This window comes from Paenibacillus sp. SEL3 (assembly GCF_054602585.1).
Map to the genome: position 1 here is coordinate 2,207,843 of NZ_CM137725.1, position 57,671 is coordinate 2,265,513.

The following is a 57,671-nucleotide window of genomic DNA, read 5'->3' on the forward strand; positions in this document are numbered from 1 at the left end:
GAGACCGTTGCCAAAGAAATTATGGTGCCACGTACAGATATGGTATGCTTGTTTACGAATCGCTCGCTAAAAGAAAACATGCTGACTATTCACGAAGAGCAGTATACCCGTTTTCCGGTGGCGACAGATAGCAAGGATCAGATCATTGGTATGATTAATACCAAACAGCTATTCCTTGAGTATGATCGCAATCCCGAGCTTGTTTTCGACAGCCTGATTCAACCGATCTTGACCGTTCCGGAAGTTATCCCCGTCAACACACTGCTGAAACGTATGCAGAAGGAGCAGGTTCATATCGCTCTCCTGGTCGATGAATACGGTGGAACCTCCGGTCTCATTACCATCGAGGACATTTTGGAGGAGATTGTTGGCGAAATTCGGGACGAATTTGATAAGGATGAACGGAAGGAAATCGAGAAACTGACGGAGAACAGTTATTTGATGGATGGTAAAGTGATGCTTTCCGATCTGAGTGATCTGACTGGCTTGACATTGGACGATGAAGACGTGGATACTGTCGGAGGGTGGGTGTATAGCCGGGTTCCGGAACCTAGACAGGGCAAGGAATTCATAGAAGAAGATGTGAAATTTATCATTCGTGAAATGGGTAAAAATCGTATTCGTCGGGTGGAGATTATTTTACACTACACATCCCCCGCATCTGAATTGGAAGCAGAATCGGACACTTCTTCCCGGGAATGAACCGTGTGACCTGAGCGTTTATCTTTGCACTTGACACTTGTGTTCACTCCTACTGAAATGACATATCTCCAGGGCAAACGGCTTAGGTCGTTTGCCCTGCACGCGTGTAAGGAGGAGCTAGTAAAGTGGATATTTTATCTTCTATTATTATGGGAATTATTGAAGGGCTGACAGAGTTTTTGCCGGTCTCTTCGACGGGTCACATGATCCTCACGGCTGATCTTCTAGGATTAAACACAGAGAATGATACGGTCAAAACGTTTGAGGTTATCGTGCAATTAGGTGCTGTGCTGGCAGTCGTCGTATTATACTGGCGCAGATTCCTGAGCCTGTTTGATTTCAGACGCAAAATCTCGAGTCAGCCACGTCTAAACCTGCTACATATTATTTTAGCCATGATCCCAGCTGGGCTAATTGGCGTACTGTTCCGTGATGTAATTAAGCAATACCTGTTTGGTCCTGAAACGGTTCTCTATAGTTTGGTCATCGGAGGCCTGTTGATGATTGCGGCCGAGAAATTTCATCCGCCCATTAGATCACATACGTTGGATGAGATCACGTACAAACAGGCTTTTACCATCGGTCTGTTCCAAGTCCTAGCTCTATGGCCAGGCTTCTCCCGTTCAGGCTCAACCATGTCTGGGGGCCTATTCGCACGTGTAAGTCATACGGCAGCCGCGGAATTTACATTCCTCGTATCGGTTCCGGTCATGCTGGGTGCATCGGGTATTGATATGATTAAAAGTATGGATCATCTGTCTATGAGTGATTTTCCGGTGTTCGCAGCAGGCTTTATTACTTCCTTTATCGTCGGGATGCTGGCGATCAAAACATTCCTCGGTCTGCTCAAACGCTTGAGTCTGACTACGTTCGCCATTTACCGCTTCGTGCTGGCGGCTGTGTTCTTTTTCATTATTTTATAAGCCATTGTTTGGTACCGATAACCACTAACTAAAAAGGGATATCCATAGGATCTGAATGATCAGCCTTGGATATCCCTTTTACTATTTTGCAGATAAGATAGATCGTACTGAACGATCCCTATCATGCGTTCTGATTATTGTTTGGATTCCAGCGTAGTCAAATATTCCGAGATTTGAGCTGGCGTTTTAGCGTATTTGCTGTGCAAATGAGCAATTTTTTCGCCATTTCGGAACACGAGCAGACTCGGAATGCCGCGCACTTGATTTTCGTCGGCAATCGGCTGGAATTTCTCCGCATCAAGCGCAAAGAAACGCTTATCCGCGTTTTCTTCTATAATGCCGTCCATAAATTTATCCAGTGTCTTGCAATCCGGACACCAGGTTGTATCAAATTTCACGACGGTCAGACCGTCACCGTTAATTAAATCCTGATATTGCTGCTGAGATTCGATGCGTTCCATTCGTTAGTCCCTCCTAGGTTGTATTTACAAAACATCTCCATATTCACATATGGAATTATATAAACGGAAGCTTATTCTTATATTGTAATGGTTCTTTTATAAATTGCAACTGGGACGGGTACATGTTTGACACTTGTCCCATCATTGCCGGGATCAGCGGTATTGCGCATCATAACGATTGGCTCGGCTAATTTGCTGTAGCGCCTGCCGCTCTTGTTGAGTTAGCGGTGCAATATCTGCAGCAGAAATATTATGCTCCAATTGTCCCAAAGAGCTTGCACCCGGGATCACAGCAGCGACAGTCGGATGTGAAAGGCTATAACGGATAGCTGTCTGCCCCATACTACGGTCCGCCCCTGCAAAAGCCTTTAATTGCTTACGCACGTCCAGCAGCTCTGCTTCTTCGTAGTCTAGGTATCCCTTCGCTGCCTTTTCTTCCCCCTTATCAGCCAATACACCGCTCGCTACGGGTCCACGTGCAATCACGCTGATTCCCCGCTCCTGAAGCAAAGACAGTACCTCTTCCTCTGCACGTCGGTCCAGTAAACTATACTGATTCATAACACTAACGATATTCGAGCGTTTGACATATTCACGGATGACGTGCGGGCGAATGGAGGAAATACCATAATAACGGATGACGCCCTCCCGCTGTAGCTGCTCAAAAGCCTCAATGGTTTCGTCTATCGGATCGTTAATTGTCCCTCCATGCAGCTGATACAGGTCGATATAGTCCGTTCCCAGGCGACGCAGACTTTCTTTAACAGCTGACAGGATATATTTCTTGGACGGGTCCCATTCCCAGCCCTCCTGCCCTGGTATGCGCCGATTCCCAACCTTGGTCGCCAGGATAACATCCTGCCGCCGTCCACGGATCGCTGCCCCCACAATTTCTTCATTGCGTCCATGCTGGTACAAATCAGCCGTATCCAACAGATTTACGCCTTTATCCAACGCTTCATGAATCAAGTAAACAGCTTGCTGCTCCTCCGTACCGACCGACATACATCCCAGGCCAATCTCACCTACCAGCAAATCTGATGATCCTAGGCGGTTTCTTTTCATTTATGCTCCCCTCACTTCCAATAACGTATAACTTTAAATTTTCAATATTTCTCTATTATACGAAAAAAACAACCCCAAAGGCATAGAGACTCCACACTCTCCAATCTTTGAGGTTGTTGTATACGATTCGTAATTAATTCGTAATTAATTCGTACTATCCGAATAGCCATTGAACGGCCTTAGGAAATTGACGTTGAAAACAATCCACACGATGTACCGCATCCTGATCCAGCTCAAGAAGCACATCTTTTGCATCCAGTCCCTGTGTCCGCAGCAACTCGTGTGCCTGGAGGGTGAGCGGAACCATATCTTTTTGTACATTCGTCTTCCCTTCACCTTCACGGGTCCCGACAGATATATAAAAGCGCTGTGTCCCATCCCTCACAGTTGCACATGATGCAGATTGCATATAATCAATCATACCCGGATACCAATACGAGCCTGAGATGGAACCGACGCGTCCGAATACGTCCTTATACTGGAAGGCGGCATACATGGAAATTAATCCGCCCAATGAGGCGCCGATAATGCCCGTATGCTCCGTTCCAGTATGCACTGGATATTTTGCCTCGACGTATGGCATTACTTTTGTAACCACAAACGCCAGATAGGCATCTCCACCACCACCAAAAGCAGGTCTTCCTTCTACTAAAGCAGCTGCCTTCCAAGGCGTATAATCATCCAGCCGATTTACGGGCTGAATACCCACCAGCACCACACGGGGCAGCTCCCCCGTAGAAAAACCTCTTTCCAGCTCATCTAATCCGCTTAGAAATAAAGAGCTACCATCCTGCACATACAGCACAGGATACAGCTCATTATGATTCACGGAGACGGGAGGTGTATAGACGTGCACAAGATACCCATCTAATGAAATTTCATCTACATGACCTTTCATCCTACACAGTCCCCCATGATGTAAATGTATGCATTACAATGCAGCATCTATTTCCTTGATCATTTCAGATACAGATTCCAGACCGTTACCTGACAGGTACCAGTAGTTAGGATCAAGGTATATAATATGACCGTTTTTAAATGCATTGGTTTTCTTCACCAGTTCATTCTCCATGGTTTGTTTACCTGTAACCTGCTCCTTGCCTTCTTCGACCACCACTGCTCCACGGTCAACGACAAAAATATAATCCGGATTTTTTTGCTGTACATATTCAAAAGAAACTTTTTGTCCATGCGTGGATACTTTAATGCCAGGATCTACAGGGGTTACGCCAAAAGCATCATGAATGATACCGAAACGGGATTGTGAGCCATATGCGCTCAGGCTTCCTTCATTTGTCAGTACGATCAAGCCTTTAGCCTTGCTCGCTACAGCCTTATCATGTACAGCCTTGATGGAGCTATCAATCACAGCCAGTTCCTGTTTGGCAGCATCCTCTTTGTCGAAGATTTGCCCCAATGTTTCAACATTTTTCTTAAAGGAATGGATATAATCCTTGGTGTCTACAGCCATCGAAATGGTGGGTGCAATTTTGCTCAACTCTTTATATGCATCAGCTTGTCTGCCGCCGATGATGATCAGTTCAGGAGACAGATCACTGATTTTCTCGTAATCCGGTTCAAACAGCGTGCCCGCACTTGCATATTTAGAATCTTTATATTTGCTCAAATACGTAGGAAGATCCTGCTGCGCCACTGCCGCAACGTCAACGCCCAACTTATCGAGCGTATCCAATGAACCAAAATCAAAGACAACGACATTTTTGGGATTAACTTTGACTTGGACCGGGTTTTCATCCAGTGCGTGTTTGACCGAGATGGTTTTGGATTCTGTTGTTGCAGCAGAGGAGCCGTTTCCAGTCGCTTCTGGTGTTGCCGGAGCTGCTTTGCCACAGGCTGACACCATCAGTACCAATGCAAGCATCAGCGTTAAAAACATCATATTTTTCTTCATTTAACATTCCCCCTAAGTAAAATAAACGCAAATTTTATGGTCCCCGATCTGTTGAATCGGAATATCCATGTCGTACAAGTCCTTTAATACCTGACTATCAATCATCTCGTCAGCCGTTCCTTGTTTTAGCAACCTGCCATCCTTCATCCCTACAATATAGTCTGAATAGCAGGATGCAAAATTAATGTCGTGCAGCACGACTAGAATCGTTTTGCCGAGATCATCCACCAAACCACGCAACGTCTTCATAATCTGAACCGAATGCTTCATATCCAGATTGTTCAGTGGCTCATCCAGCAGGATGTATTCTGTGTCCTGAGCCAAAATCATGGCAATAAAAGCCCGTTGTCGCTGTCCCCCACTAAGCAAATCAATATGCTTATCTTTCATATCCTCCAGTCCCATGTAAGCCATAGACTGCTCCACCATTTTGCGATCCTCGCTGTTCAATCTGCCCTTGGAATACGGAAAACGACCGAAACTGACTAGTTCCTTCACGGTTAAGCGAATATTGACATCGTTGGTCTGTTTTAAAATCGATATCTTCCGAGCTAGCTCCTCACTTTTCGTCAGGCTCACGGCCTGCCCGTCAATGAGGATTTCTCCCTCATCACTGTCAGTCAGGCGACTGATCATCGACAACAAGGTGCTTTTTCCAGCGCCGTTAGGTCCAATAAAGGAGGTAATCGTGCCTTTAGGTACAGTGACAGATACCTGATCCACCACATTTTTATTCCCGTAGCGTTTGGTTACGTTTTTGACTTCTACCATGACTTATTCTCCCGCAGCAAAAGGTACAGGAAGTACACCCCCCCGATAAAGTTAATAATGACGCTGACTGTTGTCGATAAGTCGAATACTCTTTCTGCCAGCAGTTGGCATCCTGCCAACGCAATAACACTGACACAGATAGAGGCCGGAATAATATAACGATGCTGATAGGTTTTCATCACCTGATAAGCCACATTGGCCACAATTAATCCGAGAAACGTAATCGGCCCGACAAGCGCTGTAGAAATGGAAATGAGAATCGCTACGATAATTAGCAGCCTTTTGATAATAAAACCATAAGGGAGACCTAAATTAATCGCATGCTCTCGTCCGAGCGACAGCACGTCCAGATACTTGATGAATCTCCACGCATAAGCAAATACGAGCACAAGCACGAATACAGAAAGCCACAGCAGCTCAGTGTTTACATTACTGAAGCTGGCAAAGCTCTTGTCCTGGATTTTCGCAAATTCGTTCGGATCAATCAGTACCTCCATAAAGGTAGATAAACTGTTAAACAGCGTGCCGAATACCAGACCAATCAGCAAAAGTACATAAATCCCGCGTCCATCTTTGCGGAAAATTAATTTGTATAGCAGTCCTGCGAACAGCACCATCAGCCCCACCGACAGCAAAAAGTTCAATTCTTTGCTGGTCGAAATGAAGGGTACGGAACCAAATGCAAAAATAATCGTCGTCTGAATCAGCATATACAGCGAATCCAGTCCGATAATACCCGGAGTCAAAATCTTATTATTCGTAACCGTCTGGAAAATAACGGTTGCAAAAGCAATGGAGCCACCTGTCAGAATGAAAGCTGCGATCTTTTTCAATCGTCGTGGCAGCGCGTAATGCCAGGTATGCGGAAGATCTATAAATACAAAAGCAGCAATCAACACAAGCGCGGCAGCAGCTAATATTCCGATTTTTAATTTAGGATTCATAGGCCCTTCTCCTCAGCAGCAAATACAAGAACAACGCGCTCCCGATCACACCCACCGTAAGCCCTACAGAAATTTCATACGGATAAATGATCACCCGTCCCAAAATGTCGCAAAACAGCACAAAGACGGCGCCCAAGATCGCTGTATGGGCCAGGCTTTTTTTCAGATTATCCCCCATATACATACTGACGAGATTAGGTACAACCAGCCCCAAAAAGGGAATTGTCCCGACCGTTAAGATGACAACAGAGGAAACCAAAGCCACGATCACCAAACCCACATTGACAGTGCGCTTGTAATGTACGCCCAGATTGGCCGCAAAATCCTCGCCCATGCCTGCAATTGTGAAACGATTCGCATATATGTACGTCAGCGCAACCAAAGGAACACTAAGATATAGCATCTCATAGCGACCACTCATGATTAGAGAAAAATCCCCCTGCATCCACGAAGAAATGCCCTGGATCAGATTGTATTTGTAAGCAAAAAAGGTCGTTACCGAATTTAAAATACCTCCAAACATCAAGCCGACAAGCGGGATAAATACCGGGTCCTTGAAACGGATTTTATCCAGTATTTTCATGAAAATCAGTGTTCCCCCTAGAGCAAATCCGAAAGCCGTCAGCATCTTCGTCCAAAATCCCGCTGCTCCAAACACCATAATAGCCATCAGCACACCCAATCGTGCCGCATCCATCGTCCCTGCAGTGGTGGGAGAAACAAATCGGTTCCGGGTAAGCTGCTGCATGATCAATCCACAGATACTCATACTCGCCCCTGCGATAATAATACTGATCAATCGTGGGAATCTGCTAATCAGGAGTACCTGCGCCTGATCGTTGGTTAAGTGGAACAAATCAAGTGGAGTTACATCATGAACACCAATAAAAACCGAGGCGAAAGCCAGTACCAGAAAAGCCAGTATTAAATAGCGCAATTTCATCTCTAACTAAGGGAGCCTGTCCAATAACCTGTACCAAGCTTCGGCCCTGTCCTCCCCTCCAATAATGATAATGATTATCAAAATCAACTAGCATAAATTATATCAGTGATATTGTATCTGTCAAATTTTTTTGCAATGAATAAACCATATCAAGAAAGGTGTTAGCAAAACCTGAATAGTCTAAAGAGCGAATGAGCAAATAAGAGCAATATCCTGTAAAATAGAGATGGAATATTTAGGATTGCCCTTTCTTTCATTACTGTAGAAAATATTGGAATTGGGGTTTCATTAATTTGATGGACCAAAAAAACAGGAGGAGAATGATGAATCACATACTAATCGTCGAGGACGATATCGCCTTGAGTAACGGTATTGTTCTTGCGCTTAAAGAACCTAACAACGTATTTACACAAACGTATGACACTGCTGCTGCAAAAGAACAATTGAACATCACTGCTTTTGACCTAGTGATACTTGATGTAAACTTGCCGGATGGGAATGGACTCGACCTCTTAACCCATATACGTAAAACAAAAGCTTTACCAGTCATTGTTCTGACTGCGAATGATATGGAAACAGATATTGTCACTGGTCTTGAGCTGGGTGCTGATGACTACATCACCAAACCCTTCAGTCTGATGATACTGAGAGCAAGAGTTGGTGTTCAGCTTAAGAAATCCAAATACTCGCTTGCAGACTCCATTCAGCTAGGTGATTTTTCCTTCTCATTTGAGAGGATGGAATTTAATAAGAATGATATACCGATTGAACTAAGTAAAACGGAGCAAAAATTGTTGCGCATTCTAATCAACAATCGAGGAAATACCGTTTCGCGTGATCATTTAATAGACAGCATCTGGACTGACGGGGCTGAATATGTAGGTGAAAATGCCTTGTCGGTTACGATAAAAAGGCTACGTGACAAGCTCGAGGATCATCCTTCTTCCCCACAATATATTAAAACGGTGTATGGGTTGGGCTACACATGGGCTTTGAAATGAGATGACGACATTCCTATATATATGTATTGGAATTGCCGTCGCTGCTGTATGCACTGCTGTGTGTGCTATTATGCTGTATCGCAGGAGCATCCAAAAAACAATGAAAACCATTGAGAACATGCTGGATGCCGCGATAAATGGCAGCTTCTCAGAGGATGTCTTTGATGAATCCGTTCTTTCTTCAATAGAAGCTAAATTCGTGAGATTTCTTTCCATTTGTTCCGTGTCCTCCAAAAATCTGCTTGCTGAAAAGAATAAAATAAATGAGCTGATTTCCGATATTTCACACCAAACGAAAACACCATTGGCCAACATCCTGCTTTATTCCCAACTACTTAGCGAATACGAACTATCACAGGATACCTCCACTTGTGTGAAAGCTCTATCTGCACAGGCCGAAAAGCTTAACTTTCTGATTCAGGCATTGTTGAAAACATCGCGGCTTGAAACGGGGATTATCACGGTAGCGCCAAGGAGAGAATCTGTTCATAAGCTCCTTGATGCTGCACTGGAGCAAATAACGCCAAAAGCAGATGCCAAAGGGATAACAGTTTTTAGGGAGGACACCGTTATTCATGCTTATTTTGACCTAAAGTGGACCAGTGAAGCTGTCTATAACATTATGGATAACGCTATAAAATATACAGAGACAGGCGGAAACATGGATATAAAAGTGATGGCATACGAATTGTTTTGTCGAATTGATATTACTGATAGCGGCATAGGCATTGCAGAAGAAGAACAAGGGAAGATCTTTACTCGCTTCTATCGCTCCCCTACTGTTAACTCGCAGGAGGGCGTCGGGATTGGTCTGTTTTTAGCTAGAGAAATCATCGCTGCGGAGGGTGGGTACATCAAAGTACGGTCACACTACGGCCGTGGTTCTGCCTTCTCTATTTTTCTTCCTATGGATACTTAATTATTTCAACACCGTTAGATTTCGGAAAGATTGTAGAAAGATTAGTGTGCTAATGTCTGTACTGTAGATGACTACGATACAGACATTTTTTTTGTGGAGGAGAATGTATATGGGCCTATTGAAAACTCAGGCATTAAGGAAGCATTACGGGAACGGAGATACTGCTGTTCATGCCTTAGACGGCGTGAATCTGGAGGTGGAAAGCGGTGAATTTGTTGCTATTGTCGGTACGTCCGGGAGCGGCAAATCTACCCTTCTCCATATGCTGGGTGGACTTGATCGTCCAACAAGCGGAAACGTTACGATTGACGGCAAAGATATTTCTTCACTGAAAGACGAAGAATTGACCATTTTTCGCAGACGAAAGATTGGCTTCGTGTTTCAAAATTACAACCTGGTACCTGTCTTGAATGTCTACGAAAATATTGTACTTCCGATTGAACTGGATGGTAAAGAACCCGACAAAACCCACATAGATAAAATTGTACATACCTTGGGCCTTGACCACAAAATGAATAATCTGCCAAACAATCTTTCCGGTGGACAACAACAGCGTGTAGCTATCGCCAGAGCACTAGCAGCCAAGCCCGCCATTATCTTGGCAGATGAACCCACCGGAAACCTGGACAGTAAAACCAGTCTGGATGTGATGGGATTGATCAAGGTATCCAGCCAGCAGTTCGCCCAAACAATGGTGATGATTACCCACAACGAGGAAATTGCGCAAATGGCCGATCGGATCATTCGGATTGAGGACGGTAAAATAGTAGGTGGTGCGACTAGATGATCAAAGTAAAAAACAGTAAGGCGGTTCGTAATTTATCAGATAAAAGTTTAAAAGCCAATAAAATCCGTAATATTATTGCGGTTATCGCTATTGCCTTAACCACTTTGTTATTTACATCTCTGTTTACTATGGGAATTGGCGCGATGGAAAGTTTCCAGCAGGCAACGATGCGACAGTCTGGTGGTGCAGGGCATGGTTATCTCAAATATATCAACGATGAGGAATTTAATCAGATCAAAGACCACCCTCTTATTAAAGAGATAGCATATAACCGCCTGTTAAGTGGAAAGGTGACAAACGAGCATTTTTTAAAGCGTCGTGCGGAGTTCTGGTATCATGACGATGTAGGACTAAAGCTAGGATTGATTGAGCTAGAAAAAGGCCACAAACCAGTGGCGGAAAATGAGGTTATCGCAGACTCGAAGACCCTACAGTTACTGGGTACTCCCCTGAAAGAAGGCGCCCCATTGTCCTTGAAGCTTGAGGTTCACGGCAAAATGGTACAGCGTGAATTTATCCTCTCCGGCTGGTGGAAGAGTGACCCCGCCGCCGGGATAGCCAGAGGTCAAATTTATGCTTCTAAAGCTTATGTAGATGCACATGCCGAAGAATTACGCTACACATATAAGCAGGATCATGATATGACCGGAACCATCAATGCAGGTATCATGTTCGATAACAGCTCGAACATGCGGGAAAATCTTAATAAAGTGATTACAGAAAGCGGTTATTCCCTGGACAAAAATGCACCAAACTATATTAACGGTAATGTTAACTGGGCTTATCTTTCCAACACTTTCAGTTCGAACCCTGAAGCCGTCTTTCCCCTAGCCATTGGTCTGTTACTGATTATGCTTACTGGCTACTTGATCATCTATAATATTTTCCAAATCTCGGTGATGCGTGATATTCGTTTCTTCGGTCTTCTAAAAACCGTCGGCACAACCAGCAGGCAAATCAGCAGAATTATCCGAAGACAGGCATTATTTCTTTCCTTGATCGGGGTTCCCATCGGCTTGCTCGGGGGTTTTTGGGTCGGAAAATCGCTTATCCCTCTGCTGCTTATGAACAATTATAGGCACGCTGAGGTAACCCTATCCCCCAGCCCATGGATTTTTATCGGCTCCGCTCTGTTTGCAGTCATAACAGTTATGATCAGTGCATATAAGCCTAGCAGAATTGCGGCAACTGTGTCTCCGATTGAGGCAGTAAGATACGTAGACGGAGCTACCCAAAAGGGGAAGAAAAAACTAAAAAAATCAACTAACGGTGCTAAGATTCCCCTGATGGCTCGAGTCAACTTAGGGCGCAATAAGAGGCGGACTATTTTGGTGTTGCTTAGCCTTTCTCTAGGTCTAGTGCTACTGAATACTACTTTTACATTATCCCAAAGTCTGGATATGAATAAGTATGTGTCTAAAAGCCATGACACTGACTTTCTGATTGCACATGCTGATTATTTTCAAGAACATTTCACAGGCCCTGACAATGCGACGACGGAAAGCTATATTCAGGCCATAAAGGCACAACCCGGTTTTGAAGAAGGTGGACGATTGTACAGTGGCAGTAATGTACTCACTGTCGAGTATAAAGAGAACAAAGAGGGGTACGAAACCGACGCTCACGGTAACTTGCCTATAATAGCATATGGGCTGGAAGAGTTACCTCTTCATCGACTACAATTAATTGACGGTGAGCTTGATTATGGTAAGCTGGCTTCGGGGAAGTACATTCTGGAGAACGTTAACCTAGATGACAATAACAAGCCGTATTTGGAAAGTGAAAAATATAAGGTGGGTGAAAAGGTTACTCTTCATAACTATATGGGTACAGCAAAAGCTTCGCTGAATCAGGAGTATACCAGCCATGAATTTACAGTGCTTGGTCATGTTAGCGTGAGAACCAATTTGAATATAGACGGTGCTAGTTATGCTAACTTCTACCTCCCGGCGGATATCTACAAAACGCTTGTGAAGAAGCCTGTGGTGATGAGTTATGCCTTTAATGTATCCGACAGTAAAGAAACAACGATGGAGAGCTTCTTAAAGAACTATACCGAAATAAAGGAGCCAACGATGCATTATAAATCCAAATCCACCGTGATTGCCGAGTTTTCAGGTATGCAAAAAACAATTTTGATGATCGGCGGTACGCTCAGTATTATTATTGGTGTGATTGGTATTATTAATTTTGCAAACGCGCTTCTAACTAGTATTCTGACCCGGCATCAAGAATTTGCTATACTACAAAGTATCGGTATGACTACTAAACAATTAAAGACAATGCTCATTTATGAGGGTCTATACTATGTGCTCGGTACTAGCATATGCTCCGTCTTATTAGGAAGCTTATTTTCCGTCTTGATTGCAAGACCCTTGAGTAACGTAATGTGGTTTATGAGTTATAAATTTATTATTTGGCCGCTGATCCTCGTGCTGCCTGTTCTACTCGTGCTTGGGATCTGTCTTCCTCTCGCTATTTATTCTCTGAGCAACAAGAAAACTATCGTAGAGCGACTGCGAACAGCAGAATAAATCCCCCTTAGTCGAAATGACCTAGCAAAAACTTATAGCTAGGTCATTATCGTATGCTTTAAAACCATCTATCGCTGGCTATATAAGGCCTTTTGGTGAAAGACCTACTTACCGTAGCTGCTTCCCCATACCCTACTCTGCATTCCATAGGCATTGTGGAAGAGGAATATGGTAAAATCTTCGCGGCTCCACCTCTTCCATTTTTCTTTCCATAGGCAGGTTATTCTTTCAACACTGTTAGATTTCAGAAAGATTGTAGAAAGATTAGTGTGCTAATGTCTGTACTGTAGATGACTACGATACAGACATTTTTTTGTGGAGGAGAATGTATATGGGCCTATTGAAAACTCAGGCATTAAGGAAGCATTACGGGAACGGAGATACTGCTGTTCATGCCTTAGACGGCGTGAATCTGGAGGTGGAAAGCGGAGAATTTGTCGCTATTGTTGGTACGTCCGGGAGCGGCAAATCTACCCTTCTCCATATGCTGGGTGGACTTGATCGTCCAACCAGTGGAAATGTCACGATTGACGGCAAGGATATCTTCTCTCTCAAAGATGAAGAATTGACTATTTTTCGCAGACGAAAGATTGGCTTCGTATTTCAAAATTATAATCTAGTTCCAGTCTTAAATGTCTACGAAAATATCGTGCTCCCCATTGAACTGGATGGGAAACAACCAGACAAAGCCTATCTGACCCAAATTACGAATACGCTGGGGCTTGAGAACAAATTAAATAATCTACCGGGTAATCTTTCGGGAGGGCAGCAGCAGCGGGTAGCCATTGCGAGAGCACTGGCGACGAAACCAGCCATTATTTTGGCCGACGAGCCTACTGGCAACCTGGACAGTAAAACCAGCCTGGATGTCATAGGGTTGATCAAGGTATCCAGCCAACAGTTCGCCCAAACGATGGTGATGATTACTCATAATGAAGAAATCGCGCAGATGGCAGACCGCATCATCCGCATTGAGGACGGTAAAATAGTAGGTGGTGCGACCCGATGATCAAAGTAAAAAACAGTAAGGCGGTTCGTAATTTATCAGATAAAAGTTTAAAAGCGAATAAAATCCGCAATATTATTGCGATTATCGCTATTGCCTTAACCACTTTGTTATTTACATCTCTGTTTACTATGGGAATTGGCGCGATGGAAAGTTTCCAGCAGGCAACGATACGACAGGTTGGTGGGAAAGCGCATGCTTTTATCAAATATATCAACGATGAGGAATTTAATCAGATCAAAGACCACCCTCTTATTAAAGAGATAGCATATAGCCGCTTGTTGAGTGAAAAAGTGACAAACGAGCAATTTTTAAAGCGTCGTGCGGAGTTCTGGTATCATGACGATGTAGGGCTGAAGCTAGGATTGATTGAGCTAGAAAAAGGCCACAAACCAGTGGCAGAAAATGAGGTTATCGCGGACTCTAAGACCCTACAGTTACTGGGTACTCCCCTGAAAGAGGGCGCCCCATTGACCTTGAAGCTTGAGGTTCACGGCAAAATGGTACAGCGTGAATTTATCCTCTCCGGCTGGTGGAAGAGTGACCCCGCCGCCACGATAGCCAGAGGTCAAATTTATGCTTCTAAAGCTTATGTAGATGCCCATGCCGAAGAATTACGCTACACATATAAGCAGGACCATGATATGACCGGAGCCATCAATGCAGATATCATGTTTGATAACAGCTCGAACATGCAAGAAAATCTTAATAAAGTGATTACAGAAAGCGGTTATTCCCTGGACAAAAATGCACCAAACTATATTAACAGTAATGTTAACTGGGCTTATCTTTCCAACACTTTCAGTTCGAACCCTGAAGCCGTCTTTCCCCTAGCCATTGGTCTGTTACTGATCATGCTTACTGGCTATCTGATCATCTATAATATTTTCCAAATCTCGGTGATGCGTGACATTCGTTTCTACGGTCTTCTAAAAACCATTGGCACAACCAGCAGGCAAATCAGCAGAATTATCCGCAGACAGGCATTATTTCTTTCCTTGATCGGGGTTCCCATCGGCTTGCTCGGGGGTTTTTGGGTCGGAAAATCGCTTATCCCTCTGCTGCTTATGAACAATTATAGGCACGCTGAGGTAACCCTATCCCCCAGCCCATGGATTTTTATCGGCTCCGCTCTGTTTGCAGTCATAACAGTTATGATCAGTGCATATAAGCCTAGCAGAATTGCGGCAACTGTGTCTCCGATTGAGGCAGTAAGATACGTAGACGGAGCTACCCAAAAAGGGAAGAAAAAACTAAAAAAATCAACTAACGGTGCTAAGATTCCCCTGATGGCTCGAGTCAACTTAGGGCGCAATAAGAAGCGGACTATTTTAGTGCTGCTTAGCCTTTCTCTAGGTCTAGTGCTACTGAATACTACTTTTACATTATCCCAAAGTCTGGATATGAATAAGTATGTGTCTAAAAGCCATGACACTGACTTTCTGATTGCACATGCTAATTATTTTCAAGAACATTTCACAGGCCCTGACAATGCAACAACGGAAAGCTATATTAAGGCCGTACAGGCACAACCCGGTTTTGAAGAAGGTGGACGATTGTACAGTGGCAGCAATCTATTCGCTATCGAGCATAAAGATAACAAAGAGGGGAAGGGGGAAATCGTCACTCCTGACGCTCGCGGCAACTTATCTGCAATAATGTATGGGCTTGAAGATCTCCCCCTTCACCGACTACAATTAATTGATGGTGAACTTGATTATGGCAAGCTAGCTTCGGGAAAGTACATTCTGGAAGGAGTCTGGTTAGACGATTACGAAAATCCTGAAATGAAACGATCCGTATACAAAGTAGGTGAAAAGGTTACTCTTCATAACTATATAGACACAGCAAATGCCCAAGAGTATACTAGCCATAAATTCACAGTTCTAGGTCATGTCGGAATAAAATCATCCAATTCTGGTGTAGACGTTGCTAGTTATACTGACTTCTATCTCCCGGCGGATATCTACAAAACGCTTGTCAAGAAGCCTGTAGTGATGAGTTACGCCTTCAATGTATCCGACAGTAAAGAAAAAACGATGGAGAGCTTTTTAACGAATTATACCGAAGCAAAGGAGCCCGTTATGGACTATCGGTCCAAATCCACCGTAATTGCCGAGCTTTCAGGTATGCAAAAAACAATTCTGATGATCGGTGGTACGCTCAGTATTATTATTGGTGTGATTGGCATTCTTAATTTTGCAAACGCACTTCTAACTAGTATTCTGACCCGGCATCAGGAATTTGCTATACTACAAAGCATTGGCATGACCAACAAACAATTAAAAACAATGCTCATTTATGAGGGTCTGTACTATGTCCTCGGCACCAGCATATGCTCCATCTTATTAGGAAGCCTACTTTCCGTCTTGATTGCGAAACCCTTGAGTGCCCAAATATGGTTTATGAGTTATAAATTTATTATCTGGCCGCTGATCCTCGTGTTGCCTGTTCTGCTCGTGCTTGGGATCTGTCTTCCCCTTGCTATTTATTCTCTGAGCAACAAGAAAACTATCGTAGAGCGACTGCGAACAGCAGAATAAATCCCCCTTAGTCGAAATGACCTAGCAAAAACTTATAGCTAGGTCATTATCGTATGCTTTAAAACCATCTATCGCTGGCTATATAAGGCCTTTTGGTGAAAGACCTACTTACCGTAGCTGCTTCCCCATACCCTACTCTGCATTCCATAGGCATTGTGGAAGAGGAATATGGTAAAATCTTCGCGGCTCCACCTCTTCCATTTTTCTTTCCATAGGCAGGTTATTCTTTCAACATTGTTAGATTTCAGAAAGATTGTTGAAAGATTATTATGATACGGTCTGTATAGTATAGCAAGGAGATACAGACTATTTCTTGGAGGGAAACAAAAGTGACTTTATTGAAAACTCAGGCATTAAGGAAGCATTACGGGAACGGAGATACTGCTGTTCATGCCTTAGACGGCGTGAATCTGGAGGTGGAAAGCGGTGAATTTGTCGCTATTGTTGGTACGTCCGGGAGCGGCAAATCCACCCTTCTCCATATGCTGGGTGGACTGGATCGTCCGACAAGCGGAAGTGTTACGATTGACGGCAAAGATATTTTCACATTGAAAAACGAAGAATTAACTATTTTCCGCAGACGAAAGATTGGCTTCGTGTTTCAAAATTATAACCTGGTGCCCGTCTTAAATGTCTATGAAAATATTGTGCTCCCCATTGAACTGGATGGTAAAGAACCAGACAAAACCCACATAGATAAAATAGTACATACCTTGGGCCTTGACCACAAAATGAATAATCTGCCAAACAATCTTTCCGGTGGACAACAGCAGCGTGTAGCCATTGCCAGAGCACTGGCAGCCAAGCCCGCCATTATCTTGGCTGATGAACCCACCGGAAATCTGGACAGTAAAACCAGTCTGGATGTAATGGGATTGATTAAGGTATCCAGCCAACAGTTCGCCCAAACAATGGTGATGATTACCCACAACGAGGAAATTGCGCAAATGGCCGATCGGATCATTCGTATTGAGGACGGTAAAATAGTTGGTGGTAAAGGCAAATGATCAAGGTAAAGAACAAAAGAGTAATCCGTAATTTATCAGACAAGAGCTTGAAAACGAACAAAACTCGCAATATTATTGCGATTATCGCTATTGCCTTAACCACTTTGTTATTTACATCTGTGTTTACTATGGGGATTGGCGCGATGGAAAGTTTCCAGCAGGCAACGATGCGACAGGCCGGTGGGGAAGCGCATGCTTCTCTCAAATTTATCAACGATGAGGAATTTAATCACATCAAAGACCACCCTCTTATTAAGGAGATAGCATATTGCCGCTCGTTAAGTCAAAAGGTAACAAACGAGCAATTTTTAAAGCGCAAAACAGAGTTCTGGTATCGTGACGATCTAGGGCTAAAGCTAGGATTGGTTGAGCTAGAAAAAGGCCACAAACCGGTGGCAGAAAATGAGGTTATCGCGGACTCTAGCACCTTACAGTTACTGGGTATTCCCCTGAAAGAGGGCGTTCCGTTGACCTTGAAGCTTGAGGTTCACGGCAAAACGGTGCAGCGTGAATTTATCCTCGCCGGCTGGTGGAAGAGTGACCTCGCCGCCGGGATGGACGTAGGCACAATCTATGCTTCTAAAGCTTATGTGGATGCCCATGCTGAAGAATTAATTAACACATATAAGCAGGATTATAATCGGACCGGAGCCATCAGGGCAGATATCATGTTCGATAACAGCTCGAACATCCAGGGAAAACTTGATCAAGTGATTACAGAAAGCGGTTATTCCCTAGACCAAAATGCACCGAACTACATTGCAAGTTCTGTGAACTGGACGTATTTTTCCAACACTTTCAGTTCGAACCCTGAAGTCGTCTTTGTCTTAGCTGGTGGTCTGTTACTGATCATGCTTACTGGCTATTTGATCATCTATAATATTTTCCAAATCTCGGTGATGCGTGATATTCGTTTCTACGGTCTTCTAAAAACCATCGGCACAAGCAGTAGCCAACTCCGTAGGCTCATTCATAGACAGGCATTATTTCTTTCCTTGGTCGGAGTTCCCATCGGCTTACTTGTGGGTTTTGGGGTCGGAAAATCGCTTCTCCCTCTGCTTATGAACACTTTTGGGCACGCTGAGGTAACCCTATCCCCCAACCCATGGATTTTTATCAGCTCCGCTTTGTTTGCAGCCATTACAGTTATCATCAGTATTTATAAGCCTATTAGGATTGCAGCGACTGTGTCTCCAATCGAGGCAGTAAGATACGTAGACGGAGCTATCAAAAAGGGTAAGAAAAAACTTAAAAAATCAACTAACGGTGCTAAAATGCCGCTGATGGCTCAAGCCAACTTAGGGCGCAATAAGAAGCGGACTACTTTAGTGCTGATTGGCCTTTCTCTAAGTCTGGCGCTACTGAATATTACTTTTACATTATCCCAAAGTCTGGATATGGATAAATATGTGTCTAGAAGCATTGACGCTGACTTTGTGATTGCACATGCAGGTTATTTTCAAGAACATTTCACAGGTCCTGACAATGCAACAACGGAAAGTTATATCCAGGCCGTACAAGCACAACCTGGTTTTGAAGAAGGTGGACGATTGTACAGTGGCAGCAATTTACTCACTGCTGATTGTAAAGAGACCTTAAAGGGAGACGGCACCGACGCTCGTGGCAACTTATCTGCAACGCCAGCAGGCATTAATGCTTGTGGCTCTTTACCATACGACACCGACGCTCGTGGCAACATATCAGCAGCAGCATATGGTCTCGAAGAGTTTCCTCTTCACCGACTACAACTAATTGACGGTGAGCTTGATTATGGCAAGCTGGCTTCGGGTAAATATATCCTGGAAAATGTCATACTGGATAACGATGGTAATCCCAAAATGAAATATTCGGCATATAAGATAGGTGAAAAGGTTGTCCTTCATAACTATATGGACACAGCAAAAGTCCAGGAGTATACTAGCCATGAATTCACAGTCCTCGGTCATGTCGCCCGAAAAGGAATTAATAATGGTGTAATAGGTGCTAATGTTGAATTCTTTCTTCCGGCGGATATCTACAAAACACTTGTGAAGAAGCCTACGGTGATGAGTTATGATTTTAATGTATCCAACAGTAAAGAAAAAACGATGGAGAGCTTCTTAAAGAACTATACCGGAGTAAAGGAGCGAACGATGCACTATCGATCCAAATCTACCGTAATTACCGCGTTATTAGGTATGCGAAATACTATTTTGATGATTGGCGGTATGCTCAGCGTTATTATCGGTTTGATTGGTACTCTTAATTTTGCAAACGCGCTTCTAACTAGCATTCTGACCCGCCATCAAGAATTTGCTATACTACAAAGTATCGGTATGACTACTAAACAATTAAAGACAATGCTCATTTATGAGGGTCTGTACTATGTGCTCGGTACTAGCATATGCTCCATCTTATTAGGAAGCTTATTTTCCGTCTTGATTGCAAGACCCTTGAGTAACGTAATGTGGTTTATGAGTTATAAATTTATTATTTGGCCGCTGATCCTCGTGCTGCCTGTTCTGCTCGTGCTTGGGATCTGTCTTCCTCTCGCTATTTATTCTCTGAGCAACAAGAAAACTATCGTAGAACGACTGCGAACAGCAGAATAAATCTCCCCCTAGTCAAGAAACGAAATGACCTAGCAAAAACTTCTGGCTAGGTCATTTCTTAGTTGCTCAACTGTATAATTAGTGCCCGTTCCCTAACCTCCCTGAATTTATTAAAATAATGAGAAAAAACATAGGACCTTGGTGAAAGAGCAACTGTGGACATCCATCAAGGAGAATAAGCTGACTACGGCACAGAATTGGATCACCCACGAAACTCTTAAATCGTCTTCATAATCGCCCTATGAAGGTATCTATTCGATTGTCTATATGGACGCAGATCTACTATAAAGTCAAGAAAGATGAGGAAATTATAAGCATATCTATAGAACGCAAAAAAAAGAAGAAATGTAAACACTTCTCCTTTTCCGCCTTTAATCGTTTAACAAGCAAAAATTCTAATGTGGGAATGCTACCACCAACAGGTGACATTACAATCACAATGACCATCTTGTGTTTGGCAATCTGAGGTACAACTACCAGTACAGTCTTTTTGTACTATCATATCAAAATCATTGGCTACCAAAATCTCGAGATTTTCCATGTAATCACCTCCCTTCACTATTAAGATACATTAGTATGTACCCCTGATTCTTTTAATGTAAAAATCAGCTACTTTTTCGACATAATTAAATAGAGTGGACTACTGTTAGAATGGATACCCAAAGTAGAGGATTTCAATTGGGTTTTCGGTGCAACCGTTCATACTGATTTAGAGAGGTTCGCATCAACAGGCAGCTGATGTTTGGAGTTCATGGTTGCTTTGTATTTTTTTCATGGTTTTGGACTTTAAACCAAGCTCCTTCATGATTCGTACTACCGTTTTTTCCGACACGGTAACTCCTTGTTGAACCAAAGCTTTATTAACCTTCTGGCTGCCATACAAACGGCATGGATCTAGGAAGATCCTCTAGCTTGTCAGTCACCATAAAAAGGCTACGTGACAAGCTAGAGAATCTTCCCTCCTGTCCCCAGTACATTAAGACATATATGGGATCGGCTTACACATGGGCGGTGAAAAATGACTCCCCTGAACTATGTGTGTATTGGAGGTGCCGTTACTACTTTATTCTTTGCTGGGGCTGTCATTCTTATATATCGTAATAACGTACGTAAAACAATGAAAACTATTGATCATATGGTTGAAGCTGCAATTAGTGGCGAGTTCTCAGAGCGTTTTTTTGACGAATCCGTTATGTCAGCAGTAGAGGCCAAGCCTGCGCAATTTCTTTCCATTTGCTCCGTTTCTTCGAAAAATTTGTTGGCATAAACAAATAAAATAAACGAGCTCATTTCTGACATCTCACATCAAACGAAACACCTATTGCTAACATCTTCCTTTACTCACAACTGCTTAGCGAATATGATTTGCTGGAGGATAGCTCCTCTTGCATAAAATCTCTATCCACACAAGCCGAAAAACTTCATTTCCTTATACATGCAATGTTGAAAACCTCGCAAACTTGAAACGGAGATTATCACAGTTTCGCCAAGGCAGATGCTAAAGGGATCTCCGTTGCTATGAAGACAAAGCCCGCAAGTTCACGGTATACCATGTACTCCAATACTGGTGTGTGGCTGCCTTGGAACAATGGAGAAGCTATCGATCCAGCGTAGATTTTGCGCCTCTCTCTGGCCTGCCTGTCGTCCATTATTCACGCTTTTCCACCAAAGCCGCCGAAGTCCCGTTTTCCGTATTTAAGGAACTTTTCCATCTACTTGTTCGCAAATGCAACTGGGAAGCTCGCCGGAAGCTAACTTTCCAAAAGAACTATTACTCATCGATTCTACCACGATGACGGTGGGAAAAACGCGGTTACCTTGGGCTCATTATCACGGGGAGCGTGCAGGTATTAAGCTTAATGTCGCTTTACGAGCAGAAGATGGGCAACCTCTTCAAGTGGTCGAAACGCTGGGCTCCAAGCATGATGGCCCCATGAGTGAAGCGTTAGCTCAACCGGATTACATCGTGGTGATGGACCGTGCCTATGGAAAATTGGAGCGTCTGGATGAGTTCAAAATCCAAGGACAATCCTTTGTCATTCGGCTTCGGGACAACGTCCATTTGGAAAAGCCTCATGCCCTTTCCCGTCTCAAGGAGGTAGATTCATCCGTCATTCGGGATATCACCTGCCAGTTAGGGACACCACAGTGTCGTTCCAAGCAGCGTCATCGTGTGGTGATGTTTCGAGATTTTGAAGGTCGAGAAATCCGAGTCGTTACCGATTTAATGCAGGTCACGGCGGAACAAATCGCACAGATGTATAAGGCTCGATGGCAGATTGAAGTCTTTTTCCGATGGATCAAGCAACATTTGAATATCCCAACGCTGTTTGGCACGACCGAAAATGCGGTCTATGGTCAACTCTTTTGCGCGCTCATCGTTTATGTCCTGCTTAAATGGTTATTTGATGCTGCTCAAACGGCGTGGCCCAAACATGCCATTCTTTCCTTTGCTCGATTTTCTCGTCTTTTTCTTCTGCAAAAACTACCAGTGGAATGGCTGATCCAGATTCAGCATGTTCTTCTTGAGCGTATCTCTGCTTCTATGAATCAAATTACTTATTCTGGTTAATCAACAGACCTGTTATTCAGGTGATTGCCTATGATTTATTCGGCCGTATTGATAACACCGATAACGGAATTGGAATTTCACAGGAAGAACACAGCAAAATCTTTAAGCGTTCTATCGATCACAAACTGTGAACTCGAAGGAGGGAGTTGGTATTGGGCTATTTTGGGCGAGAGAAATCATTGCCGCTGAGGGGGCAACATCAAGTTACGACCAAGTCCGGGGAGCGGCTCGACCTTCTCAATTTTTCTTCCGATAGCAAGTAATTCTATGAAAAATATTTAATTGAGGAATTTTAAGTATGGCATGTCCTGTTTTATAAAACACTGAAATACATACTATTTTCTCATGGAGGAGAAGTTTAATTACTCTATTAAAAACTCAAGAGGTGAGCAACGAGGATATTGTCGTTGACTCCTTAAGAGGTAATGTACCTTTAGTCGCGATTACTGGTACATCCTGCAGTAGTAAGCTAAGTATTTAATTCTCCATGTTATTTGGTTCATTATTACCATTATTAGTGACAAACAGAACGAATGTTCGATATTAGAAATGGATTAGTCAGTGAATGAAATAAAAAGCTTCATCCATAAAAAGGGCATGGTTTAATGGATTATTAAAATTTCACAGGCAACCAAGTATTACAGAAAAAGTGTTTTTTATTACAATTGTATTTTTCACTAGGCGTTTGGTCGTATCCTGTATATGAATAGTCTGTTAAAGGTCTACTATCGCTTCCCAAAACTTATGGGCACTATTTAATTAAGTTAACTATGCATCTGATATATATATCAATTTAATTAAAGGAGAGTAAACAATGGAAAAATTGGAGTTATTGAATATAGAAGATTTTGATATGTCAATCCAAGGACCAATTTGTGATGCAGATAGCTGTGAGTATGATTGTGCACCTGATAGTAAGGGATACTGTAGTGCTGCTTTTACTGGTTTATTGTAGTAATAGCAAATTAATTTTTTAAATTTCAATAAACGGTATGTATACATCTAGGTACTAAAACTCAGATGCATAGTTATCTTATTTTAAACACAAGCAGCACGTTTCAGCATTCTGCCGATACGTGCTGCTTGTGTTTAGCATCAAAACTTTAAAATTTTAATAGCGCATCTGCTGATTGTATAAAATCCCTAGTTTACCTGAAATACATCTTATTAGATTAATTAAATATAACATTTAAAATATCGGGAAATCCTTCCATAATGCGAGGTTTTTTTCATGCAAATCGTGTGTGACATTTATAGAGTAAGACATAGTCGATTAAGGCTGAGAAGCGTTGCCCGTCATAGGTAATCCAAACAGAGTAACACATTTAGATCCTGCTTAATCCTCGAAAAAACAGTGCGATCCGCCAACAGGCTCTGTACATCGCTGCGACTTCTACTCCGCAACATACATCAGTTTCATCGTCACGCTAATTTAATGTCTGTTGACATCGCCAAAAATCACTACGCAGGCACTTCTCAGAACGTCATTGCGTGGTTCCCCACTGGTATGTAAGATTTCCTTGCCCTTCGTTAATGAAGAGGTAATAATGATTTATTTTTTCAAGTTTTGTTTCTTAATTAGTATGTTGCCTAGCTGATAAAATTCTTAACCAACCGGACTTTCATGGCGACTATAGACACTAGAGGAAACACCGAATTCAAGGCTATATGCAGCCTTATTCCTCTTCATTTTCCATGATAAAGAACCTAGGCAACCTTGTTTGCTACGTTAATCGTAGTGGATCTTGGGTAGAAAAAATCTCCTACGAGCCTCCACGATTACTTTCTTTAAAGATTCAACGGAATTAACTAGGGTGTATCTGAAAACTCAACCAAGTGGTGCTAAATCAATAAAACCATGGCAAAAGCCAAAAAAGGCAAAGCTCAGAAAGTTTCGAGAAAGCTTATCATACCGTGTGGCAATCCCGTGGAATTGCCTGAGTTTGTTGAAAAAACATTCCACCACATGCCGTTCTTTATAGTAGTAAAAGTCGCATTCCCAAGGATGTGCCGCATTAGACTTTGGCGGGATGCAGAACATAGCGTCTTAAGATTCGATATATGTTCTAATGTTCAGAGTTCCTTAGGCTTTATCAGCTAAAACCACAGTTCCAGGCCGCGTTACACCAGAGAGAACTTCAATGGCCACCGTGCTGTCATGGATATTTCCAGGTGTTAAAAACAGGCGAATGGGATTACCCAAGGCATCTACTACAGCGTGAATTTTGGTGTTTCGGCCGCCTCGGGACAGTCCGGTCTCTTGATGGGTTTCGGCGTTCTCAGCCCCTTTTTAGCCTCCGCTGCATGCTGATGAACCTTGCAGGAAGTGCTATCGATGGAGACATCCTGCAAGTCAGCGTCGCTGGCCAAGGCCTCAAATATGTTTTGAAAAAGATCATTTTGGCTCCACAAGCGAACCGGGAATACACGGTTTTTCAGGGACCAAAACGTCCCGGCAAATCACGCCAGGGAGCGCCTGTTTTCACCTTCCAAAAAATCCCATTCAGCATCACTCGATTGGGCTTCGAGGGTCTGCCTTCGCCTGTATTTTCGGCTGGCAATAGACCGTGAATCCGTTCCCAATCCTGATCCCTAATTTCATGACTTAGCATTGGATTACAGGCCTCCTTGTGATTTCTCTCCTGTAAAATTATGCTGTGATTCCTTATTTGAATCAATAGATAGTTTTCAGACACTCCCTAGTGAGTATTTTACGAATAGTACAGTTGTCTTCTTTTTAAAAGAAGGTAAAATTAAAGATAACAAAACAACGATTTTCTAATAAAAAGAAAATCGTTGTTTTAGTAGAGAATCTCTTGCGTTTATTCATACCAATACTCCAAACTCAGATTACTTTTTTCACAAAAAGGATAACTATGCATCTGAGTTTTACTGCTTAGATCCGCACATGTCTTTTATAATTCAGAAATTTAAATTTGCTATTTTATAAATATCCAGTCCAAGCAGCACTACAGTTCCCATTACTATCAGGAGCACAATCATACTGACATCTGCTCCCATCACATTTTTGAATTGACATATCAAATTCATCCACATCCAATAATTCTAATTTTTCCATTGTATACTCTCCTTTAATTAAATTAATATATATCAGATGCATAGTTAACTTATTTAATAGTTCTCCATCAACCCTTGAGAGGTAATAGTAGCTTCTTATTTATATAATTGATCTTATATAGAATACAATCAATAACCAAGATTAAAATACAAATGTAATAAAAAACCGTTCTTCTGTTATGTTAGGTATTATATATAAACTTTCCAGATGGATACCAATATACAATGTCAGTTACGTAATCGATATTTTGCAGAATACTTTAATTTATGACGGATTGTAATATGAAGTGCGACACCTACTGGATATAAATAGACAAAGAGCCCATGACCGGATTCGTGTAGAATGAAAGTTCCTACACCCACATTCACACAAGGAGAATCCACCATGAGCTACTCACATCTTAGCATAATCGAACGCAGCAAGCTAGAAATCCTGCATCAGCCGGGAATCCGCCGAAATGCAACAGAGCAGCCTTACCGTGCTGAGACCTCTCAGAAGAGCTATGTCCAGCGCCGCAAGGCTTCGGTTCCTGCAGGGCAAGTGGACGCCAGAGCTGGCTAGTAGCATCCAAAATAAGCTTCAAGCGACCTGGTCCCCCGAGCAGATCATGGAGAGATTGCGTCAGGAGAGGCGTGCGATCGTATGCTTTAAAACGATATATCGTTGGCTGTATCACGGACGTTTAGAGAAGGGCATTCTCACGGTCCTCAGGCACAAAGGAAAAGGGCAGAAGCCAGCGGAGAGACGTGGTACATTTGCGATAGGCAAGTCTATCACCCAGCGTCCCAAAGAGGTTCGATCCCGGAAAACATTTGGTCATGGGCAACTGGACACGGTCGTCTCCGGCCGTGGAAAAAGCAAGGGCTGTGTGACCACGTTTATCGAACGCAAAACACGTCTGTACACCGCCATTCGGTGCCTGACCGTACTGCGTTGTCCATGGAGATCGCCTTTGGAGTAGCCGCCTCCCAATACCCCTCCGGGGCATTTCAAACCGCATCAGTTGACCGTGGCAAAGAGTTTGCCTGCTATGCGAGTCTGGAAGCTACCCATAACGTACAGGTGTATTTTGCAGATCCGTATTCCTCCTGGCAACGAGGCTCTAACGAGAATGCCAATGGCCTCTTGCGTGAATTCTTCCCTAAAGGTACGGATTTCGCCCAAATCACAGATGAGACCTTGGAGGCAGCTCTCCACTTCATAAATCACAGCCCCCGAAAATGCATGGGCTGGAAAACCGCTCACGAATCCTTTTCAGAGGAACTGTCGCACTTGGCTTGACAATCCGTCTTATAAATAATAGAAAATTTCAATAAAAATAATATTTACTCTGCCTGCCGAAGTTGCTCTACAATACTTTGTTTGTTGTTCAAAAAATAAATTACTAATGGAATGATCACTCCAAGAGCAAATAAAAGCGGCAATATAACTAATACAGGCCAGATCACAAAATGATAACTAAAAAACCATATCATGCTACTGATAGGTTTTACAATAAACAAAGAGGACATGATAGCCAAAAGGATAGAAAATACGCTTGTACAAACTGTATAGTACAGTCCTTCAAAGGCTAGCATACTGCGCAGCTGTTTTTTGGTCATACCAATGCTTTGTAGCATGGCAAATTCCTGCCGTCGCGTTAATATGCTGGTTAAAATCGCATTAAAAAAGTTCAGGATCCCAATCAAGCCAATGATCAGACTAAGCGTGCCCCCAATTAAACTGACCGTCTTTCGCATATCCGATACTTCATTTTCTACTGTAAACTTGGATTGGTAATCCATTAGGGGTTCTACTATTTTTGTGTAGCTTTTTAAGAAAGTTTCCATGGTTGTTTCCTTATCAGAGGATACATTAAAAGCATAACTCATCACAATAGGATGCGGTGTCAATCTTTTATAAATATCCGCTGGAAGATAAAAGTTGTAGTCTCTTAATCTGCGATCAGAATTGGAGTTTTTAATTGCTGCGTGACCAAGTATTATGAATTTATGCGTTGTATACTCTTTGTCCATTGGAGCTTCCTTGGTGCCCATATAGCTATGGAGAGTTATCTTGTCACCAACCTTGTATTTTATCCAATCCGATTTCGGTTTGCCGTTATCATTGAGCTCAACTCCTTCCAGAATATACTTTCCTGAAGTTAATAAACCGTAATCCAGTTCACCGTCAATTAATTGCAGTTGGTGTAACGGCAGCTCTTCAAGCCCATATACTTGTGCCGTATAGTTATTGTAAGCATCAAGCCTATCACTTGTTTCTATAGTAGTATTCTTTGGTTTCTCCACTGTTAACAGCTGAGGGTCACCATACAAACGGCCTCCTCCTTCAAATCCAGGTTGAGATTGTACGGCCCGAATAATACTTCCAGAAGTTTCACTCTCTAAACCTTCAAAATTCTGTCTAAACAAATCTGCATGTCCAATTAGGAAGTCTGTGTCACTGAATCGGGAAGACAAATATTTATTCATATCCATACTTTGGGAGAGCGCAAACGTCGTGTTCAGTAATACAAGGCTCAAAGAGAGGCTGGTGACCACCAAAATAGTTCGTTTTTTGTTACGTCCCAAATTGGTACGTGCCATGCTGTGCATGTTTACTCCTTGAGTAGTTTTTTTCAGCATTACCTTGTTCTTGAGGTCTCGGTCCACATATCTTATCGCCTCAACTGGTGACACTTTTGAAGCCGTCCTGCTTGGTTTATAGATGCTGATAGATACAGTCATAATTGCGAACAACGCAGCTAATATAAAAATCCATGGACTTGGGGATACCGATATTTCTATGCTAGCTGCCTTGGTGTTTTTCATGATCAATGGCACAAGCGACTTACCAACCATGTAACCTATAATTAAGCCAATGGGAATTCCGAAGGTGGAAAGGAGTAGAGCTTGTCTGCGGATGATCCTGCGAATCTGCCCGCCACTTGTCCCAATCGTCTTCAGAAGACCATAAAAACGAATGTCACGCATTACAGAAATCTGAAATATGTTATAGATAATCAAATACCCTGTCAACATGATTAGTAGTAGGCCTGAAATGAGTGCCACGATAATTCCAGGACTCATAATGAAGTTGGTTGATAGGTATGCCCAATTAACATTGCTTTCCACATAGTTTTCTGCTTCTTTATCCAAGGAGTATCCGCTTTCTACAATTACTTGATCAAGCTTGCTCCGCAGATTAAGGCTATCGTCGAACATGATATAGGGATTAATAGTACCAGTGTAGAAGTGGTTTTCTTTATGTGTGTTTTGCAGTTCAGTGGCATATGCCGTTAGATATGCTTTAGAAGCGTAGATTTGTCCTACATTAAATAGTGGGTCGCTCTTCCACCAACCGGAAAGAACAAAATCGCGTCGCACTTCTTCACCCCGAATATTAAGCTTTAGTGTCAAAGGTGCGCCAATTTTCAAGGGAACACCCATCAATTGCAACGTATGAGTATCTACTATCACTTCATTTTCGGCTATAGGTCTATGACCTCCATCCAACTTAATGAATCCTAGCTTTAATGCCACATCATCGTAATACCAGAACTCCGTTTGGCGTTTTAAAAATTCCTTGTTCAAAACACCGTCACATAATATACGTCTATACGCTATTTCTTTGATCAACGGGTGCTGTTTAATCTTTATAAATACCTCTTCATTGATATTTTTAAGCACGGCGTGCCCATCCCCACCAGACTGCCGCATCATAGCTCGTTGCATGTTATCCACGGTGGCCAGCCCCATAGTGTACAATGTTGTAAATAGCAATGAAGTGAGAGCTATGGCTATAATGGCAATGAGGTTTCTCGTTTTATTGGCCTTATAGCTTTTGTCTGCCAAATTGCGGATTGCCTTTTTATTTCTAACTTTGATCATTTTATATCACCACCGATAATTTTACCGTCCTCAATACGGATGATACGATCCGCCATTTGCGCGATTTCCTCGTTATGGGTAATCATCACGATCGTTTGGCGAAACTGTTGGCTTGACACCTTAATAAGTCCCATGACATCCAGAGTGGTTCTACTGTCTAGGTTACCAGTGGGTTCATCTGCCAAAATGATAGCCGGTTTCGTCGCCAATGCTCTTGCAATAGCTACACGCTGCTGCTGTCCTCCCGAAAGATTATTCGGCAGATTGTCTAGTTTATTCTCAAGCCCCAGCGTATTCACAATTTTTTCTACATAGACTTTATCTGGTTGCTTCCCATCCAATTCAATGGGTAGTATTATATTCTCTCGTACATTCAAAACAGGAACCAGATTATAATTTTGGAAAATAAACCCGATCTTTCGTCTACGAAAGATCGTTAACTCTTCATCTTTTAGTGGAAAAATATCTTTTCCATCCACCGTGACGTTTCCACTTGTTGGTCGGTCCAGCCCACCGAGCATATGTAGCAAGGTGGATTTTCCACTCCCAGATGTACCAATGATGGCAACAAACTCTCCATGATCTACCTTCAAGTCCACTCCGTTCAAAGCATGAACAGTGGTATCTCCACTGCCGTAAATTTTCTTTAGATTCTTGGTCTCTAATATCTTCATTTGCTCTCCTCCAAACAAATAATGTCTGTATCGTAGTAATCCACAATACAGACATTATCATATTAATCTTTCCACAATCTTTCTCAAATCTAACAGTATTGTAATAATTCTAACGATTTAATTGTAAATTACTTACCTACCGCAAAGTTTTCTAATATATGCTCAAAGCTTTTTACCGTGGAATAATGGATTTTTTGAGCCGTACAGAATACAGGAGAAGCTTTATAATAATTTTCAGTTTGTATTTTGTTGATAATTTTACACATTTTGCTGCGACAATTATTATACATTGCACAGCGAGTACAAGTTCCCTCTTCGTGTTGATTAACTTTATGCAAGTTGGACAATTGCTGTAAATTCAAACCATCAAACACATTGCCCATAGAAAATTCGCTGTGTCCTACCGCATAAATACAAGGATAAATTTCACCTGTGCTGGAGAAATGGAAGCTTGTTAAGCAAGCATCGCAGGCCCCTCTTGGACGGAAGTACTCATTTTTAAAGTTGTATAAATGATATTGCGCATGCCTGAGATCCTTTTCAACCATATAGGTAAAAATATCATTAAGATTATGGTGATAAATTCGCATAAGCTCCTTGTTCCAATGGGGATCGCTTTCATCTATAGCAAAGGTGACAAGCGGGCAGCCTTTCTCAGAAAGATAAATATAGTTTTCAGCAAAATGCATGACGTTGTTAGCCGTAACCGTCATTCTTACACGATAAAATTGTGCTTGGTTGTTTAAATACTCAATAGTCTCCATAACCCGTCTATAACTACCCTGTCCATTTTTATATACCCTATTAAGATCATGGCTTCCCTGCTCGCCATCCACACTTACAGTTAATTGGACATGGTTTACAACATAGTCAAGTATCTCTTTACTGTGAATTGTCCCGTTTGTTGTCATTGAAAAATCAATGTTATTTGAGAATTTTAACTTCAGTTCCTCAATAAAAAATCGAATAATCGGAAAATTAAGCAGTGGTTCCCCCCCATGTAACCCTATATGGATCTTATCATTTTGCTTTTCAGGGTTTGCAGTAAGTACTTTTTCTATAAATTCAATAGCTTTAGTTGCAGTTTTTTGCTCCATCGTTTTTGGTGCTTTGTTAACATAGCAATATTTGCATTTCAAATTACAATCTTCTGTCACCCAAAAGGTGAAATTCATTTTGTCGCCCTCCTTATGAACTTAGTTATTCCAAATTAATTTCTGAAGTTGCTTCTTTTTCCTTTGACAAACGGAATCGAATAACTGTTGATTTTGATACAGATAATAAATATTACTAATGCAGTGATGGCAAAATAAATGAACATCGCAATCAGCACATGGCTCAAAGTTCCAAGGTCGTATACGTTCAATTTGAGCATAATCCGTTGTTAGATTGCTATCGGCTAGGAGTGTTACTATATTATTGTCAAATACATTTCCTAACACAAAATCTACAGACTCCATCAGTCCACCACAGGGGTAAATATTCCCATCCCCCCCGATGAACAATTCCCTTTTTCCAGGTGAACAAAGACGACATGCAACATCTTCTGAGGTGAGATCACCATCAAAAGGTTTCACCGGGAAAATCTCATCGCTATTTTCTCCAGCTCTTCCTTCAGGTGTCATGGTGCGCAATATAGGTTCAACCTTTAATTCCTTGCATAAACTCAAAAATTTTTCTTTTCCCCCATCAAGGGTATAGTTAGTAATTGTCATCGACAAGGCAATTTTTTGTAAACCCTTGCTTTGCAATAATTTAATGCTTTTAATCACCCTATTAAAAACGCCTTTTCCTCTAATTTGGGAACAAGTGTCTTCATCATAACCATCCACACTAAAGGAAACCTTATCTACGTATTCAAGAAGCTGTTCAGCATTTTTCTCAGAAATGAATAGACCATTCGTGGACAACAAAACCATACCATCAAATTTGCTTCTCAGGTACACCAATATATGCATGATATCAATACGCATCATAGGTTCCCCACCAGTTACATTAATAGCCTGAGGGCGAAGGACAACAATTTGATCAATAACCTTTTTTACTTTCTCTGTTGTTAAAGCGTCGGTAAACCTTATATCAGCCGAAGCACTACAATGTTTACAATGTAAATTACACCTATTCGTTAAAGCTAGATATACAACATCAACTGACTCCTTATAAACATCTGATAATTGATCTTCCGTGAGAATGCATTGAATATTCACTAATTCATGAAAAAGATTCGTTAAATTATGAACAACTTCGATATGCTGTGAACTTTTTGCGGGATTTAGTAGCAACTGAATTTCCCCGTTATTAACCATATCCTTTAGCACAAGATAATAAGATTTAGATGTTTTCATATAAATACCTGACTTTGTATTTGCAATAATCACCTGATCATCATGAAATAATTCATGTGAATAAGGATTAAAAACATATGCCACATTCTAATCTCCTTTCGACTAGTTCAAGAATAAGTGATCTACTAAAACTAGATAGACCCATACAATCCAATTGCTTTTTTCTATTAAATACATCATTAAATCCTCTAATAATTGTTGTTATGTCATAATTCGATGCTTTAATGACATAAAAAGATTATGGTGCTACATACAAATGGTTTGTATCGAAGTCTAATAAAATGTATTTCATGACATTAAAAAAGTGGTTTATGTCATGAATATAATAATCAGATATCCAATAGTAAAATAGAAAGTAATGAATAGTTTCACAACGTCAAAGTATAGTACATATTCTTTAACCTATTTCTTTAAAGCTTTTATAATTGCATCAGGAAGGCGGATAAACTTATGTATAAAAAATATAATTGGCTTTTTAAAGGGGTTCACAAATTTCATTTCTTTACTATATTGATATTGGTTTTCCAAGCTTTAGATACAATACTCAGCATGATAATTCCTCAATACATAAGTAGAATTGTTGATGCAGGATTAGTTTCAAAAGAGTTGTCTTTAATTATAAAATTTATAGGTATTACAGTTGGATTATATATATTTTCTCACCTATGTAGTTTAATTTCTGAATTTGTATTTGCAGAATTAGGAAAAAGAATATCTTACAATATGAAGAAGAAGTTATTAGAAAAGATGTTTGTTTTACCAGGAGAAATTATAACTGCTAACAATGATAAATTATTATCTCTGTTTATGAACGACATCGGGATAATCGAAAGATTGATATCCAATGGTATTCCTATGCTAATATCCAACTTACTTTTTCTAATTGTGATTTGTATCGTATTACTACTTTACAACTACAAATTATTTGCACTTATCCTTTTGATCATGATTTTCACTTTAATTTGTCAAATATTCCTTAATAAAAAAATCACTCAAAAGACTAAATTAGTTATGGAAGCCTACGACAATTCTTTTTTTTATATCAGAAATACCCTTGTTTCACTCCTTTATTCCATCGGAATGGACATAAAGGACTATATTCTTGGAAAGTATATGCCTTTGGAGGGGAAATCACTTGAGGCTAATAGAAAGAGAGTAAACACACTTATAATTGCCTCCACTGTTCCTTCAATCATTACCTCTGTTGGAAGTGTTCTTCTTTTAGGCGTTGGTGCCATTTTAGTAATGGATGGTCAAACCAGCATGGGTATACTAACGGTATTTGTTTATTATTCGAATCAGATTATAGGCCCCATTAAAAGTGTGACAAACTATGTGGCTGCTTGGAAGCAAGCAAAAGTATCTATCGAAAGAATTGAGACCATTATGAAAGCAGATGAGGTGATTTAACATGAATATAGAGTTTAAAGATGTCAGTTATAGTTATAACGGTTTGGAAATGGCACTTTCAAATGTCTCTTTCGTTATTCACGGCCATACTATTTTTTGTCTATCGGGTCACAATGGAGCAGGAAAAAGCACGTTACTAAAATTACTTATAAAAATCAATTGTAATTACACCGGTAAAATTATAATTAATGGCCGAGAATTAAGGGATTGGAAGCGTAAAGATATTATCAAAAAAATAGCAATTTGTTTCCAAGAACCTGTAATGTATGTGGATACCCTATTTAATAATATAACTTTGGGCCAACAGGGTATCTCGGTTGAGAAGTTAAATTATTACATCCAATTATTAGATACCAATAATTTCATTCATAATAATGACCAACAGCAAATTATTGGTAAGAATCTCTCTTTATCTGGAGGGCAACAACAACTAATCTCAATACTGCGGAATATCTATACCAATAAAGAAGTATTAATCTTTGATGAACCAACTTCAAATTTAGATAGTGTTGTAAAAAAGAATTTTATTTCGCTATTAGATGATCTCAAAGAGAGTCATACTATTATATTAATTACACACGACAGTGAAATTGTGAATAATTATGAGCAGGTACTGCTGTAAGCTCAGATCAAGCTACAGTCCTTTCCCGTATAAATCCTTCTCTCCTAAACCGCTTAGAAGTGGTAGGATATTTGTACAGAAATTTTGAAATCAATACGGGAAGACTGCCCCTCTTCACTGCTATTACAGATCCCACAACACAATATTAACGTAAAATTTATGTTCTTCGATTCTTATGTCTATGATTCCTGAATTCTCATTCACAATCTTCCTAACACTTTTTAGACCAAAGCCATGGTTTTTCCTATCCTTTTTTTTAGTTACTAGACTGCTATTTAAAAACTTTGGATTATAGGAATTCGAAACTTCTAAATAAAGTTGCCTTTCATGATACTTAATTTTTATATCAATTGATTTTTCACCTTCAATAATCTTGTCACAGGCCTCTATTGCATTATCCAACAAATTCCCAAATACATTAGCTATGACATTATTGCTCAAAGAAAATTTTTCTGGAAGAAAGCAATCTATAGTTACTAATACATTCTTCTCAGTAGCTAAACTTATCTTTTCAGTGAGCAAATAATTAAGCACATAGTTTGGTGTATATTTCTGAGTTACAGTATTTCCAATATCTGAAAGAATTTCTTTTATAAAAGCATCTGCTTCTTTGTTCCTTTGATCTTTCAACAATCCTTGTAAAGTCAATAATTCATTTTTCATATTATGCCTAATCACACGAATTTCTTTTTGAGATTTCTCCAGGTTATCATAATAATTATTTTTTTTCGCATTATTGAGATTCACTAATTCTTGCTCCATCATTTCTCCATAAGCCTTGTTTAGTTTCTCATGAGTCCATTGCATAGCGATGTTAATTGATAGCACTCCCATTACAGAAATCAGGCTTAAAATTGGGTTAGGACGCTCACCAGATTTTAGAATTAACTCACAATGGCTGCCCAGCATAATAAGAGTAACTATAGGAAGGGAAATCAAAAATACATCTAAACATTTAGATGTATTTCTCTTTCGATAATCATCTACTCTATATATGAAGGGTATCCATAAGAATATAAAAAACTTAATGACTTCTGATAACATAACTTGCATTTCATAATAGTAGGATGAATGCTTAGTTATAAAAAGTAAATCAGGAAAACAAATTTTAATAATAACAAAAGATAGCCCATGAGATGCTATACCTACTAGTATAACGTTTAAACCCCACCAAAACTTTTTCTTCAGAGAGTCATAGTAAAAAAAAAGCACTGTGACTATTAAAATAATATTTGAGATTACATTCGAATTCATATTTAGAAAATTATTATTCACCAATACAACACATAATACTATAAATGTTAATATTAGATTTTTGGTTGTTCGGGAAATATTTCTAACAACAAGTACCTTATTAAGAAGTCCACTTATGGTAATAAGATCAAAAGAATTTAATATAAAATCAAAAATGACTTTTTTCAACTAGTATCTCTTCCTCATATAATTTATCATTTTTTGTTTAAATTCCTTCTTAAATTTTCTACTGATCGGTAATTCCAGATAAGTATCCTGAACTTCTTTGTTTATAATTTGTTTAATTAGAACATTTTCGCACTTCATTCCTATCACGTATTTCAGATTAATAATATATGAAGCATGAATTTGAGAAAAAATCGTCGGATCAAGTTGACATAGTATTTGTGAAGTAGTCTGATTGCACGTATACTTTTTTGTCTCAGTATAGATGCGAACAGCTCTACCGCATTTTTCAAAGTAAATAATGTCATCTGCATTTAAAACGAGCTTATTTCGTTCGCAACTAAACTCAAAGTAACTGTGCGTGCTATGTAAATAATGGTCCGCTCTTTGGAGAATCTCATAAAAATTACATTCATTTATTGGTTTTAGTATATAATCAAAAGTTTGTACTTTAAATACATCTGGCATATATTCACTATAATTGGTCACAAAAATAATTACAGCTCTTTTATCAAACTCTCTTATCTTTTTAGCTAGACTAATTCCGTCCATATCGGGCATCTCAATATCAAGAAGATAGATATTGTACTCAACTTTATTTTTTGTTACATATTGAAGCAAATTTTCACCATTTCCAAAGGTATCTACTTCTACTTTGGTAAAAGGATATTTTAGTGCTAATTCTTCAATCCGACCCAATTCGACATTTGTATCATCACACAAAGCAATGTTTAACATCCTCACACATCCCTGCATAATCATTATTAATCGCAAAGTATCGTCTATAAATAAAATTGTGAACTTCACATAAATGAATTAATTCTGAGATGTAAGGAATAATTCAAATCCTGAATAATAGGAATATGTATCAAAAAAAGTAATAATAATCACACATATAGTATACCATTTCAAGTAATATACATACAATACTATATTTCTAAATAAATACATTTTTATGTATTTATTTAAAATGAAAAATTTAGGAAGCATTAAGCTGCTGCGCCTCTAAAAGACTACCTAAAACTAAATATCAAGTAAGTACTAACACAGAAGATTATGTGATTAGCTAATCCTCTATCTTAGTACTTGAGTAAATGACAACTTCTTCCAAGTATTTCAATAGCCTAGAAAGAGAACATACATTTAATATATTTATACTGTGATAATCGATTAAGTTATACTTCAACTCTTTTTCTAGGTTGCTCCAAAAATCCACAAAATTATAAAAGGTTATTCCAGATAACCGAGAAATAAATGGCCCTTCATATAAGGAAGAGATGTCAATTTTATGATTAGTAGCTTCATAAATTGCTTTTTCAATAGACCCTCCAAATTTTTTCACCAAATTACTATCAATTTTATTTTCTGACATATCTTTGACTATAGGTATCTCCACTTTATGTAGTAACGCATACTGTTCAAGTACATGATTATAATCAGCAAATGTGATTTTATCTTTATGACTATTGGAAGATAGAATTCGCATACTCCATCCGACACAAAAAGCGTTGGCTTTAGAAGTACCTCTAAAAAAGGCAAATCGTTCGGCAAGTGTATAGACAAAAATTGGAGCCTCATCAAATACGGCTTGGATCTCTTTATTTTTTGAAAACAAAAATGAATCAATTGAACAGAACATTTGTCCATTTACACCAATGACGGTTGGCAAACTAGCTGGATAGCTACTCTGACTACCATTTTTTACAGATACAAAAATAAGTTTATTTTGATCCACTAACTGCTGTGTAATTTGGCTAAGTTGCTGATAGTATCCTTCTGAAGTAACGGAAATGCTTATGCATATATATTTAATATTCAGATTAAGGCATTTCTTCAACGCCACATGCAAGAGTCTGGTACTCGTTTTCCCTTCTTCATTTGCTATTTTTATGATGTAAAATTGAGCCTCATTAAAAATTTGCACAATCGTATCTGCCACAGAAGTTCCATGCCCATGGTCATCCTGAAAATCATTATCCTCGATAATTTCGTCTCCTGAATATTGAAATCTCACTCCGTCTATAACATGTTTACTTAAGCTACGATTCGTCATGTCTATTCCAGTATCAATTATGACTACTTGTTTGTTGTTAAACATAGTCTTCACCTATCCTATCAAATTTATAGAATGCTATATATAAATTAGCACTTTAGTTTGATATAGAATGTGTAAGTGATAAAATAACCAATTTAATGCTATAAAAAGCAAATTTCCGATAAAAATGTATTAAAATTTCAATGCTGACCATTTATAATTACGAGTTACTAGAGTATTCAGCAAGACGAAAAATGACACAATATGCGCTGATTATTACAGTAATATTTCTACATAGATCAACCGTAGTAACCTTATTCATAGATTAACTACAACTTAAGAATACAGGCTATCTGGAAGCAATTAATCTCAATAGTCTGTTAAGGCTCCGTATAAATATTTTAAGAAGGTGATAATCAAAATAATTATATGTCCGGAAAATTAGTTAATCACGCAAAAAAAAATAATTTGGAGGTTCCTTATGATAAAAAAACAAAAATTTCTACCGTTCAAAATAGCTTTTATATTTTGTATGTGTTTGACAAGCTTTTTCATTGCTAATGATACTAACTATGCTGCAGAACATAAGAATTTTACGGCGATAGAGCAAAATGACAATAAATATAACGCAGAATATAAGAATTCTGCGGCGATAGAGCAAAATGACAATAATCCGACTGTTGAAGAATACGAGAATAATGTAAAAGATCTGCCTAGACTGAATGCGAATGAAACCATGGACAAATTCAACTCGGGAGAAGGTTTTTACTTTTATATTGGTAGACCTAGCTGCTCCCATTGTCGTGAATTTTCTCCTATTTTAAAAGAATTTTCTACACATATATCACAGCCCATTTACTACTATAATATGGATGGTGGAGACTGGGGACCGATTATCGGACAATTTCTTAGAGATCATATCGATTTACAAGGGACTCCAACATTAGCATATATTAAAGATGGAAAAGTTGTTGCCCAACAAGTGGGCACAGGACCAAATGCGGATGAATTGCAAACTATTTTCGCTGATTGCCCTCAGTAACCTTTCGCATTTCAAAATGATCGATCCAAATCATTGAAACTTTGACTCGCAAGATGGAGTTCTTTGAAAAAGACGTCCCTCTTGCGAGTCTTCTATACTTTAAAATTTAATCACAATTCCCACTCTTCCCGTAGAAGCCCCATTCGGATCGAATCATAATACTCTCCATTATAATATCTGCACTTGCGAAGCCTGGCTTCGAGGGTCATGCCCAGTTTCTCCCCAACCTTCATCATCCGATGGTTTCCTGACCAGGTTGTAAAGCCCACTCTTACTAGAGGTAATGTATTAAACAAATGCGTGATCCACAGTCGAAGCACCCTCGTACCGTACCCACCGCTCCAATACCGCGAATCAAAGATACCTATCCCCATTTCAAGCCATTGGGAAGGCTGATGCTCCCAATAGTAGCTAACCGATCCAATGACCTTACCCTCCACTTCAATGATCCAAAAGTCATCTTGCCCGATTCGCTTTTCCTTCTCTTTTAAATACTCCTCAAAAGAAAGTGGCTTATGTTCATAATAAGGTGCATCCCACTGCTTCCATTCCGGTGCTTCTTCCTTAAAAGTTAACGTCCAAAGAGCCGGCAGGTCTTCTTCTGTAACAGGCCTAATCGTTAAATCCTTATCCGTATACATTGAGTACACTCCTTTTATAATAAAATTCGTTCTATCTATATTGGGCCTTATTGGGCTTTATTGTATCTGCTTTTGCATTATTTCGAAATTCTAGTTTTGTCCGATCTTCCAAGCAAAGTCATAATTTAAGTTGACAAACAATCAAAAATAATATATCTTAATATCAAGATAATAAATATAAAGAAAAGTTTTTCGACTGTTTATTTTGTTTAGAAAAACCTAATCATATAAAAACCAAGGAGGATAATGACATGAAACTATTAGGATTGCATCACGTTTCGGCGATTACAGCGGCAGCGGCTAAAAATGTTGATTTTTATACTCAGGTAATGGGACTTCGGTTGATCAAGAAAACGGTGAACCAAGATGATGTTAGTGTGTATCACCTTTTTTACGGAGATGAGCGTGGAACTGCGGGTACAGAAGTCACTTTCTTTGAAATTCCACATGCGGGACAAACTCGTACAGGAAATAACAGCATTTCAGCTCTCTCCCTACGGGTACCAAATGACAAGGCACTGGATTACTGGAAAAACCGCTTCGAGCAGCTGGATGTAAAACATGGCGAAATTACGGATCAAGCAGGACGCCTGGCACTTTCGTTTGAGGATTTTGAAGGACAACGCTTCTTCCTCGTTTCAGATGAGCATGATCACGGAATGCGTGGCGGCACGCCTTGGGAGAAAAGCCCTGTCCCTGCCGAATACGGCATTGTAGGACTTGGGCCCGTTCATCTGACCATTCCCAAAGCGGAGAATACTATTCTCATTCTTGAACAGGTTATGGGCTTCCGCAAAAAGGGCTCCTATCCTTCCCCTGTTGCTGGACAACCGGATGTGGTCATCTATGAAACGGGTGAAGGCGGTACAGGAACTGAGGTGCATCTGGAAGAGCGCAACGATCTGCCACAAGAGCGACCAGGACGCGGCAGTGTGCATCATGTAGCTTTCCGTGTTGAAACCGAGGAAGAGCTCAAACAATGGGTAGAGCGTATTGGTCAGCTGCAAATTTCCAACTCTGGTTTTGTAGATCGCTTTTATTTCCGTTCCTTGTACTTCCGTGAGCCGAACGGCATTCTGTTTGAATTGGCTACCGATGGACCAGGGTTTGACACCGATGAGGAATTGGAGTTTCTGGGCGAATCCCTATCACTGCCTCCATTTTTGGAGTCGCGCCGTGCTTCGATTGAGGCTAATCTCAAACCACTCAACACCAAACATGAATAAGGTATATTTGCTCTAAAATCACACAAAGCCGGGACTCCTACATCATGTAGAGGTTCCCGGCTTTTTTTCGTGCAACCGCCCTGCTTTTACCTATAAAACATGTCATTTGCATGCTTTTCCGCTTTGACAGGTAAGTGAAATGCCCTTTTTAGTTAGCTTACAGCTTTTTATCATCCACACTGTTCAGCCATGCTTCGATTTCTCCGATTACTGAGGCAATGCAACCATCTTGGAATGGCGAGATGAGTCCAGCCAGCTCAACCAATCCGGTAAAGGATCGACTTCCCCCAGCACGACACAGCTTCAAATAATCTTCCCACGCTGCTGTCCGGTCGATACTCATGCGTTTCCAGAATTGGAACGCGCACAGTTGCGCGAGTGTATAGTCAATGTAGTAGAACGGAGATTGGAAAATATGCCCTTGTTTGTGCCAGAATCCGCCCTGCTCCAGATACTCGTTGCCTTCATAATCCAGATGCGGTTTATACTTACGTTCAATGGAGCGCCATGCGCTTTTACGTTCGGCTGGGGTCCAATCCGGATGTTCGTATACGGCATGTTGGAATTCATCCACGGCTACGCCGTAAGGAACGAACAGCAACGATGAAGATAGATGTTCAAAGTGATATTTGTCCGTATCTTCCTCGAAGAACAGATTCATCCAGGGCCATGCAAAAAACTCCATGCTCATAGAGTGAATCTCAGCCGCCTCCATCGTTGGCCAATGGTACTCGGGAATTTCAAAATGTCGGCTTTCATAGACCTGGAAGGCATGACCTGCTTCATGCGTCAATACGTCGATATCACCGGACGTACCATTGAAATTGGAGAAAATAAACGGCGTGCCATATTCGCTCAAAAATGTACAATAGCCTCCACTTTGTTTTCCCTTTTTGCTGATCAAATCCATTAATCCACGTTCGATCATAAAGCTGAAAAATTCATGTGTTTCCGCTGAAAGCTCCTCATACATGCGTGCTCCATTACGAAGGATCCACTCCGGGTCACCTTTAGGCGTAGGATTGCCTGACAGGAAGTTGAAGCCTTCATCGTAATAGCGAAGCTGATCTACTCCAATCCGTTCGCGCTGGCGCTCCTTCAGCTTGGTTGCCAAAGGAACGATGTGCTTCAGCACCTGCTCGCGGAAATTGGCTACCATCTCGGCATTGTAATCTGTACGTCCTAAGCGGGCATAGCCCAATTCTACGAAGTTGTCATAGCCCAGCTTGTGTGCCATGCGCGTACGTACCTTGACCAATTCATCATAAATTCGATCCAGCTCGTCCTCATGCTCACTCATAAATTGATATTTAGCCTCGGAGGCCTGTTTGCGTGTCTCCCGGTTGGTAGCCATTTCAAATGGCAGGAGCTGTGACAATGTGCGTTCTTCCCCCTCGAACGGGATCTTCGCTGAAGCAATCAATTGAGCATATTCCGAAGTCAGCTTATTCTCCTGCTGCAAATCCTCAATAATATCCGGATGGAACGACTTGAGGGCTACCTCGGCAATACTGAAAAGCTGGCTGCCCCATAGACTCTCCAACTCGTTGCGGAATGGAGAATCCACCAATGCCCGGTAGTAATCGGTTACATACTCCTGAATAACCGGCATGAAATCATCAGCGTACTCTTGCTCCGCTTTGTAAAAGGCGTCCTCCGTATTAATGGAGTGCCGAACTTCCACCAATTGCAATTGCGTTTCCACATTACTGCGCAGCTTATTAATCGCATGAATCACTTCATTTTGACGTTCTACGCTGTCCGCTTCACGAAACTGCTGCAACAGTGTTTTAAACCGCTGTTCAATTTCAGGTTGCTCTGGTCGGCTGTAAGCCATTTGGCTGAATAATGTCATTGCTTCGGTTCCTCCTTAAATGTAATAAATCTGATGCCTATTATACAGTACGATTAGACCAAACTGGAAGCTGAAATTCCAATAAAATACAACCTCAAAAGCCGCAATACTATGTATTGCGGCTTTTGAGCCTAATCTAACTTATATATCATAGATGTCGCTGCCTAAAGCAACCTAAATATATATACAGCCTGGTGGGGATTTATAAGTCTCCCTAATGTCGCAGACCTTCATGCTTTATTGGTTTTGCAAACGATGTGCCGCATGCAGGGTTGGACCGACGAATTCATTCAGCTTGAAGCTACCTTCAATGGCCTGTGTAATGAATTTCTTGGCCTGATCCACTGCTTCACGTACAGTCAGCCCTTGTGCCAAACCAGCCGTTACCGCTGCCGAAGTGGTGCAGCCTGCACCGTGGGTAAAGTTTGTTTTTACAACATCGGCTTCAAACCAGTCAAAAGTGATTCCGTCATATAACAGATCCATCGCTTTACCTGCACGAATTTTGCCACGGTCCTTGATCAGTACATGCTTAGCTCCACGCTCATGGATAATCGCAGCCGCTTCCTGCATCTGCTCCAGTGTCGTGATCGGTCCATTCTTCGCCAGTTGCGAAGCCTCAAACAAGTTCGGTGTTACCAGGTCAGCGCCAGGGATCAACAATTCCAGCATCGCCTCTGTATTTTCCGGCTGAAGCACTTCATCCGTGCCTTTGCAGACCATGACCGGGTCAATTACGATCCGCTTCAAATCATGCTTTTTCAAATGGCTGGCTACCAGCTCGATAATTTCAACGGAACCAAGCATGCCGGTTTTCATCGCATCAAAGCCGATACCTTCCAATACAGTACGCAGCTGCGCTTCTACCACATCCAACGCAACAGGATATACAAGATGGTCCCAGGTTTTAGGCCCCATCGCTACTACGGTTGTCAATACGGTCATACCATATACGCCAAGCTCCTGAAAGGTTTTCAGGTCTGCCTGAATACCCGCTCCACCGCTTGTGTCGGAGCCGGCTATCGTTAATGTTTTGGGAATCGTCATTTGTTCATGCTCTCCTTCACTTTCTGTGCTGCATTTATCCTAATCCCGCTTGCGAAACTTGTCAACGCGCAAAACGGTCCTCTCTATGCTAAAAGTCACAAGCGACGGCAGCAGCTAAAAAACGAGAACATCCCCTTTTGAAACGGGAATATCCTCGCAATAACGTGTTATATGAAGAATTTGAATGAAATTTAGAATTATAAATATCCGCCGGTACTATGATCATAGGCATGATTCTTTTCATTTGCACGCACGCCTAGGCATAGGCTCTGATACAATTGCTGCTGTTCCGGTGTAGCAAAATTCCGATGCTGCTCAAATAAAGCCATACAACCAATGATATGTTCGGTATAGCTATTATCAACAGACAGTTGCAAGCAATGCAGTGTTTGTCCCACTCCCTCGGGGTAATCGCCTTTTCGGAAATAATATTCTGCAAACACCTTACAAAAGGATGCAAAACGAAATGCATTAAAGTGCTTGCGATAATGAGTGTCCCATCGTTCCGGTGCAAGCTCCCAGAAGTTCTTGAGTTGCTGACTAAACAGTCCCAGTTCGGCATCCACGAAATAACCGAACCGGTTCGCCGATTCGAGCAAGGTGTTCAAGCCTTCCAATGTCTCATCCGGATGCTCGCGCAGGTAAGTAATATATTCATAGATTGCAGAAGTGTTGCCCATTTTAATTTCAATACAAAGTCGGTTGCCCTGTGCATATACACGATGCAGGTTGACCACTTTCCAGCCTTCTTCGTCTAAACCCTCAAACCAGCTCAAATCTGCATAACCTTCAATCCATTGCTTGGATTCCTCATATCTACCCTGAAACTCATAGCAACTGGCCTTGAGTAGATGCCCCTGAGCATAGTAATAAACGAGCGGCTTAAGCAGCTCCAGGTGCTCATCTCCGAAACGGTTCCGATTGCGATACAATGCCTGCGCCAGCTCTCTTAGCTCGTCCGCATACATTTCCATCTCGGACCATTGCATTTTTAAAGCAAACACTTGAGATAGCATATGTAAGCCTTCCAATGCGTAAATTTCCGGTAGACGACTACGGTACAAATGGAATTGTACAGCAGCCTTCAAGTTCCGTTGGTTATCCTTAATCTGAATCTGGAATATACGGAAATAGCTGATCGCCAATCGTTCAGAGTGGGTATACTTCTCACTTTCGATGACACAATCATACAGAAGCATGGAAGCTTCATATCTGCCATCCTCAAACATCGCTTCTGCGGTCTCAAAAATGGCAGGAACGTTCGATAAATCGTCCATCAAATAGCCAAGTACACTGCGTATACACTCCAGCTTGTTCAACTCTGAACAACGCAGGAGAAACGGACGCAACCTCCTCCAGTGCGGCAAGGAATGAATAAAACATTCATCAACATACATCTCGAACAAAGATCCTTCTTCCAATCCCATGGCCTCGGTAATCAGATCAAGCTGATTGACTGAGATCGGCCGTGGTGGGTTCCGATTAAGTATACCGCTAAGTGTACCCGGATTTACCTTGGAAGCATCTGCAAAACACTGCATTGAAATGCCTTCAGTTTGAATATACTTTTCTATTTCTGCGCGGATCGTGGTGTTTTTTTCCAAAGGGACACCCCCTCAAACGAATGATGGTGACTTTTTCATTACCTTTTAAACCAAAATTTGTTTAATCAAAGTATATGTCTATTTATACGAGAGGTCAATAACTTTAAACACGACTCAGGACATATAAAATCACGAGTTTTGTACGATTTTAAATCTGTTTTATGAAAAAAGACCGTCCTCTGCGGGACAGTCTATTTCTATTATTTTGATGCTGTGGACTTATAGGACAAAAACTAGTTAGCAGTTCTACCGTGAACGTCCGAAATCGACGGCAAACTTAGCGTACCCTTCTACCGTTAACCCTTCATAAAGCAACTCCGAATAGGCATTAGCGGCATCCGTTGCTTGCGGTGAGGTCAGGAACGTCACATGCGGACGCCCTGACCATGGGGCGAGGGACCAATGGCCGTCAGCTTTTGGCGTCAACGTCTTCATATGCCGCACGTATTCGGTCAGCACATGACGGTTTTCATCCGGTGAAGCAAGTATAATTCGCTCTCCACCCGGATTGACCAGCGCAGAGGAAAACGCGCGATAGTTATTCGTAACAACCAGATAATGTCGCTGCATATCTATCGGTTCGCCATCAAAAGACATCTGAATGATTCTGTGTGCATCTGGATCCTTTAGGCCCCCGTCAGCATCATATCTGGCTGGCTGTGTTACATCAATCTGATACCTGATACCGTCGATGATATCGAAATTAAAGCTTGGAAAATCAGAATTAATCAGCCCTTGCTCTTGTTCTGCTGAAGGATCAATTTGCCGGAATTGTCCAGCAGACCACTCCAGCCATTCCCGGATTTCCGTTCCGGTCAGTCGAACGACATGCAGCGTATTCGGAAAATTGTACAGATCGGCGATATGCTTGATCGCCAACGTTCCCACCGGAATATGGGTATAGTACGATGGGCCATATCTGCCGCCTGTTTTAAAAGGAGCTGCTGCCGACAGAACGGGCAATCCTTCGTACTCGCTCCCTTGCATCTGCTGCTTCACATACCACATTTGCGCATCATTCACGAGCTGAACCGAAGCATCATCCATCACCTGAGCAAAAAAGCTGTTCACCGCCACCGTCGTCTGACCTACAGGTGCACGAATATACTCTAGTGTTCCGGCGTGCTCTTCTGCTACCGACTGCTGAATGGCAGTATCCGGTTGTACCAGCGCCTCCTTGCGTATCGGATCATACACCGGGCGTACCTCGGCAGCAGATGCAACCACCTGCCACTTTCCTCCACTAAAGGTCAACTCCAGATCAATGATCCCCAGATGATCCCCCCAAAAGCCCGGCTCCACTGCTGGAATATCATGGATGGCACCTCGCTCTAGATCAACACCTGTTTTTCCCATAAACGAAGATCCTGGAAATACTTTATGGGCATGACCAAACACAATGGCGTCAATCCCTCCCACCCTGCTCAGATGCAGCACCGCATTTTCCATATCAAGTGTTTCGGGAATATCTTCGAAGCCAGCATGGGGCATGGCAATGATCAGATCGGCTCCCGCTGCCTTCATTTCTGGAATAAACCGTCTTGCTGTTTCCAGCATATCTTTGACAATGATTTTCCCCTCCAGCCACGCCTTGTCCCATTGCATAATTTGCGGAGGGACAAAGCCGATGACCCCTACCTTCAACAGATGCTTACCACCTGCTTCATCCTCTACCGTCTTATCCAGTAATAGATAAGGTGTAAAGTAGTTTTGTTCTTGTTCTCCCGTTATATAAATGTTGGCATTTACATAAGGAAATTGGGCTCCTTGAAGGCAAGTCTGCAAGTATTCCAGTCCATAATTAAATTCATGATTCCCGATATTACCTGCCTCATATCCAAGCAGATTCATGGCTTTATAGGCGGGATGTACCGCGCTTGGATCTTGTTGAAGGCGTTGTACAGCATAATCTCCCATTGGATTCCCCTGAATCACATCTCCGTTATCCAGCAGCAGGTGATTGGGTACCTCCGCCCGGGCTATTTGAATCAAGCTGGCTGTTTGTGCCAGACCATAATGCAGCGTTTCCTGATCCGTATAATAGTCATAATTCCACAAGCTGACATGCAAATCGGTTGTAACCATAATGCGGAATTTCACTCTCACAGGACCTACATTTTCATGGCCTGCCTTTTCGTTAATATCCAAAATATCCAATCTTGTTCTCTCCCTCAGCTTCGGTCATAGAGCTTGAACAAGTCTAACAGAGCACTGTTAAGAGAATGTTAATATGATAAATTTTACATCATTTTTACCAAAGTCAGGAGTGGTTTTTACCCTAGCAGCGGGACTAGCTGTTAAGATTTGGTTTGTCACAGCATTTACAGGTTTTTAATTTTATTTTCGTTATTACGATGTTTAGGGGGAAATTATTTTGTTCAAAAAAGCACTGACCTTGTGCATGACCTTCACACTGGCAGCGGGTCTGGCCGCTTGTGGCTCCAATGCAAGCAATAACAACAGCGTGTCCACTCCGGGTACAGATGGCTCTAAAAACGAAAGCACAGCCTATGTTCCTAAGGAGTTAAAGGTACAGTTCGTTCCTTCTCAAAATGCAGATACGCTCGAAGCCAAAGCCAAACCGCTCGAAAATCTACTGGGTGACAAGCTTGGAATCCCGGTGAAAGTAACGGTATCTCCTGACTACAATACAATCGTGGAAGCCATGTCTTCCAAACAGGTAGATGTAGGATTCCTTCCGCCAAATGCTTATGTACTGGCACACGATAACCGTAAAGCAGCCGATTTGCTGTTGCAAGCTCAACGCTACGGCATTGAAGATGCTACAGGCAAGGACACGACTGAAAAAGTAAACTTTTATAAAGCCATGATCGTAGTGAAAAAGGATTCTCCGATTCAAAGTCTAGCTGATCTGAAAGGCAAGAAGGTTGGCTGGCAAAATGTAACCTCCTCCGCAGGCTACGTGTACCCTGCAGCAGAGCTGAAAAAAGCTGGCGTGGACCCGGACACGGATGTGCAGGGTGTGACAATCAAAGGCCACGATGCTGCTATTCTGGCGTTGTTGAACGGTCAGGTTGATGCGGTAGCTGTTTTCCAGGATGCACGTAACACGGTGAAGAAGGAAATCCCGGATGTATTTGAAAAAACTCGCGTCATTCATTACACAGCTAAAATTCCAAATGACACCGTCAGCGTACGTTCTGATATGGATCAAGCGTGGAGAGACAAGATCAGCCAAGCCTTTATTGACATTGCCAAAGACCCAGCAGGCGGCGAAATCATTAAAGAGATTTACACCCATGTAGGTTATGAAAAGGGCGACGATAAAAACTTCGACTCCGTGCGTGAATACGCCGAAGCTGTTGGTCAAGCGGTTAAGTAATCGGAGCAAGCAAGGTACTGTAATGAAGTAACAGCTACGAAACAGGCTTTACGAATGACAGGGCAGCACCGTCCATGTATTCATGGCGGTGTTGTTTTCATTCCACCCCATCGGGGGAGAAAGTTGGGAGCATATGATCGAATTCCGTAACGTATCGAAAACATACCCGAACGGCACCAAAGGGTTGAACAATATTAATTTGACGATTCAGGAGGGAGAAATGGTCGTCATCGTCGGCTTATCCGGTGCAGGTAAGTCTACCCTGCTGCGTTCCATTAACCGACTGCATGACATTACGTCCGGCGATATTGTCGTGGGTGGCAGGTCCGTCACGTCTGCTGGAAGCAGCGAGCTGCGGCGCATTCGCCGTGACATCGGCATGATCTTTCAAAGTTTCAATCTGGTTAAGCGTTCGACGGTGCTCCGCAATGTACTTTCCGGCCGTGTCGGCTATCATTCGACGCTGCGAACCATTCTCGGCCTCTTCCCGAAGGAGGATATCGAACTGGCACTAACAGCGCTGGAGCGCGTGAACATCCGCGAAAAAGCCTACAGCCGGGCAGATGAACTGTCCGGTGGCCAACAGCAGCGCGTATCCATCGCCCGCGCTCTGGCGCAAGAGGCTAAAATCATTCTGGCGGACGAGCCTGTCGCGTCGCTGGATCCGCTGACCACCCGCCAGGTGATGGATGACCTCCAGCGGATCAACCGTGAAATGCAGATTACGACCATCGTCAATCTGCATTTCATTGATCTCGCGCGCGAATATGCAACGCGGATCATCGGATTGCGCGCCGGAGAAGTGGTCTTTGACGGCACACCGAAGGAGGCTACGGATGAGGCCTTTGCGGAGATCTACGGCCGGGCCATCAAGCATGATGAGCTGCTGGGAGTGGGATCATGAAGCCCGACTCTACTGCCCAGCCGCTCTCTTCGACGCAACCGTCACCGCATGCTGGACCGCCGCAGCCAAGTAAGCCGTCCGCAGGGCCACCTTTGCCAGGACGCTATAAGCGTTACGCCACCTGGATGATCTTTATCGTAGTGCTGGTAGCCTGCTCCATTCATACGGATGCCACGCCTTACCAATTGATCGTTGGCTTACCGGAGATGGGCAAATTGCTGGAGGAAATGTTTCCTCCTGATTGGAGTTACTTGCCTACCATCTGGAAACCGATGCTGGAAACGATCCAGATCGCTATTGTCGGCACGACACTGGGAGCCATATTGGCGATCCCTGTCGCGTTGCTGTGTGCCTATAATGTAATGCCGCGCAAGCTGATTTCGCTGCCGATGCGCACGATCCTGAATCTAGTACGGACGATTCCCGATTTGCTGTTCGCCTCGATCTTTGTGGCGGTATTCGGCATCGGGCCGTTTGCAGGGATGCTCGCCCTGCTCTTCTTCTCCTTTGGCATTATAGCCAAGCTGACCTTTGAGGCGATTGAAGCCATTGATCCCGGACCACTGGAGGCCATGACTGCTGTTGGGGCGAGCCGCATCCAAGTCATCGCCTTTGGTGTGGTTCCGCAGGCTCTGCCTTATTTTGTGTCGTACTTGCTGTATACCTTTGAGGTCAATGTGCGCGCGGCTTCCGTTCTGGGCCTGGTTGGCGCTGGCGGTATCGGTCTGTTGCTTGACCGTTCTCTGGGGCTGTTCCGATATGATCGGGCAAGCATCATTATTCTACTGACCCTCGTCATCGTCCTTGCGATTGATTACGGCAGTAACCTGCTACGGAGGAAATTATTATGAATGATCCTACGCTTCGCAGACCTATTGGCTCCCGCCTGCGCCTATGGGCGATAGCTATTCTGCTAATCATCATTTATATTTGGGCTTTTCGCGGGATGCAGTTTGAAGGATTACAGGGAACGGCCAAAAGTGTCTCTGTCGCTATATTGGACGGCTTCCTTCATCCCGACTGGTCGTTCGTCTACATTCCTGAGGGAGAGGATTTACTGCGCGGGTTACTGGATACGCTGGTCATTTCAGTGCTCGGAACCTTCGTGTCCGCATTTGTCTGTCTTCCGTTCGCCTTTTGGGCGTCCAGCAATATGACCCGTCTGCGTCCCTTGTCAGGTAGCGGAAAATTTGTGCTTAGTGTCATCCGGGTATTTCCCGAAATGATCGTCGCCATCTTGTTTATCAAAGCCGTTGGACCCGGTTCATTTGCGGGTGTGCTTGCCCTCGGCATTCACTCCATAGGCATGCTGGCGAAGCTTTTCTCGGAAACGATTGAAAGTGTCGATCACGGGCCCCAGGAAGCTTTGATCGCGTGCGGTGCCAACCGTTGGCAGGTGATTTTCTTCGCCGTGCTACCGCAGGTGATTCCACAGTTTCTTTCGTATTCGCTTTACCGTTTTGAAATTAATATCCGTTCTGCTACCACGCTTGGTCTGGTCGGTGCAGGTGGTATCGGTACTCCGCTACTGTTTGCACTCCAAATGCGCAACTGGAACCGCGTAGGCGTTATCTTGCTCGGCATCGTGGTCCTGATCATTTTGACGGATCTGATTTCCGGCTGGCTGCGCAAACGAATCGTATAATTAGAATTCTAAACGCCAAAAAAGCCTCTCCTGTGTAAAAAGGGACATGTTATGCTCCCATTCACTCGGAAGAGGCTTTTGTCGTTCAACATCTCCCTGCCAATTCATCTAAAACCCGTCGGACTTCCTCAGCCGTATTGTAAAAATGCGGAGCCACACGGATAACATCCTTTCGTGCTGAAACGATCATATTTTGGCTTCTCAAATTCTTCTCCACAGCCGACACGTCCGCTACTTCAACAGCGAGTAGGCTTGGTAATGTGCCTCCCCTGTAAGGTACACGTATGTGTAGCCCTTTGCGTCGTCCATATTCAACGGAAAAATCCAACAACTCACTCATATAAGCCTGAATATTCGTGACCCCAATCTCCAGCAGCAGCTTTAAGGCCGCATTGGCGGCAAAAATGCTAATGAAAGAAGGCAATCCCGTCTCAAAGCGTCGGGCTCCCGCCGCCGGAACCGGGTGAGCAATATCAAACCGGGAAGCGGGCTCCTGCCCAAGCCAGCCCGTAAGACGGGGCTTGAAGCGGTCTATTCGATCCTTGCTTACATAAAGAAAAGCCACGCCCGGAATTCCAAGCATATATTTGCGTGCTCCAGCGACCAGAATATCTACGCCCATTGCCTTTACATCCACTGGAATAATCCCTACAGACTGATAGGCATCCACAAACAGCAACGCCTGATTTCGGTGAGCTATATCTGCAATGGATTTTAAATCCTGCTGAAATCCGTTGGTATAGTTCACTTGTGACACCATAACGAGCGCAGTTTTCTCCGTAACATGCTCCTCATACTGTTCTATTATCACTTCTCCCTCGATGGAGGGGATACAACAGATGTGATCACGGAACATCTCCTGTGCCTGCCAGATGTGTCCCACTGTCGGGAAGTCGGTGTCCGCATACACAATGCCTTCTTTTCCCGATACATAAGGAAGGGCTGTGGCCACCCCGGCAATCGCCTCAGAGGCTGAGGACAGGACCGCAATTTCGTCAGTCTCCGCCCCGATGAGCTTGGCAAAATGCCCTCTAGCCTCCTCCAAACGTGCCATAGACAGATCACCGTTATGACCGTGTTGCAGCAAACTTCGATGATATTCCTCAATGGCAGCGGAAACCGGCCTCGATACGGCCCCTTGGGAACAGCTCCCTACATGGATATGTGAGGACAGCACTGGAAACAGCTGACGGTAGGACTGAAACGGATGTTTCATTTTTCCCTTCGCTCCTCCTGGGCACACCAACGTGCCTTGATATGATCATTTTATTATCCATATCAGCCACCTTAGAACAAGGGCCTCTCTTCCCATCTTCTCGCCGTTAACAGACGATAGACGCAAAGAGAGGCCCTAAGGGATCATATACAAAATCATAAGTTAATGCACGCGTTTGCGTCCAAACCAGCTTTTAAGCACCAAGGTTGCCAGAGCAAGTAATAATAATAACGAGGCCACCGCAAAAGATGCCGAGAACTGATATTCGTTATACAAAATTTCCACATGCAGCGGCAGTGTGTTCGTCTCTCCCCGGATATGTCCAGAGACGACGGACACTGCACCAAACTCACCCATGGCTCGCGCATTACACAAAATGATGCCATACAGCAGACCCCACTTGATGTTCGGCAGCGTCACTTTCCAGAAAATGCGCCAACCGCGCGCGCCCAGCGTGACCGCCGCTTCTTCCTCTTGCTGTCCCTGATCTTCCATCATTGGAATGAGTTCTCGCGCCACAAATGGAAAGGTGATGAACAGCGTCGCTAAAATAATACCAGGCAAAGCAAATATAATTTTAATATCATGCTCGTCCAGCCACGGTCCAAGCCAGCCCTGTGCACCAAACACTAATACATACATCAGCCCTCCAACGACAGGAGAGATGGCAAAGGGTAAATCAATCAAGGTGACCAGTAAGCCTTTGCCGCGAAATTGAAATTTCGTGATCAGCCAAGCGGCAGCTACACCAAATACCGTATTCAGCGGTACCGTTATCGCTGCCACCAGCAGCGTCAACCGCAATGCAGACATGGCATCTGGGTCCCGTAACGCTTCGACGTAGACGCCCCATCCTTGCTTGAGCGCTTCGGTAAGCACGACGATTAGCGGCAATACCAGTACCCAGAGCAAAGCTAAAAAAGCAGCACCAATCAGCGTCCACTTCACCCAAGTGGACTCGGTCGTGACCCTGTTGGGCGGTGCGGATGAAGGCACTGGTGCAGAAGCAAGCTCCTGCCCAGTTATCGCTTGTGACATGGTGTATCCCTCCTTAAAACGCGGGTATTATGCGCAGCCCTGGATGTTAACGTTAGATAATTACATTAGACAGTTACGTTTAGACAGTACGGCGCCGTGACCAGCGCTGAATGCTGTTAATCACGAATAACAGCACGAATGAAATCACCAACAGCATCAACGCTACCGCCGTAGCTCCTGCATAGTCATTTTGCTCCAGCTTGGACATTATGAGCAGTGGAGCAATTTCCGTCTTCATCGGCATATTGCCAGAGATGAAGACGACAGAGCCGTACTCGCCAATGCCGCGGGCAAAGGCGAGCGCAAAACCCGTCAGCAGCGGTGGCACCAGCTCCGGCACAATAACGCTGCAGAAGATACGCCATCTGCCAGCTCCCAGCGTAGCAGCGACCTCCTCCTCGTCTTTGTCCAGTTCCTCCAGCACCGGCTGAACTGTCCGTACGACAAACGGAATGCCAATAAACATCAATGCTAGCGTAATCCCCGTCTGTGAGTACGCCATCCTCCATCCAAGCGGTTCGAACAACGAACCGATCCAGCCGTTCTGCGCATATAGGGCAGTTAGAGCAACCCCCGCTACCGCAGTAGGCAAAGCAAAGGGCAAATCAATCACCGCATCAAAAATTCGTTTCCCCGGAAATTCATAACGCACCAGCACCCAGGCTATCAATAAACCGAGAAACAGGTCGATCAGCGCCGCAGCCGCGGCACACAAAAAGCTAACCTTGTAGGAAGCCAGCACCCTGATATCAGTCGCCACGTCCCAGAATTTCTCCCACGTCAGTCCAGTTGAATTCAGAAGCAGTGCCGATAAAGGCACCAGCACCACCAGACTGAGATACAGCACACTATAACCCATTGTTAACCCGAACCCGGGAAGTACGCGTTTTCGAGTGGCTTGCACTTGACTCATGTTCTGTCCATCCCTCTCTGAATTCATTCACTATGACACTCGCGGATACCAATCCAATCGTCTACACAGTCCACCTATTTTATGAACTGCCGGGTACATAAATCTGGTCAAAAATGCCTTTGTCGCTGAAATGCTTCTGCTGCGTCTCCTTCCATGTCCCGAATACATCCTTCAAGGTTACGAGCTCCAATTTAGGAAATTGATCCTTGAACTTTGCCGTCACACTCTTCAATGTTGGGCGATAATAATTTTCAGCAGCAATGGTCTGCCCTTCTTCACTGTACAAATATTTCAGGTACGCGTCCGCTACCTCGCGTGTACCTTTTTTATCTACCACCTTATCGACTATTGCTACCGGAGGTTCAGCTAATATACTGATCGACGGATATACGATATCGAATTTATCCGCACCCAGCTCCTTCACCGAGAGCAGTGCTTCATTTTCCCATGCAATCAGCACATCGCCAATTCCACGCTCTACGAAAGTCGTTGTCGCTCCACGTGCTCCGCTATCCAATACCGGCACATGCTTATACAGCTCCTGTACAAACTGCTGGGCCTTGGCTTCATCATTATTGTTCTTCTTGAGCGCATAAGCCCAGGCTGCAAGATAGTTCCAACGTGCTCCACCCGAAGTTTTAGGATTCGGTGTAATGACTTGCACATCGCCACGGATTAAATCGTCCCAGTCCTTAATCCCTTTCGGGTTCCCTTTGCGTACCAATAACACGATGGTTGAAGTGTACGAGGCGCTGTTATGCTCATATTTACTTTGCCATCCCTCTTGAACGAGTCCTTTTTCCTGTAGCGCATCAATATCATAGCCCAGAGCCAGAGTGACCACGTCCGCATCCAGCCCGTCCTGCACAGAACGACTTTGCTTGCCAGATCCTCCGTGAGATTGCTTAATCGTAACCTTCTGTCCTTTCTCCTTCTCCCAATGGGCGGCAAATGCTTTATTATATGCCTCATACAGCTCACGGGTCGGATCATAAGAAACATTGAGCAACTCCACGGCAGCAGAGCTACCATCCGCCTCCGTCCCTCCCTTGCTTGCCCCGCAAGCGCTTAGCATCATCGTTAAAACCAAAGATAGTCCGAGAATAAGTCCACTTTTCCATTGCCTCTTCATCAAGACACCCCGAATTCTATGTAATTTGTATTCATTTACGCCTGTTATTTACAGACATAATTAAAAAAAGAGCGGAGAATTCCCTGATGCAGCCCTGTTAGGTCAAACCTGTCGTGTGGACAGTGTCTGCCTGCTGTTCCTAGAGGTTCTCCGCCAAAATGGCGAGATCAAACTTTAATTCTTTAATTCCTACCTGTTTAATGAGTTATACGGATATAATACGAGAGTTTAGGAGTGATGTCAAACCTTTTTTTGGTATGCATTATCTGTACTTTTCTTTCTTTAAGGGGGGCAGTCAGAAACATTGTATATGTTTCCGACCGTTTAGAGGTCATTTACACACGGGGTACGACTTAGTTGGCAACCGTTTCAAGATTAATCGAAAAGACTCCAAAAAGCTTCGGATTGTCCGTAGCCCTTCTCAACCACAGTTCACCTGATCCCACCATGACTCCCTGATAATTAACAAACAAATCATCTGTCTTTTGATTCACAAGCGCCTCGCGAATCGCGTCCGTAAAAATCTGATCATACTTGGCAATAAAATCTTTCTTATTCGGAATCGTTAACGACTTTTCACTATCATTAACACGCAGAGGGTACAAAATATAATCGGCCACTTTCTCCTTGTCATTGTCGGCAACTGCCTTCTGCAGCGCTTTGAACGTGTTCAAAAACGCTTTAGGATCTTGAATACCTGCTACCTCAAATGGATTTTGCGATGGATTGGAGGCTGCCGGAGAAGAAGAAGTATCCGATGAAGCAGCTGGAGCCGAAGGAGCTAACTTTTGTGCATCAGTATCGCTGTTTTCTGCACTCTCGCTCTCTTTCGCTGCTTTGTCATTTTGGGCTGAACCGCTACGATTACCACCGGCTCCATTCTCGATCACGCTTGTACTGCTTCCAGTATCAATGGTTTCAGCATTCTTATCCTGACCACAGCCAGTAAGTGCCACAAAAGTAAGTGTAAGTAAAATAGCTGTGAGTGACAGCCTCCGTGACATCTTTTGATTACCGAATTCATGGTTTATGGGCACAACGGGTCATCCTTTCTGCTTTCTGCTCTGACCTATTCTGTTCATTAAGTCTTCAACCGTTCTATTGTAACATAAGTAGACTAATGACCGCATGTCGTGCCCTTTCTGGAAGGAGCTTACAGTGTAATATAAGCGAAGGTTTTAACGTTTCCTTGCGATCCATCGTCTGTACTTACTTTCAAAATCATCTCTTTCAAGGAGTCATTTGCTGCTTCATCCTGCCCTTCTGGCTTTACAAACAGCAGATCATGGCGTTCTCCTGGCTGCAACGTTCGACTGGAAAATCCGCTCGTTGTACCTTGCAAGTCCGATCCATTCGAACTGTTGAGCTTGTATTGTATGGGCTGCTTACCTGTATTCTTGATACTGATGTACAGCTTGCGCCCCTCTTCAAATTTAAAGCTCGTTTCGCCTTGTCCTTCAAAATGCATTCTTTGATCATGTACAATACGCTTCGCTGCGCTCCCATTCTCACTCTGTGCACTTAACGGAGCAGCCGGGTGCTCCTGACTCACCGATGATGTACTATGCATGGTAGTCGATATATTGGCAAGAGTGGCATAACCCACAATTGCCCCTGCAACCCCCATCCAAACCCATTTCTCCACCATTTGATTTCCTCCTTTTCTTATCTATCCTTCAGTCGTCACTGTGATTGCACAGATGGAACGGCTTATCTTCTATAAGGAAGCGATCAAGCCAAGTCATTTTATATATAAAATCGGGTGCCGATTCGATGAATCCGTTCACAATGTCCAAAGAGCGTAGATTTTTCAGGTTTTGTATTTCAGGAGGCAACGTACGGATTCCGCTATACTGGATATCCAGATACTCCAGTTGTTGCAGCTCTCCGATTTCAGGAGGCAAATGCCGGAATGCCAGCTCCTCTTTGGG

The 57,671-nt window shown here is 42.7% G+C and carries 49 protein-coding genes and 4 pseudogenes (2 of these 53 running past the window's edge); 23 read left to right on the forward strand and 30 right to left on the reverse strand.

Features of this window, described 5'->3' with window-relative positions; translation table 11 throughout:
* Together ACYCS5_RS10420 and bacA are read left to right on the forward strand one after the other, a co-directional pair.
* Positions 1-702, forward strand: the 3' portion of a protein-coding gene (locus tag ACYCS5_RS10420) for a hemolysin family protein (RefSeq protein WP_176715730.1). The gene continues 639 nt to the left of window position 1, outside the view; the window shows 702 of its 1,341 coding nt (coding positions 640-1,341); its start codon lies off the left edge, out of view; its stop codon occupies positions 700-702.
* A gap of 149 nt (positions 703-851) precedes the next feature.
* Positions 852-1,625, forward strand: coding sequence for an undecaprenyl-diphosphate phosphatase (bacA, locus tag ACYCS5_RS10425; protein WP_049817085.1), 774 nt, complete (start codon positions 852-854; stop codon positions 1,623-1,625).
* 134 nt (positions 1,626-1,759) lie between these two features.
* Here the strand turns inward: bacA and ACYCS5_RS10430 are convergent, their stop codons facing one another.
* From ACYCS5_RS10430 to ACYCS5_RS10460, 7 genes are all read right to left on the reverse strand, one after another.
* Positions 1,760-2,086 (reverse strand): thioredoxin family protein, encoded by a 327-nt coding sequence (locus tag ACYCS5_RS10430; RefSeq protein ID WP_025721930.1) that lies wholly within the window; start codon positions 2,084-2,086, stop codon positions 1,760-1,762.
* A 153-nt stretch (positions 2,087-2,239) separates the two neighbouring features.
* On the reverse strand, positions 2,240-3,151 hold the full coding sequence (locus ACYCS5_RS10435; protein ID WP_318628090.1) for an aldo/keto reductase: 912 nt from the start codon (positions 3,149-3,151) through the stop codon (positions 2,240-2,242).
* Between the two features lie 154 nt (positions 3,152-3,305).
* The gene (locus tag ACYCS5_RS10440; protein ID WP_165149478.1) at positions 3,306-4,049 is read right to left on the reverse strand and encodes an alpha/beta hydrolase; all 744 of its coding nucleotides are present in this window, start codon (positions 4,047-4,049) and stop codon (positions 3,306-3,308) included.
* 33 nt (positions 4,050-4,082) lie between these two features.
* Complete coding sequence (locus ACYCS5_RS10445) at positions 4,083-5,063, reverse strand: siderophore ABC transporter substrate-binding protein (RefSeq protein WP_459761010.1); 981 nt, start codon at positions 5,061-5,063, stop codon at positions 4,083-4,085.
* 12 nt (positions 5,064-5,075) lie between these two features.
* Positions 5,076-5,834, reverse strand: coding sequence for an iron ABC transporter ATP-binding protein (locus ACYCS5_RS10450; protein ID WP_029519266.1), 759 nt, complete (start codon positions 5,832-5,834; stop codon positions 5,076-5,078).
* Positions 5,828-6,778 carry an iron chelate uptake ABC transporter family permease subunit gene (locus tag ACYCS5_RS10455; RefSeq protein ID WP_039273794.1) on the reverse strand — a complete coding sequence of 317 codons (951 nt, stop codon included), beginning with the start codon at positions 6,776-6,778 and terminating at the stop codon, positions 5,828-5,830. The genes ACYCS5_RS10450 and ACYCS5_RS10455 overlap by 7 nt, the downstream gene beginning before the upstream one ends.
* Positions 6,768-7,721 carry an ABC transporter permease gene (locus ACYCS5_RS10460; protein ID WP_029519270.1) on the reverse strand — a complete coding sequence of 318 codons (954 nt, stop codon included), beginning with the start codon at positions 7,719-7,721 and terminating at the stop codon, positions 6,768-6,770. Before ACYCS5_RS10460 ends, ACYCS5_RS10455 begins: the two co-directional genes overlap by 11 nt.
* Positions 7,722-8,044: 323 nt before the next feature.
* Here ACYCS5_RS10460 and ACYCS5_RS10465 point away from each other — a divergent pair, with 323 nt between their 5' ends.
* From ACYCS5_RS10465 to ACYCS5_RS10500, 8 genes are all read left to right on the forward strand, one after another.
* Positions 8,045-8,722, forward strand: coding sequence for a response regulator transcription factor (locus ACYCS5_RS10465; RefSeq protein ID WP_029519271.1), 678 nt, complete (start codon positions 8,045-8,047; stop codon positions 8,720-8,722).
* 1 nt (position 8,723) lies between these two features.
* The gene (locus ACYCS5_RS10470) at positions 8,724-9,641 is read left to right on the forward strand and encodes a sensor histidine kinase (protein ID WP_459761011.1); all 918 of its coding nucleotides are present in this window, start codon (positions 8,724-8,726) and stop codon (positions 9,639-9,641) included.
* A gap of 109 nt (positions 9,642-9,750) precedes the next feature.
* Complete coding sequence (locus ACYCS5_RS10475; protein WP_459761012.1) at positions 9,751-10,428, forward strand: ABC transporter ATP-binding protein; 678 nt, start codon at positions 9,751-9,753, stop codon at positions 10,426-10,428.
* On the forward strand, positions 10,425-12,962 hold the full coding sequence (locus ACYCS5_RS10480; RefSeq protein WP_459761013.1) for an ABC transporter permease: 2,538 nt from the start codon (positions 10,425-10,427) through the stop codon (positions 12,960-12,962). The genes ACYCS5_RS10475 and ACYCS5_RS10480 overlap by 4 nt, the downstream gene beginning before the upstream one ends.
* A 331-nt stretch (positions 12,963-13,293) precedes the next feature.
* Positions 13,294-13,971 (forward strand): ABC transporter ATP-binding protein, encoded by a 678-nt coding sequence (locus ACYCS5_RS10485; RefSeq protein ID WP_340956888.1) that lies wholly within the window; start codon positions 13,294-13,296, stop codon positions 13,969-13,971.
* Entirely contained in the window at positions 13,968-16,511 is a 2,544-nt protein-coding gene (locus ACYCS5_RS10490; protein ID WP_459761014.1) for an ABC transporter permease, read from the forward strand. The genes ACYCS5_RS10485 and ACYCS5_RS10490 overlap by 4 nt, the downstream gene beginning before the upstream one ends.
* Positions 16,512-16,840: 329 nt before the next feature.
* The gene (locus ACYCS5_RS10495) at positions 16,841-17,518 is read left to right on the forward strand and encodes an ABC transporter ATP-binding protein (protein ID WP_322252841.1); all 678 of its coding nucleotides are present in this window, start codon (positions 16,841-16,843) and stop codon (positions 17,516-17,518) included.
* Complete coding sequence (locus ACYCS5_RS10500; protein ID WP_459761015.1) at positions 17,515-20,109, forward strand: ABC transporter permease; 2,595 nt, start codon at positions 17,515-17,517, stop codon at positions 20,107-20,109. Before ACYCS5_RS10495 ends, ACYCS5_RS10500 begins: the two co-directional genes overlap by 4 nt.
* Before the next feature lie 714 nt (positions 20,110-20,823).
* On the opposite strand, the pseudogene ACYCS5_RS10505 reads toward ACYCS5_RS10500, so the two are convergent.
* A pseudogene (locus ACYCS5_RS10505) lies at positions 20,824-21,016 on the reverse strand (IS3 family transposase); the annotation flags it as partial.
* Positions 21,017-21,127: 111 nt separating this feature from the next.
* On the opposite strand from ACYCS5_RS10505, the pseudogene ACYCS5_RS10510 reads away from it, so the two are divergent.
* The 4 genes and pseudogenes from ACYCS5_RS10510 to ACYCS5_RS10525 all read left to right on the forward strand — a co-directional run.
* Positions 21,128-21,604 (forward strand): annotated as a pseudogene (locus tag ACYCS5_RS10510) (histidine kinase dimerization/phospho-acceptor domain-containing protein); the annotation flags it as partial.
* Positions 21,605-21,835: 231 nt separating this feature from the next.
* Positions 21,836-22,681, forward strand: coding sequence for an IS4 family transposase (locus ACYCS5_RS10515; RefSeq protein ID WP_340956896.1), 846 nt, complete (start codon positions 21,836-21,838; stop codon positions 22,679-22,681).
* Positions 22,682-22,695: 14 nt separating this feature from the next.
* Positions 22,696-22,963, forward strand: a pseudogene (locus tag ACYCS5_RS10520) (sensor histidine kinase); the annotation flags it as partial.
* Between the two features lie 532 nt (positions 22,964-23,495).
* A complete protein-coding gene (locus ACYCS5_RS10525) occupies positions 23,496-23,636 on the forward strand; it encodes a hypothetical protein (protein ID WP_155271719.1) in 141 nt (46 codons plus the stop codon).
* A gap of 1,128 nt (positions 23,637-24,764) precedes the next feature.
* On the opposite strand, the gene ACYCS5_RS10530 is transcribed toward ACYCS5_RS10525, so the two are convergent.
* From ACYCS5_RS10530 to ACYCS5_RS10540, 3 genes are all read right to left on the reverse strand, one after another.
* Positions 24,765-24,932, reverse strand: coding sequence for a transposase (locus tag ACYCS5_RS10530; protein ID WP_459761306.1), 168 nt, complete (start codon positions 24,930-24,932; stop codon positions 24,765-24,767).
* 184 nt (positions 24,933-25,116) lie between these two features.
* Positions 25,117-25,293, reverse strand: coding sequence for a transposase (locus ACYCS5_RS10535; protein ID WP_445744868.1), 177 nt, complete (start codon positions 25,291-25,293; stop codon positions 25,117-25,119).
* Positions 25,294-25,625: 332 nt separating this feature from the next.
* A complete protein-coding gene (locus ACYCS5_RS10540) occupies positions 25,626-25,760 on the reverse strand; it encodes a hypothetical protein (RefSeq protein ID WP_268988512.1) in 135 nt (44 codons plus the stop codon).
* Between the two features lie 384 nt (positions 25,761-26,144).
* Between ACYCS5_RS10540 and ACYCS5_RS10545 the strand changes: the two are divergent.
* Positions 26,145-27,041: pseudogene (locus ACYCS5_RS10545) on the forward strand (IS30 family transposase).
* Between the two features lie 44 nt (positions 27,042-27,085).
* On the opposite strand, the gene ACYCS5_RS10550 reads toward ACYCS5_RS10545, so the two are convergent.
* From ACYCS5_RS10550 to ACYCS5_RS10565, 4 genes are all read right to left on the reverse strand, one after another.
* Positions 27,086-29,629, reverse strand: coding sequence for an ABC transporter permease (locus ACYCS5_RS10550; RefSeq protein ID WP_459761016.1), 2,544 nt, complete (start codon positions 29,627-29,629; stop codon positions 27,086-27,088).
* Positions 29,626-30,303, reverse strand: coding sequence for an ABC transporter ATP-binding protein (locus ACYCS5_RS10555; RefSeq protein WP_039273985.1), 678 nt, complete (start codon positions 30,301-30,303; stop codon positions 29,626-29,628). Before ACYCS5_RS10555 ends, ACYCS5_RS10550 begins: the two co-directional genes overlap by 4 nt.
* 128 nt (positions 30,304-30,431) lie before the next feature.
* The gene (locus ACYCS5_RS10560; protein ID WP_340956899.1) at positions 30,432-31,478 is read right to left on the reverse strand and encodes a radical SAM/SPASM domain-containing protein; all 1,047 of its coding nucleotides are present in this window, start codon (positions 31,476-31,478) and stop codon (positions 30,432-30,434) included.
* 21 nt (positions 31,479-31,499) lie between these two features.
* On the reverse strand, positions 31,500-32,732 hold the full coding sequence (locus ACYCS5_RS10565; RefSeq protein WP_340956900.1) for a radical SAM/SPASM domain-containing protein: 1,233 nt from the start codon (positions 32,730-32,732) through the stop codon (positions 31,500-31,502).
* Positions 32,733-33,098: 366 nt separating this feature from the next.
* Between ACYCS5_RS10565 and ACYCS5_RS10570 the strand changes: the two genes are divergently transcribed.
* Complete coding sequence (locus ACYCS5_RS10570; protein WP_459761017.1) at positions 33,099-34,058, forward strand: ABC transporter transmembrane domain-containing protein; 960 nt, start codon at positions 33,099-33,101, stop codon at positions 34,056-34,058.
* Position 34,059: 1 nt separating this feature from the next.
* Entirely contained in the window at positions 34,060-34,680 is a 621-nt protein-coding gene (locus ACYCS5_RS10575; protein WP_340956902.1) for an ABC transporter ATP-binding protein, read from the forward strand.
* 123 nt (positions 34,681-34,803) lie between these two features.
* Here the strand turns inward: ACYCS5_RS10575 and ACYCS5_RS10580 are convergent, their stop codons facing one another.
* From ACYCS5_RS10580 to ACYCS5_RS10590, 3 genes are all read right to left on the reverse strand, one after another.
* Complete coding sequence (locus ACYCS5_RS10580) at positions 34,804-36,102, reverse strand: sensor histidine kinase (protein WP_340956903.1); 1,299 nt, start codon at positions 36,100-36,102, stop codon at positions 34,804-34,806.
* Positions 36,103-36,837 carry a LytR/AlgR family response regulator transcription factor gene (locus ACYCS5_RS10585; protein WP_322161368.1) on the reverse strand — a complete coding sequence of 245 codons (735 nt, stop codon included), beginning with the start codon at positions 36,835-36,837 and terminating at the stop codon, positions 36,103-36,105.
* 328 nt (positions 36,838-37,165) lie between these two features.
* Entirely contained in the window at positions 37,166-38,197 is a 1,032-nt protein-coding gene (locus ACYCS5_RS10590; RefSeq protein ID WP_340956907.1) for a S8 family serine peptidase, read from the reverse strand.
* 418 nt (positions 38,198-38,615) lie between these two features.
* On the opposite strand from ACYCS5_RS10590, the gene ACYCS5_RS10595 reads away from it, so the two are divergent.
* Positions 38,616-39,176: a thioredoxin domain-containing protein gene (locus ACYCS5_RS10595; RefSeq protein WP_340956909.1), complete on the forward strand. Its 561-nt coding sequence runs from the start codon at positions 38,616-38,618 to the stop codon at positions 39,174-39,176.
* A 110-nt stretch (positions 39,177-39,286) separates the two neighbouring features.
* On the opposite strand, the gene ACYCS5_RS10600 is transcribed toward ACYCS5_RS10595, so the two are convergent.
* Positions 39,287-39,817 (reverse strand): GNAT family N-acetyltransferase, encoded by a 531-nt coding sequence (locus ACYCS5_RS10600; protein ID WP_459761018.1) that lies wholly within the window; start codon positions 39,815-39,817, stop codon positions 39,287-39,289.
* 251 nt (positions 39,818-40,068) lie between these two features.
* Between ACYCS5_RS10600 and ACYCS5_RS10605 the strand changes: the two genes are divergently transcribed.
* On the forward strand, positions 40,069-41,043 hold the full coding sequence (locus ACYCS5_RS10605; protein WP_029519287.1) for a ring-cleaving dioxygenase: 975 nt from the start codon (positions 40,069-40,071) through the stop codon (positions 41,041-41,043).
* Between the two features lie 157 nt (positions 41,044-41,200).
* Here ACYCS5_RS10605 and ACYCS5_RS10610 read toward each other — a convergent pair whose 3' ends face one another.
* The 4 genes from ACYCS5_RS10610 to ACYCS5_RS10625 all read right to left on the reverse strand — a co-directional run bounded on the left by ACYCS5_RS10610 (position 41,201) and on the right by ACYCS5_RS10625 (position 47,706).
* Positions 41,201-42,898: a M3 family oligoendopeptidase gene (locus ACYCS5_RS10610; protein WP_340933219.1), complete on the reverse strand. Its 1,698-nt coding sequence runs from the start codon at positions 42,896-42,898 to the stop codon at positions 41,201-41,203.
* Positions 42,899-43,135: 237 nt separating this feature from the next.
* On the reverse strand, positions 43,136-43,945 hold the full coding sequence (thiD, locus tag ACYCS5_RS10615) for a bifunctional hydroxymethylpyrimidine kinase/phosphomethylpyrimidine kinase (protein ID WP_029519291.1): 810 nt from the start codon (positions 43,943-43,945) through the stop codon (positions 43,136-43,138).
* 197 nt (positions 43,946-44,142) lie between these two features.
* Positions 44,143-45,549 (reverse strand): DNA-binding protein, encoded by a 1,407-nt coding sequence (locus tag ACYCS5_RS10620; RefSeq protein WP_069011956.1) that lies wholly within the window; start codon positions 45,547-45,549, stop codon positions 44,143-44,145.
* Between the two features lie 246 nt (positions 45,550-45,795).
* Entirely contained in the window at positions 45,796-47,706 is a 1,911-nt protein-coding gene (locus tag ACYCS5_RS10625) for a bifunctional 2',3'-cyclic-nucleotide 2'-phosphodiesterase/3'-nucleotidase (protein WP_459761019.1), read from the reverse strand.
* A gap of 217 nt (positions 47,707-47,923) precedes the next feature.
* Between ACYCS5_RS10625 and ACYCS5_RS10630 the strand changes: the two genes are divergently transcribed.
* From ACYCS5_RS10630 to phnE (ACYCS5_RS10645), 4 genes are all read left to right on the forward strand, one after another.
* On the forward strand, positions 47,924-48,892 hold the full coding sequence (locus tag ACYCS5_RS10630; RefSeq protein WP_069011952.1) for a phosphate/phosphite/phosphonate ABC transporter substrate-binding protein: 969 nt from the start codon (positions 47,924-47,926) through the stop codon (positions 48,890-48,892).
* Between the two features lie 133 nt (positions 48,893-49,025).
* Complete coding sequence (gene phnC / locus ACYCS5_RS10635; RefSeq protein ID WP_069011950.1) at positions 49,026-49,796, forward strand: phosphonate ABC transporter ATP-binding protein; 771 nt, start codon at positions 49,026-49,028, stop codon at positions 49,794-49,796.
* The gene (gene phnE / locus ACYCS5_RS10640; protein WP_459761020.1) at positions 49,793-50,647 is read left to right on the forward strand and encodes a phosphonate ABC transporter, permease protein PhnE; all 855 of its coding nucleotides are present in this window, start codon (positions 49,793-49,795) and stop codon (positions 50,645-50,647) included. The genes phnC and phnE (ACYCS5_RS10640) overlap by 4 nt, the downstream gene beginning before the upstream one ends.
* On the forward strand, positions 50,644-51,441 hold the full coding sequence (phnE, locus tag ACYCS5_RS10645; RefSeq protein ID WP_013312028.1) for a phosphonate ABC transporter, permease protein PhnE: 798 nt from the start codon (positions 50,644-50,646) through the stop codon (positions 51,439-51,441). Before phnE (ACYCS5_RS10640) ends, phnE (ACYCS5_RS10645) begins: the two co-directional genes overlap by 4 nt.
* Before the next feature lie 85 nt (positions 51,442-51,526).
* Here the strand turns inward: phnE (ACYCS5_RS10645) and ACYCS5_RS10650 are convergent, their stop codons facing one another.
* The 7 genes from ACYCS5_RS10650 to ACYCS5_RS10680 form a co-directional block, all read right to left on the reverse strand.
* Entirely contained in the window at positions 51,527-52,657 is a 1,131-nt protein-coding gene (locus ACYCS5_RS10650; RefSeq protein ID WP_029519301.1) for an aminotransferase class V-fold PLP-dependent enzyme, read from the reverse strand.
* A 162-nt stretch (positions 52,658-52,819) separates the two neighbouring features.
* Positions 52,820-53,695 (reverse strand): sulfate ABC transporter permease subunit CysW, encoded by an 876-nt coding sequence (gene cysW / locus ACYCS5_RS10655; protein ID WP_459761021.1) that lies wholly within the window; start codon positions 53,693-53,695, stop codon positions 52,820-52,822.
* Between the two features lie 79 nt (positions 53,696-53,774).
* Complete coding sequence (gene cysT / locus ACYCS5_RS10660; RefSeq protein WP_459761022.1) at positions 53,775-54,608, reverse strand: sulfate ABC transporter permease subunit CysT; 834 nt, start codon at positions 54,606-54,608, stop codon at positions 53,775-53,777.
* A gap of 79 nt (positions 54,609-54,687) precedes the next feature.
* Positions 54,688-55,740 carry a sulfate ABC transporter substrate-binding protein gene (locus ACYCS5_RS10665; protein WP_459761023.1) on the reverse strand — a complete coding sequence of 351 codons (1,053 nt, stop codon included), beginning with the start codon at positions 55,738-55,740 and terminating at the stop codon, positions 54,688-54,690.
* A 353-nt stretch (positions 55,741-56,093) separates the two neighbouring features.
* Entirely contained in the window at positions 56,094-56,777 is a 684-nt protein-coding gene (locus tag ACYCS5_RS10670) for a hypothetical protein (protein WP_029519308.1), read from the reverse strand.
* 116 nt (positions 56,778-56,893) lie between these two features.
* Positions 56,894-57,388 (reverse strand): hypothetical protein, encoded by a 495-nt coding sequence (locus ACYCS5_RS10675; protein WP_459761024.1) that lies wholly within the window; start codon positions 57,386-57,388, stop codon positions 56,894-56,896.
* 28 nt (positions 57,389-57,416) lie between these two features.
* A protein-coding gene (locus tag ACYCS5_RS10680; protein ID WP_341040036.1) for a leucine-rich repeat domain-containing protein crosses the window boundary here: on the reverse strand, positions 57,417-57,671 show its 3' end. The gene runs 795 nt beyond the window's last position; 255 of the gene's 1,050 nt are visible here — the last part of the coding sequence; its start codon lies beyond the right edge, outside the window; its stop codon occupies positions 57,417-57,419.

Coding starts and splice junctions, on each gene's coding strand:
- ACYCS5_RS10600 (WP_459761018.1), bottom strand. CDS start 39,817: ATGTATACGGATAAGGATTTAACGATTAGGCCTGTTACAGAAGAAGAC.
- ACYCS5_RS10525 (WP_155271719.1), top strand. CDS start 23,496: ATGGAAAAATTGGAGTTATTGAATATAGAAGATTTTGATATGTCAATC.
- cysW (WP_459761021.1), bottom strand. CDS start 53,695: ATGTCACAAGCGATAACTGGGCAGGAGCTTGCTTCTGCACCAGTGCCT.
- ACYCS5_RS10575 (WP_340956902.1), top strand. CDS start 34,060: ATGAATATAGAGTTTAAAGATGTCAGTTATAGTTATAACGGTTTGGAA.
- ACYCS5_RS10665 (WP_459761023.1), bottom strand. CDS start 55,740: ATGAAGAGGCAATGGAAAAGTGGACTTATTCTCGGACTATCTTTGGTT.
- cysT (WP_459761022.1), bottom strand. CDS start 54,608: ATGAGTCAAGTGCAAGCCACTCGAAAACGCGTACTTCCCGGGTTCGGG.
- ACYCS5_RS10515 (WP_340956896.1), top strand. CDS start 21,836: ATGCAACTGGGAAGCTCGCCGGAAGCTAACTTTCCAAAAGAACTATTA.
- ACYCS5_RS10590 (WP_340956907.1), bottom strand. CDS start 38,197: ATGTTTAACAACAAACAAGTAGTCATAATTGATACTGGAATAGACATG.
- phnC (WP_069011950.1), top strand. CDS start 49,026: ATGATCGAATTCCGTAACGTATCGAAAACATACCCGAACGGCACCAAA.
- ACYCS5_RS10610 (WP_340933219.1), bottom strand. CDS start 42,898: ATGACATTATTCAGCCAAATGGCTTACAGCCGACCAGAGCAACCTGAA.
- ACYCS5_RS10550 (WP_459761016.1), bottom strand. CDS start 29,629: ATGATCAAAGTTAGAAATAAAAAGGCAATCCGCAATTTGGCAGACAAA.
- ACYCS5_RS10555 (WP_039273985.1), bottom strand. CDS start 30,303: ATGAAGATATTAGAGACCAAGAATCTAAAGAAAATTTACGGCAGTGGA.
- ACYCS5_RS10570 (WP_459761017.1), top strand. CDS start 33,099: ATGTATAAAAAATATAATTGGCTTTTTAAAGGGGTTCACAAATTTCAT.
- ACYCS5_RS10485 (WP_340956888.1), top strand. CDS start 13,294: ATGGGCCTATTGAAAACTCAGGCATTAAGGAAGCATTACGGGAACGGA.
- ACYCS5_RS10440 (WP_165149478.1), bottom strand. CDS start 4,049: ATGAAAGGTCATGTAGATGAAATTTCATTAGATGGGTATCTTGTGCAC.
- ACYCS5_RS10595 (WP_340956909.1), top strand. CDS start 38,616: ATGATAAAAAAACAAAAATTTCTACCGTTCAAAATAGCTTTTATATTT.
- ACYCS5_RS10500 (WP_459761015.1), top strand. CDS start 17,515: ATGATCAAGGTAAAGAACAAAAGAGTAATCCGTAATTTATCAGACAAG.
- ACYCS5_RS10470 (WP_459761011.1), top strand. CDS start 8,724: ATGACGACATTCCTATATATATGTATTGGAATTGCCGTCGCTGCTGTA.
- ACYCS5_RS10475 (WP_459761012.1), top strand. CDS start 9,751: ATGGGCCTATTGAAAACTCAGGCATTAAGGAAGCATTACGGGAACGGA.
- ACYCS5_RS10460 (WP_029519270.1), bottom strand. CDS start 7,721: ATGAAATTGCGCTATTTAATACTGGCTTTTCTGGTACTGGCTTTCGCC.
- phnE (WP_459761020.1), top strand. CDS start 49,793: ATGAAGCCCGACTCTACTGCCCAGCCGCTCTCTTCGACGCAACCGTCA.
- ACYCS5_RS10605 (WP_029519287.1), top strand. CDS start 40,069: ATGAAACTATTAGGATTGCATCACGTTTCGGCGATTACAGCGGCAGCG.
- bacA (WP_049817085.1), top strand. CDS start 852: ATGGGAATTATTGAAGGGCTGACAGAGTTTTTGCCGGTCTCTTCGACG.
- ACYCS5_RS10435 (WP_318628090.1), bottom strand. CDS start 3,151: ATGAAAAGAAACCGCCTAGGATCATCAGATTTGCTGGTAGGTGAGATT.
- ACYCS5_RS10675 (WP_459761024.1), bottom strand. CDS start 57,388: ATGGTGGAGAAATGGGTTTGGATGGGGGTTGCAGGGGCAATTGTGGGT.
- phnE (WP_013312028.1), top strand. CDS start 50,644: ATGAATGATCCTACGCTTCGCAGACCTATTGGCTCCCGCCTGCGCCTA.
- ACYCS5_RS10560 (WP_340956899.1), bottom strand. CDS start 31,478: ATGAATTTCACCTTTTGGGTGACAGAAGATTGTAATTTGAAATGCAAA.
- ACYCS5_RS10455 (WP_039273794.1), bottom strand. CDS start 6,778: ATGAATCCTAAATTAAAAATCGGAATATTAGCTGCTGCCGCGCTTGTG.
- ACYCS5_RS10430 (WP_025721930.1), bottom strand. CDS start 2,086: ATGGAACGCATCGAATCTCAGCAGCAATATCAGGATTTAATTAACGGT.
- ACYCS5_RS10585 (WP_322161368.1), bottom strand. CDS start 36,837: ATGTTAAACATTGCTTTGTGTGATGATACAAATGTCGAATTGGGTCGG.
- ACYCS5_RS10450 (WP_029519266.1), bottom strand. CDS start 5,834: ATGGTAGAAGTCAAAAACGTAACCAAACGCTACGGGAATAAAAATGTG.
- ACYCS5_RS10540 (WP_268988512.1), bottom strand. CDS start 25,760: ATGGAAAAATTAGAATTATTGGATGTGGATGAATTTGATATGTCAATT.
- ACYCS5_RS10465 (WP_029519271.1), top strand. CDS start 8,045: ATGAATCACATACTAATCGTCGAGGACGATATCGCCTTGAGTAACGGT.
- thiD (WP_029519291.1), bottom strand. CDS start 43,945: ATGACGATTCCCAAAACATTAACGATAGCCGGCTCCGACACAAGCGGT.
- ACYCS5_RS10650 (WP_029519301.1), bottom strand. CDS start 52,657: ATGAAACATCCGTTTCAGTCCTACCGTCAGCTGTTTCCAGTGCTGTCC.
- ACYCS5_RS10445 (WP_459761010.1), bottom strand. CDS start 5,063: ATGAAGAAAAATATGATGTTTTTAACGCTGATGCTTGCATTGGTACTG.
- ACYCS5_RS10480 (WP_459761013.1), top strand. CDS start 10,425: ATGATCAAAGTAAAAAACAGTAAGGCGGTTCGTAATTTATCAGATAAA.
- ACYCS5_RS10535 (WP_445744868.1), bottom strand. CDS start 25,293: ATGCTAAGTCATGAAATTAGGGATCAGGATTGGGAACGGATTCACGGT.
- ACYCS5_RS10490 (WP_459761014.1), top strand. CDS start 13,968: ATGATCAAAGTAAAAAACAGTAAGGCGGTTCGTAATTTATCAGATAAA.